At 48.4% G+C, this 49788-nt stretch carries 42 protein-coding genes and 6 pseudogenes; 38 read left to right on the forward strand and 10 right to left on the reverse strand.

What is annotated here, in order from left to right:
• Both OKC40_RS12875 and OKC40_RS12880 read right to left on the reverse strand, forming a co-directional pair.
• Positions 1–143: pseudogene (locus OKC40_RS12875) on the reverse strand (IS630 family transposase); the annotation flags it as partial.
• An 88-nt stretch (positions 144–231) separates the two neighbouring features.
• Positions 232–408, reverse strand: coding sequence for a hypothetical protein (locus OKC40_RS12880; protein ID WP_270795437.1), 177 nt, complete (start codon positions 406–408; stop codon positions 232–234).
• 562 nt (positions 409–970) lie between these two features.
• On the opposite strand from OKC40_RS12880, the gene OKC40_RS12885 reads away from it, so the two are divergent.
• Positions 971–1348, forward strand: coding sequence for a hypothetical protein (locus OKC40_RS12885; RefSeq protein ID WP_064341425.1), 378 nt, complete (start codon positions 971–973; stop codon positions 1346–1348).
• A gap of 393 nt (positions 1349–1741) precedes the next feature.
• On the opposite strand, the gene OKC40_RS12890 is transcribed toward OKC40_RS12885, so the two are convergent.
• Entirely contained in the window at positions 1742–2968 is a 1227-nt protein-coding gene (locus OKC40_RS12890) for an RNA-guided endonuclease InsQ/TnpB family protein (protein ID WP_064341426.1), read from the reverse strand.
• 58 nt (positions 2969–3026) lie between these two features.
• On the opposite strand from OKC40_RS12890, the gene tnpA reads away from it, so the two are divergent.
• Together tnpA and OKC40_RS12900 are read left to right on the forward strand one after the other, a co-directional pair.
• Entirely contained in the window at positions 3027–3431 is a 405-nt protein-coding gene (tnpA, locus tag OKC40_RS12895; protein WP_064341427.1) for an IS200/IS605 family transposase, read from the forward strand.
• Between the two features lie 53 nt (positions 3432–3484).
• Positions 3485–3652: pseudogene (locus tag OKC40_RS12900) on the forward strand (DUF1349 domain-containing protein); the annotation flags it as partial.
• A 107-nt stretch (positions 3653–3759) separates the two neighbouring features.
• Here the strand turns inward: OKC40_RS12900 and rimO are convergent.
• The gene (gene rimO, locus OKC40_RS12905; RefSeq protein ID WP_064341428.1) at positions 3760–5088 is read right to left on the reverse strand and encodes a 30S ribosomal protein S12 methylthiotransferase RimO; all 1329 of its coding nucleotides are present in this window, start codon (positions 5086–5088) and stop codon (positions 3760–3762) included.
• A 292-nt stretch (positions 5089–5380) separates the two neighbouring features.
• Here rimO and OKC40_RS12910 point away from each other — a divergent pair, with 292 nt between their 5' ends.
• Complete coding sequence (locus OKC40_RS12910; protein ID WP_270795439.1) at positions 5381–6505, forward strand: HD-GYP domain-containing protein; 1125 nt, start codon at positions 5381–5383, stop codon at positions 6503–6505.
• A gap of 163 nt (positions 6506–6668) precedes the next feature.
• Here the strand turns inward: OKC40_RS12910 and OKC40_RS12915 are convergent, their stop codons facing one another.
• From OKC40_RS12915 to OKC40_RS12940, 6 genes are all read right to left on the reverse strand, one after another.
• Complete coding sequence (locus tag OKC40_RS12915; RefSeq protein WP_270795441.1) at positions 6669–6854, reverse strand: hypothetical protein; 186 nt, start codon at positions 6852–6854, stop codon at positions 6669–6671.
• Positions 6855–6896: 42 nt separating this feature from the next.
• Positions 6897–7478 carry a NifB/NifX family molybdenum-iron cluster-binding protein gene (locus OKC40_RS12920; RefSeq protein WP_270795442.1) on the reverse strand — a complete coding sequence of 194 codons (582 nt, stop codon included), beginning with the start codon at positions 7476–7478 and terminating at the stop codon, positions 6897–6899.
• Positions 7475–7789, reverse strand: coding sequence for a DUF134 domain-containing protein (locus OKC40_RS12925; RefSeq protein WP_270795443.1), 315 nt, complete (start codon positions 7787–7789; stop codon positions 7475–7477). Before OKC40_RS12925 ends, OKC40_RS12920 begins: the two co-directional genes overlap by 4 nt.
• A gap of 222 nt (positions 7790–8011) precedes the next feature.
• Positions 8012–9193: a dicarboxylate/amino acid:cation symporter gene (locus OKC40_RS12930; RefSeq protein WP_227094991.1), complete on the reverse strand. Its 1182-nt coding sequence runs from the start codon at positions 9191–9193 to the stop codon at positions 8012–8014.
• A 192-nt stretch (positions 9194–9385) separates the two neighbouring features.
• Positions 9386–9937 (reverse strand): hypothetical protein, encoded by a 552-nt coding sequence (locus tag OKC40_RS12935; protein ID WP_270795446.1) that lies wholly within the window; start codon positions 9935–9937, stop codon positions 9386–9388.
• A gap of 105 nt (positions 9938–10042) precedes the next feature.
• The gene (locus OKC40_RS12940) at positions 10043–10681 is read right to left on the reverse strand and encodes a TetR family transcriptional regulator (RefSeq protein WP_270795448.1); all 639 of its coding nucleotides are present in this window, start codon (positions 10679–10681) and stop codon (positions 10043–10045) included.
• A 140-nt stretch (positions 10682–10821) separates the two neighbouring features.
• Between OKC40_RS12940 and OKC40_RS12945 the strand changes: the two genes are divergently transcribed.
• The 34 genes and pseudogenes from OKC40_RS12945 to OKC40_RS13110 all read left to right on the forward strand — a co-directional run.
• Positions 10822–12015: an efflux RND transporter periplasmic adaptor subunit gene (locus tag OKC40_RS12945; protein WP_270795450.1), complete on the forward strand. Its 1194-nt coding sequence runs from the start codon at positions 10822–10824 to the stop codon at positions 12013–12015.
• Positions 12016–12032: 17 nt separating this feature from the next.
• Positions 12033–15182 (forward strand): efflux RND transporter permease subunit, encoded by a 3150-nt coding sequence (locus OKC40_RS12950; RefSeq protein WP_270795451.1) that lies wholly within the window; start codon positions 12033–12035, stop codon positions 15180–15182.
• A gap of 599 nt (positions 15183–15781) precedes the next feature.
• Positions 15782–16867, forward strand: a complete 1086-nt coding sequence (gene rfbB, locus OKC40_RS12955) for a dTDP-glucose 4,6-dehydratase (RefSeq protein WP_270795454.1) — start codon at positions 15782–15784, stop codon at positions 16865–16867.
• Positions 16867–17754, forward strand: coding sequence for a dTDP-4-dehydrorhamnose reductase (gene rfbD, locus OKC40_RS12960; RefSeq protein ID WP_270795456.1), 888 nt, complete (start codon positions 16867–16869; stop codon positions 17752–17754). Before rfbB ends, rfbD begins: the two co-directional genes overlap by 1 nt.
• 113 nt (positions 17755–17867) lie before the next feature.
• A complete protein-coding gene (gene rfbA, locus OKC40_RS12965) occupies positions 17868–18746 on the forward strand; it encodes a glucose-1-phosphate thymidylyltransferase RfbA (protein ID WP_139750983.1) in 879 nt (292 codons plus the stop codon).
• Between the two features lie 61 nt (positions 18747–18807).
• On the forward strand, positions 18808–19359 hold the full coding sequence (gene rfbC / locus OKC40_RS12970) for a dTDP-4-dehydrorhamnose 3,5-epimerase (protein WP_270795459.1): 552 nt from the start codon (positions 18808–18810) through the stop codon (positions 19357–19359).
• 167 nt (positions 19360–19526) lie between these two features.
• A complete protein-coding gene (locus tag OKC40_RS12975; protein WP_270795460.1) occupies positions 19527–20093 on the forward strand; it encodes an acyltransferase in 567 nt (188 codons plus the stop codon).
• Between the two features lie 11 nt (positions 20094–20104).
• Positions 20105–20803 carry an SDR family NAD(P)-dependent oxidoreductase gene (locus OKC40_RS12980; protein ID WP_270795462.1) on the forward strand — a complete coding sequence of 233 codons (699 nt, stop codon included), beginning with the start codon at positions 20105–20107 and terminating at the stop codon, positions 20801–20803.
• A gap of 23 nt (positions 20804–20826) precedes the next feature.
• Positions 20827–21954 (forward strand): dTDP-4-amino-4,6-dideoxygalactose transaminase, encoded by a 1128-nt coding sequence (gene rffA, locus OKC40_RS12985; protein ID WP_270795464.1) that lies wholly within the window; start codon positions 20827–20829, stop codon positions 21952–21954.
• 36 nt (positions 21955–21990) lie between these two features.
• Positions 21991–23517 carry a lipopolysaccharide biosynthesis protein gene (locus OKC40_RS12990; protein WP_270795465.1) on the forward strand — a complete coding sequence of 509 codons (1527 nt, stop codon included), beginning with the start codon at positions 21991–21993 and terminating at the stop codon, positions 23515–23517.
• A 128-nt stretch (positions 23518–23645) separates the two neighbouring features.
• A pseudogene (locus tag OKC40_RS12995) lies at positions 23646–23909 on the forward strand (transposase); the annotation flags it as partial.
• A 67-nt stretch (positions 23910–23976) separates the two neighbouring features.
• Positions 23977–25128 (forward strand): annotated as a pseudogene (locus OKC40_RS13000) (IS30 family transposase).
• Between the two features lie 9 nt (positions 25129–25137).
• Positions 25138–26025 (forward strand): annotated as a pseudogene (locus OKC40_RS13005) (IS3 family transposase); the annotation flags it as partial.
• 118 nt (positions 26026–26143) lie between these two features.
• The gene (locus tag OKC40_RS13010; protein ID WP_270795467.1) at positions 26144–27085 is read left to right on the forward strand and encodes a WavQ; all 942 of its coding nucleotides are present in this window, start codon (positions 26144–26146) and stop codon (positions 27083–27085) included.
• A gap of 164 nt (positions 27086–27249) precedes the next feature.
• Complete coding sequence (locus OKC40_RS13015) at positions 27250–28218, forward strand: EpsG family protein (protein ID WP_270795469.1); 969 nt, start codon at positions 27250–27252, stop codon at positions 28216–28218.
• Positions 28219–28253: 35 nt separating this feature from the next.
• The gene (locus tag OKC40_RS13020; RefSeq protein WP_270795471.1) at positions 28254–29090 is read left to right on the forward strand and encodes a glycosyltransferase; all 837 of its coding nucleotides are present in this window, start codon (positions 28254–28256) and stop codon (positions 29088–29090) included.
• 14 nt (positions 29091–29104) lie between these two features.
• Positions 29105–29791, forward strand: a complete 687-nt coding sequence (locus tag OKC40_RS13025) for a glycosyltransferase family 2 protein (RefSeq protein ID WP_333563269.1) — start codon at positions 29105–29107, stop codon at positions 29789–29791.
• Positions 29788–30900 (forward strand): GDP-mannose 4,6-dehydratase, encoded by a 1113-nt coding sequence (gene gmd, locus OKC40_RS13030; RefSeq protein WP_270795475.1) that lies wholly within the window; start codon positions 29788–29790, stop codon positions 30898–30900. Before OKC40_RS13025 ends, gmd begins: the two co-directional genes overlap by 4 nt.
• Positions 30901–30903: 3 nt before the next feature.
• Complete coding sequence (gene fcl, locus OKC40_RS13035) at positions 30904–31881, forward strand: GDP-L-fucose synthase (RefSeq protein ID WP_270795477.1); 978 nt, start codon at positions 30904–30906, stop codon at positions 31879–31881.
• A complete protein-coding gene (locus tag OKC40_RS13040; RefSeq protein ID WP_270795479.1) occupies positions 31878–32357 on the forward strand; it encodes a GDP-mannose mannosyl hydrolase in 480 nt (159 codons plus the stop codon). Before fcl ends, OKC40_RS13040 begins: the two co-directional genes overlap by 4 nt.
• Positions 32358–32361: 4 nt before the next feature.
• Positions 32362–33768 (forward strand): mannose-1-phosphate guanylyltransferase/mannose-6-phosphate isomerase, encoded by a 1407-nt coding sequence (locus tag OKC40_RS13045; protein WP_270795481.1) that lies wholly within the window; start codon positions 32362–32364, stop codon positions 33766–33768.
• A 30-nt stretch (positions 33769–33798) separates the two neighbouring features.
• A complete protein-coding gene (locus tag OKC40_RS13050; RefSeq protein ID WP_270795482.1) occupies positions 33799–35217 on the forward strand; it encodes a phosphomannomutase in 1419 nt (472 codons plus the stop codon).
• Positions 35218–35381: 164 nt separating this feature from the next.
• On the forward strand, positions 35382–36143 hold the full coding sequence (locus OKC40_RS13055; RefSeq protein ID WP_270795484.1) for a glycosyltransferase family 2 protein: 762 nt from the start codon (positions 35382–35384) through the stop codon (positions 36141–36143).
• 3 nt (positions 36144–36146) lie between these two features.
• Positions 36147–37055, forward strand: a complete 909-nt coding sequence (locus OKC40_RS13060) for an NAD-dependent epimerase/dehydratase family protein (protein WP_270795486.1) — start codon at positions 36147–36149, stop codon at positions 37053–37055.
• A gap of 16 nt (positions 37056–37071) precedes the next feature.
• Positions 37072–37626: a sugar transferase gene (locus OKC40_RS13065; protein ID WP_270795488.1), complete on the forward strand. Its 555-nt coding sequence runs from the start codon at positions 37072–37074 to the stop codon at positions 37624–37626.
• Positions 37627–37651: 25 nt separating this feature from the next.
• Positions 37652–39613 carry a polysaccharide biosynthesis protein gene (locus tag OKC40_RS13070; RefSeq protein ID WP_270795490.1) on the forward strand — a complete coding sequence of 654 codons (1962 nt, stop codon included), beginning with the start codon at positions 37652–37654 and terminating at the stop codon, positions 39611–39613.
• A 207-nt stretch (positions 39614–39820) separates the two neighbouring features.
• Positions 39821–42451: an SLBB domain-containing protein gene (locus OKC40_RS13075; protein ID WP_270795492.1), complete on the forward strand. Its 2631-nt coding sequence runs from the start codon at positions 39821–39823 to the stop codon at positions 42449–42451.
• Positions 42452–42528: 77 nt separating this feature from the next.
• A complete protein-coding gene (locus OKC40_RS13080; RefSeq protein WP_270795494.1) occupies positions 42529–43488 on the forward strand; it encodes a Wzz/FepE/Etk N-terminal domain-containing protein in 960 nt (319 codons plus the stop codon).
• 127 nt (positions 43489–43615) lie between these two features.
• Complete coding sequence (locus OKC40_RS13085; RefSeq protein ID WP_270795496.1) at positions 43616–43870, forward strand: hypothetical protein; 255 nt, start codon at positions 43616–43618, stop codon at positions 43868–43870.
• A gap of 35 nt (positions 43871–43905) precedes the next feature.
• Positions 43906–44637 (forward strand): YjbF family lipoprotein, encoded by a 732-nt coding sequence (locus tag OKC40_RS13090; protein ID WP_270795498.1) that lies wholly within the window; start codon positions 43906–43908, stop codon positions 44635–44637.
• On the forward strand, positions 44634–45395 hold the full coding sequence (locus tag OKC40_RS13095; RefSeq protein ID WP_270795500.1) for a capsule biosynthesis GfcC family protein: 762 nt from the start codon (positions 44634–44636) through the stop codon (positions 45393–45395). Before OKC40_RS13090 ends, OKC40_RS13095 begins: the two co-directional genes overlap by 4 nt.
• Complete coding sequence (locus OKC40_RS13100) at positions 45392–47485, forward strand: YjbH domain-containing protein (protein WP_270795502.1); 2094 nt, start codon at positions 45392–45394, stop codon at positions 47483–47485. The genes OKC40_RS13095 and OKC40_RS13100 overlap by 4 nt, the downstream gene beginning before the upstream one ends.
• 58 nt (positions 47486–47543) lie before the next feature.
• Positions 47544–48617, forward strand: coding sequence for an LPS O-antigen chain length determinant protein WzzB (locus OKC40_RS13105; protein WP_270795504.1), 1074 nt, complete (start codon positions 47544–47546; stop codon positions 48615–48617).
• 113 nt (positions 48618–48730) lie between these two features.
• Positions 48731–49711: pseudogene (locus OKC40_RS13110) on the forward strand (O-antigen ligase family protein); the annotation flags it as partial.
• Between the last annotated feature and the right edge of the window lie 77 nt (positions 49712–49788).

Genomic DNA, 49788 nt, shown 5'->3' on the forward strand with positions numbered 1-49788 from the left:
TGATGAACATCGGTGATCGTGCGTCCTTCATGTAACAGCAAGATGGCCATCAAGCGACGAGCATGTCCTTTATCACGGGTGGCATGGATGATTTTGTGAATGCGGCGCCGTTGTGGTCGTGGCAGAGGTGGTAGGATAGGCATCAACTCAGTCCTTTGGGTGTGGCTTGTTTTGTTTAGCGACTAATCAGATCGCACAAACTGGACTGAGTTCCCTTCCTCCGGTGATCTACTATTCGGAACAGCTATTTAGGTTATGAATTTGTTTTTCAGCACCTTTAGGAAGCTTACTCATCAAGTAATCTATTGGTTTTCCAACAACCTGAGTCATTTTTTCTGTGATTGTATCTTGCTCCAATAAATTTACTGCTTTCTCCAAATCTCTCATATCTTTTTCTTCAAAAATCATTTTAATAATCCTTATTTATATTAACCGAAATTTGGAACCGAAATTTTAAATTTGGGACACCCACCTTTTGGGTGAGGCGTAACGCCACCAAAACCCACGCTACTGCTCGTGGATTACAGCTTCCAATATGCTCCATAACCAGCGGGGGGCAGCAGCCCATCACTGATGAATAGGCACCTGATGGCTATGTTAAGCCAATCGAATCTGCTCTCACCAGTCAAAAAATGACGTAACTATCAGAAAAATCGCCTTTTTTGCGCTGGCTCAACAAATCGCACGGATCGGGCACTGGATTCCCATGGCCCTTGATTTTATTGGGGTTGGTAGGCGTGGTGGGGAAGAGGGTGGCTGGCTTGCTGGTGGCGAAGGTTGGCTAGGGACAATCCCGCTCAGCCAATCGGCGCTATAGTGCGGGCGATGGTTGCCCTCTGCTCCGTCTCTCAAGCTGGCGAGGTGGGGGATCTGCGGCAACAATCAGCTGTTGCAATCACAGCCATTTGCAACACATCGTCATGCCAATATGACCAGGCAAACACATCACTAGATAGAGAGGAGATCTCCCATGAAGCGTACCATCCTGTTCGGCCTGCTTTGCGGCAGCGTGCTGCTGGCCAATCCGGTCTTTGCCAACGACGCAGCCCAGTTGCAGTGCGAGGCGCAAGCCGCGGCCAAAAAGCTTAACGGCGCCGCCAAAACCAGCTTTGTCGGCAAGTGTGTGAAAGATGCCACTGGCGCCGCGAGCGGTGAGTGCGAGAAGGCGGCCGCCGACAAGAAGCTGGCCGGTGTGGCCAAGAACAGCTTTATCCAGAAGTGCGTGAAGACGGGCGCGGCGGTGGATCCGGCGGCCAAGTGCGAGAAGGCGGCAGCCGACAAGAAGCTGGCTGGCGCGGCCAAGAACAGCTTTGTCCAGAAGTGCGTGAAGGATAGCGCCGCCAAGTAAGGCATTTTCTCATCCGGTGTGTTTGCGGGGGGCCATCAGGCCCCCCGCGCTTTTTGGGACGCACTGATGGCGCAACGCACAAGCCTTGTATCGGGGCAGCAATAGCGACACTATTGACTCCTTTTATGGGTTCCGCAGAGGCGCAGCCATGACCTGTCGTGACCGGACGAGGCGTTGGCTAGCCCCATTTGTGCGGGATTACGCGGGATAAAAGGGAGCAAAGCAGGATGATGGAAGGGATGGAATGGCGCTGGCTCAATGAGCCCGCCGAATGGCACCAGACAGATGACGGTTTGCTGGTGGTAACGGACTAGCAGACCGATTTTTGGCGCAGCACCTGGTTTGACATCCTCCCCCACCTTCGCGCTTCGCGTCTCAGGAGGGGGATTCCCATTACTGGGTGATAGCTGCTCTCGCAGTACCGGGTTCCTGCTTCATCGGGCGGCCTGTTTGCACCGCTCCTCCACAGGCTAAAACGGCGTGTCCCGCCGCTAAAATATTGCGAGCGCCGTTCACATCGGCGTTCGCCTCATAACCACACGCAACGCATTTAAACTGGCTTTGCGTCAGGCGGTTATCCTTCGCAGCGTGCCCACAACAGGCGCATTGCTGGCTGGTGTAGGCCGGATTAATCACCAGCACCTGACCGCCTCGCCATGCCTGCTTGTATTCGAGCTGGCGGCGTAGCTCAAACCAGCCCTGATCCAATATCGAACGATTCAGCCCTGATTTTGCCCGGACGTTGCGCCCCGGCTGGCTTGTCGTGCCCGCTGCTGATTTTGACATGTTGGAAACCTTCAAATCCTCAATAACAATCATCGCGTGGTTTTTGCTGATTGTCGTGGTGACCTTGTGAAGGTAATCGCGGCGGGTATTGGAGATATGTGAGTGCAGCCGCTGGATCTTGGCTTTTTGCTTCTTCCAGTTACTGCTGAACTTTACTTTTTTGCTCAACTGGCGTTGGAGCCTTGCCAGCTTGGCCTGATTGGTTTTGAAGCTGTTGACGGGCTCAAACACCGTACCATCTGACAGGGTTGCGAGCTTGGCGATACCCGCATCCAGCCCGACCATTGAGCCGGACGGGTGAACTGGCTCGGGGTGCTCCTGCTCGACCTGAAAGGAGATATACCAGTGCCCGGCGGCTTGGCTGACAGTGGCGTTTTTAATCTTCCCTTCAACTAGCTGGGACTGGCGGAACTTGACCCAAGCCAGCCCGGCTGGCAGCTTCACTCGCCCTTTTTCAAGGCGGCAATACTTGTCGAAGTTGACAAATCTGATTGAGTCTCTGTTGTCGCTTTTCTTCTTGAAAACAGGAGCCTTGGCGGCGAGTTTCTTATCAAAACAGCGCATCCACGCGCCGTGCAAATCCTTGAGTTTCTGCTGGAGGTTGTCGGTGTATGCCTCAACCAGAAAGGCCATTTCCGGGTCTTTCTTCCAACTGGTGAGCATCCGGTTCAGCTCAAAAGCAGAAGGCAGTTTTTCGCCAGCATCAAGAAGGCGTTTGGTTTCTGCCAGCCCGTGATTCCAGACATAACGAGCACATCCGCCCAACTGGCGCAGGCGTTGTGCTTGTTGTTCAGTCGGATCAAGTCGGAATTTGTAGGCTTTAAGAATTTGCATTCAATACTCAGTATGTAGCAATATTTCTTCGCATCATTACACCGAACAGAGTCATTGAATGCAAGTCATAAACATCAATAAGTCACGCTATGCCGCTTATCTCCTCCATGTTCACTTGGTGTTTGTGACCAAGTATCGAAAAAAGATATTGGGCGATTTACACCTTGCCGCATTCAATCAGTATGCCACTGTGGTTTGTAACGACTTTGGCGCGGAACTGAAAGAGTGTGACGGAGAGGCTGATCATGTTCACATGCTGATAGAGTACGGCCCAACAGTACAGCTATCGGTACTGGTGAACTCGTTGAAGGCAGTCACATCAAGGCGACTGCGCAATGAATTCCTGGACTTAAGAGGTGCTTACAGTAAGCCCGAGCTCTGGTCACGCTCCTACTTTGCTGGCTCTTGCGGCGGTGCGCCGTTGGAGGTGATCAAGCAATACATTCAAAACCAGCGGGGCTGACGCCCCGGCGAAATTCCCCTCCCACCTACGTCGGAGGGAGTCCCCTTTCGCATTCAGATGGCAAGGTGTGGCCGCTGCTGCGTCTAGCCCCGTTTCCGCCAGGCGAAAGTTGCTTTATCGGGGTGATGTGCTGCACACCGGAGCGGCAGGGACTGGCGGTGCACTTCTCTGATTTGCGCCTCACAGCGCCCCTTGGCAAGGCACTGCACGACCTCGGCTAGCGGTTTATCGCCAGTAGTTGTTAAACAAAAAGCGCCATCAGGCGCTTTTTGTTTAGTTACGTTGAACGCTATCGGCTCAACGCGCGGCGTGTTTACCCATGGCAGGGTTAGCCAATCAGGCTGGCCCACAGGTCATATTCGTCGGATTCGTCGATCCGCACCTTGACCATGTCGCCCGGCTTGAGGCCGGTTTCGCCGTTGAGGTAGACCAGACCATCGATCTCCGGTGCATCGGCAAAAGAGCGGCCAGTGGCGCCCTCTTCGTCCACTTCGTCGATGATAACGGTCATCTCCTGACCCACTTTGCGAGCCAGTTTGCGGATGGAGACCTGCTGTTGCAGCTCCATAAAACGCTGGAAGCGCTCTTCCTGTACCTCTTCCGGTACCGGATCCGGCAGCTCGTTGGCCAGCGCCCCTTCGACCGGGCTGTATTTGAAGCAGCCGACCCGATCCAGCTCCGCCTTGTCGATAAAGTCCAGCAGCATCTGGAAATCTTCCTCGGTCTCGCCCGGGAAGCCGACGATAAAGGTGGAGCGCAGGGTGATCTGCGGGCAGATCTCGCGCCACTTCTGGATCCGCTCCAGGGTGCGCTCGACCGTACCCGGGCGCTTCATCAGTTTGAGGATGCGCGGGCTGGCGTGCTGCAACGGAATATCGAGGTAGGGCAGTACCTTGCCATCGCGCATCAGCGGGATGACGTCATCCACGTGCGGATAGGGGTAGACGTAGTGCAGGCGCACCCAGATATCGAGCTTGGCCAGCTCTTCGCACAAGGCGACCATGCTGGTCTTGACCGGCATGCCGTCGTAGAAACCGGTGCGGTGCTTCACATCGACGCCGTAGGCGGAGGTGTCCTGGGAGATCACCAGCAGCTCCTTCACGCCCGCCTCTTTCAGGCGCTTGGCTTCTGCCAGCACGTCGCCGATGGGGCGGCTCACCAGATCCCCGCGCATGGAGGGGATGATGCAGAAGGTGCAGCGGTGGTTGCAGCCCTCGGAAATCTTCAGATAGGCGTAGTGGCGCGGGGTCAGCTTGACGCCGTGGGCCGGAACCAGACTGGTGAAGGGGTTGTGCTGCGGCTTCTCCACATATTTGTGGACGTGACCCAGTACCTCTTCATAGGCGTGGGGGCCGGTGATCTCGAGCACCTTGGGGTGGATCTCGCGGATCTGGTTCTCTTTGGCGCCGAGGCAACCGGTGACGATTACCTTGCCGTTCTCGGCCAGCGCTTCGCCGATCGCTTCCAGCGACTCTTGCACCGCGCTGTCGATAAAGCCGCAGGTGTTGACGACGACCAGCTCGGCATCGTCATAGCTGGGCACCACATCGTACCCTTCGGTACGCAGCTGGGTCAGGATACGTTCTGAATCGACCAGGTTTTTGGGGCAACCCAAGGAGACGAATCCTACTTTGGGGGCCTGTTTTGTGTTGGACATCGCTCAATCACTCTTAGGTGGCTCTTCTTTAAGGGCGCGGATTTTACCGGAATGGTTAACCAAAAACTATACAGCCAGCATGGCAGAACCGAACAATATCTCCGACCAGGCAAGATTGCGCCGCACCAGCAGCCGGTGATGGCGCGCCCTTGGTAGGGCTATTGCCTCTGCCATGCGGGTTGGTTGTGGGGATGCCGCTTTGTTGATTTTCCTCTCAATATTGATTTGGTGACAGAGAGGAGAGCACCGGGAGTCACTATACTCCCGGTACGGGAACCCGTTGGAGAAGGCGATGGATAGTTCATTTGGCGAAAAAATGCAGAGCGTACATGCCACGCTCAGGCAGCGCTTTGACAAGCTGAGTCGGGTAGCCATCGCGATTTACGACCCTCATACCGATCAGCTCAAGACCTTTGCTCACAGCACCGAGGGGCCCTCGCCACTGGTGCAGTATGAGGTGAAGCTGAGCGATGTTCCCTCCCTGAGTTATCTGGCGGAGCACAAGCAGCCCCGGGTGCTCGGCAATCTCGATGCCCTGCGTGGCTCTGCGTCGGAGCACAGCCGCAAGGTGCTGGAGGCGGGTTATGCCTCCAGCTATACCGAGCCGCTGCTGTTCAACAGCAAGCTGTTTGGCTTTCTGTTTTGCGATGCCATGGAGCCGGGATACTTCGAGGAGCCGATCCGCAGCGAGCTGTCGGCCTATGCCCAGGCGCTTTCGGCCATCATTGCGGTGGAGTTTTTCTCCATCCAGACCCTTGGCGGCGCGCTGACCACGGCGCGGGAGTTCAGCCGCTATCGGGATGAGGAGACCGCCAACCATCTGCACCGGATGTCGGCCTACTCCCGGCTGATCGCCAAGACGCTGGCCCCGACTTGCGGGCTGAGCGATGAGGAGGTGGAGTTTATCTACCTCTTCTCCGAGCTGCACGACATCGGCAAGATCGCGGTGCCAGATGCCATTTTGCTCAAGCCGGGCAAGCTGACCCCGGAAGAGTTCGAGATCATGAAGATCCACCCCGGCAAGGGGCGGGAGATGATCAGCCTGATGATCAACGAGTTTGGTCTCGATGGCATTCATCATACCGACATGCTGACCAATATCATCGCCAGCCATCACGAACGCTTTGACGGCACCGGCTATCCGCTGGGGCTGGCGGGGGAGGCGATCCCGCTGGCGGCGCGCATCGTGACGGTGGCCGACGTGTTTGATGCCCTGACCAGCGAGCGCCCCTACAAGAAGGCATGGCCGTTCGAGACGGCGTTTGCCTATCTGGAGGAGCATGCCGGCAGCCAGTTTGATCCCGCCTGCGTTGCCGCAGCCCTGCACAACAAGGCCGAGTTTTATGCCATCTATCAGCAGTATCAAGATCCGGCCTGCTCTGCGAGTGTGGCGCCCAGCGGCGCCGAGCCGGGTTGAGCGCGTGTGATGAGCATAAGGGGGAAAGAGGCGGTTCAAGCATGACGAGGAGTAAATAGAGAGGGGGCACCAGCAGGTGCCCCCTCTCTTTTATGCGCTTCTCGATTCCACGCGCCTTTATTTTTCCGACCTTCTATCTGCGGCTAGGGCGTTTGCGCTCAGGTTACTTTTTGGGCGTCGGCTCGCTGATCTGGTAGAGGTGATCCGCGCAGGCGCTGGAGCAGCCACAGGGACGCACCTCTTTATCTTCCCGCTTCTGGGAAAGCTGGTATTGGCGCCACCAGATGATGGTGCCCATGGCCAGGATCAGTACGAACGAGGCGAGCAGGCTCAACAACCAGATGGACATGATCTCTTCTCCTTGAAGGTGATGACATGCACGGCGATGGCATCAGTGATGATGGCTGCAACCGCCCTGCTGGTTGGCACCCTCACTGCCGTGGCAACAAGTATGGCCTTGTCGTGAGCTCTCTGCCTGATTGCCACTACTGGCGCAACAGTGATCGGAGCCACTGTTGCAACCACCATTACAATGGCTATGACTCTGGCCTGCTCCAACAGGCTGGATGGCACGGATCGCAGATTTGCTCTGATGACGGCGAGACGGGCGCCCCTGACTGGCCTCGGTGAGAGGTTGCAAATTGGCGGGGGCCAGCAGCGCGGGCAGCGGCAGGCGGGCAGAGCGGCACTGCAGCACCCGGATATTGGCCGCCAGCAGGCGACTCAGCATCCGCTCGCCGATATTGCGCACCACCACCTGACCCACTTGATGATGGGCGAGGGCGTCGAGCAGCGCTTGCTTGCCGTGGCAGCCTTCGGCGGCGGCCGGGTTAGCCAGGGTGGCGATGACGTTCCCTTCGGGGTTAAGAATTTGCAGCTGCTCGGCACGGGTAAAGTGGCCAGCCAGCAACCCCTGACTCAGCATCAGGGCGCTGTTGCTGGGGTTGGCGGTCATGGTTGTGACAGCATTCATGTCGGCTCTTCTCCACTGGTTGGGTGGTCGGGCTCGGCGGGTTGCATCATCAATGCCTTGCCCAGACTCAGACACTCCACCACCTTGTAGCGCCCTTTTTTCAGGATATTGGCCAGGGTCTGGCGGGAAATCCCCATCACCAGGGCGGCCTCCTGCTGCTGCATTCCTTGAAGGTCGACGAGGCGCAGTGCCTCGAACTCGTCAGGGGCCAGCGTGACCTGTTCCAGCTGATGCATGGGGCGGCCGTTGGGTTTGAAGCAGCTGTTGGCGGGGCGGCCACAGATCTGGCGGGCAATCTTGGGTCTTGGCATGGTGGCTCCTAATTGGCTAAGCCATTTATACGCTTATATGTGGCATATGCCAATAATTTTGTCTGATGCAGAGGGTAGCGCCAGTGCTGTTTACGGCAGAGGGGGGTAAAGAGAGGGAGGAGGAATACGCACAAAAGCAGTGAAGGGGGCAGAAACGACGCAGGCCCGAACATGGTTCGGGCCTGCGGTTTTGCAGAGGATGGTCGGGCTATCCCGGCTAGCTTACGCCTGTTCGGCCTCGGCCACGGGGGCTGCGCTCTCGCTACCGTTGGCGAAGCGATCCGCCCACAGGGCAATCACGCCGTCACCGGTGACGTTGCAGGCGGTGCCGAAGCTGTCTTGCGCCAGATAGAGGGCAATCATCAGGGCGATGGAGGCTTCACCGAAACCGAGCATGGAGGTGAGCAGGCCCAGCGCCGACATCACGCCACCACCCGGCGCGCCCGGTGCGGCGATCATGATCACCCCCAGCATCATGATGAAGGGGAGCATGGTCTCGATGCCCGGAATGGCCAGATGCTCGGAGAGGAACATCACCGCGGTGGCGCAGGTGACCAGGGTAATGGTGGAGCCACAGAGGTGAATGGTGGCACACAGCGGCACGGTAAAGTTGGCGATGCCGTCGCTCACCCCGTTGTTCTTGCTCGATTGCAGGGCGACCGGAATGGTAGCGGCGCTCGACATGGTCCCCAGCGCGGTAAAGTAGGCGGGTAGCATGTTCTTGATGAGCTGGGTCGGTGAGCGGCCAAGGGCCAGACCGGTACCCACGAACAGCACGGATAGCCAGACCCAGTGCATCAGGATCGCCATCACCAGTACCACGCCGAAGGTTTTCAGGGTGGCGAATACGGTGCCTTCTACCGTCATCTCGACAAAGACCCCGGCGATGTAGAACGGCAGCAGCGGGATGATCACCTTGGCCAGCAGGCGGTCGATGATGTCACGACCCTGATCGGCGACCCGGCGCAGATCGGTGGCCTGGGTGGCGCTGATGCCGATGCCGAACACGAAGGCGGCGGCCAGTGCCGACATCACGCCAAACAGCGGCGGGATCTCCAGATTGACGTAGGAGGCGAGTTTGATGGCCGTGGCCGTGGTGGGCTCGGCGGCGGTGGTGAACTGCGGGATCAGGTGGCTCGCCACGGTAAAGGCGAACAGCCCCGCCAGAATGGTGGAGCAATAGGAGAGGGCCACGGTTTTGCCCAGCAGCTTGCCGGAGTTTTTCGGCAGGCTGGCGATGCCGCTCATGATAAAGAACAGAATGATGAGCGGAATGGTGAAGGTGATCAGCTGACCTATCACTGTCTTGGCCGTAAACAGCACGCGCGCCACCCACTCAGGGGCGTAGAGACCGAGCAAGAGACCGGCAAGGATGCCAGCAATGAGTTTCAGGACAAGTTTCATAAGGAAATCCGGAGTTGGTTGTATTGTCTGTTTTGTTATTAAAATTTGATATTAATCACACTTTTTAACACGTAAGCCGTGTTATGTCTGCCTTTTCTGCGTTAACGCCGAGTTAAATATTGTCGAAAGCCAGGATCGCCGACTAGCTGTCGGCTTGGCGTTGAACGGGAAAATCCGTGATGAATTAGCCCGTTAGGTGGCCTGATGATCGCCACGCAGCAACATGACGTACTGGGTGGCGTTTTGACTTGAGGAATCTGACGTACTGGCTGATACGGCTTCCATCGGCGCCAGTTGCAGTGCTATCCCGGATGTGGTGACCAGTTGCTGTAGCTGAGCGTGACTTATCTTGCCGCTTGGCGGCAGGGGGAAGCAGAGCGGAGCGCCCGCTTTGAGCAGGGTCGCCAGCTGTTGCAACAGGGGGACAAGGGTGGCCGCGTCGCCATCAAGCGGGCGGCTCAGCCAGATGCCATCGTAAGGGAGCACCGAGTGCATCTTCGCCAGCGGGCAGACCCGCACAGCCTGCCCGGATTGCTGCGAGGCAACTCTGGCGTCGGCCAGCACAGCTTCACAGGCAGTGACCACATACCCTTCTGCACGCAGCCAGCACAGATCCTCCCCCATACCGCACTGACCATTGAGCAGGTGAGCATCGGGTTTGAGGTGCGCCACAAAGGCAGCCCGAACGCGGGCATGCTGGTCGTTAAATGGCCGGGAAGCGGGGATGGCGTCAGAGAGTGGCACAGGGGTTACCTCAAGCAGGGGGCGCACAGGGTAACAAATCGGGGCCCGACTGCCAAAGCGCGCGGTCAGGCCCCGATTTGGATGGGTGGGAGTTGCCGGAGCCGGTTAGCGGCCGCAGGCAGGCCCGTGGGGCTGGGCCAGCATGGTGAACATGCTCTCTATCAGGAAGGCGGATTCGCCCTGCAGGTCTATCCGCCCCGGAAAGTGGAGCCAGTTGATGATGTAGCCATCCAGGGTGCAGTGGAGCAGGGTGGCGGCGCGCTGCAGGTTGAGGTTGGCGGGCAGTTGGCCCCGTCGTACCGCATTGGCCAGGGTGGTCTCCAGGTCCCGAAAGAAGTTGGCGGACTGGCTGCGGATATGCTCGCGCAGTGAGATGGCTTCCCCCTCCAGCGATTCGAGATTGAACAGGATGGTGAACATCTGCCGCTGGGCCGGATTGTGAATGAAGCTGTGGAGCACCCCTTCGAAAAAGAGGCGCAGTTGCTCCAGCGGATCCGGCTCATCTGGGTTGAGGCAGGCGTCGAGCTGGTGGGCGAGGGGACTGCAGAGCTCCTGCCAGAGCGAAATGAAGAGTTCATCCTTGTTCTTGAAGTGCCAATAGATGGCCCCGCGGGTCAGGTCTGCCGCCCTGGCGATGTCGGTCAGGCTGGTCTTGGCCAGGCCCTGAGAGCAGAACAGATCCAGCGCCGTGCTCATGATGTGGCAGCGGGTTTGCTGCGCCTCTTCTTTGGTTCGTCTGGCCATCGAAATTTGTGCCTCATGCAAGCAAAAAGTCACTTACATACATTTATGAATGTATGTATATTGCCTCATCTTCCGACTATTTACCAACAGGGCCCATGCGGCCCTGATTGTTCATTGACTGGCAAAGGCTCAGGTGTTTCATGCATAAACATATTCTTGCTCGTTCAGTTGGTCTTGCCTTGCTGGCTACAGGCTTGCTGGCAGGTTGTGGTGACAAGGGGGGCGCACCCCAGGGACAGGGCGGTATGCCCCCCGCGGCGGTCAATGTGGTGACCCTGCAGAGCGGTCCGCTGATGTTGACCACCGAGTTGACCGGTCGCAGTGCCCCGTTGCGGGTGGCTGAAGTGCGTCCGCAGGTGAGCGGCATCATCCTCAAGCGCCTCTTTACCGAGGGGAGCGATGTGAAGGCGGGCGACCTGCTCTATCAGATCGACCCGGCTGTCTATCAGGCGGCAGTCGCCAGCGCCAGGGCCAATCTGGCCAAGGCCGAGGCCAACGAGCAGAGTGCCCGCCTCAAGGCGCAGCGCTATCAGGAGCTGCTCAAGGTCAAATCCATCAGCCGTCAGGACTATGACGACGCCGATGCGAGCTGGAAGCAGGCCAAGGCGGAGATCATGGCGAGTAAGGCGGCTTTGCGCACTGCCGAGATCAATCTCGGTTACACCCGCATCACTGCACCCATAAGCGGCCGTATCGGTAAATCTGCGGTGACCGAGGGGGCGCTGGTGACCGCCCAGCAGGCTGATAGCCTGACCGCCATTCAGCAGCTTGATCCCATGTATGTGGATGTGCGTCAGTCCACCGCCGATCTGCTGCGCCTCAAGCGACTGGTCGCCGAGGGCAAGCTGACACAGGACGAGCAGAAGGGGGCCAAGGTGACCTTCCAGCTGGAAGATGGCTCCACTTATGGCGAAGAGGGCTCGCTGCAGTTCTCCGATGTGACCGTGGATGAGACCTCCGGCATGGTGACCCTGCGGGTGATTGTGCCCAACCCTCACCAACTGCTGCTGCCCGGCATGTTCATGCGCGCCACCCTGCAAGAGGGTGAGCGGGCGCAAGGGCTGCTGGTGCCGCAAACTGCCGTGACTCGCACCCCCAATGGCGGTGCCACCGTGATGGTGGTGACCGCTGATAACAAGGTGGAGCTGCGCAACGTGCAGCTGAGCCGGGTCGTCGGCAGCAACTGGGTGGTGGAGTCAGGCCTCACCTCCGGCGAGCGGGTGATCGTGGCTGGCTTGCAGAAAGTACGACCGGGCGCCGTGGTCAATCCCGCCGAGCAGGGTGCTGATGCACCGTCTGCTCAAGCTGCGTCCAACACCCCGGCCAACAAGTAGGATGGAGTAGTCGCTTCATGGCTCGATTTTTTATAGACAGACCCATTTTTGCCTGGGTGATCGCGCTGGTGATCATGCTGGCGGGCAGCCTGGCCATCATCAAATTGCCGGTCGCCCAGTACCCGAGCATTGCGCCGCCTGCTGTCGGTATTTCTGCCAGCTATCCGGGCGCATCCGCCAAAACGGTGGAAGACTCGGTAACCCAGATCATCGAACAGAACATGACCGGGCTGGATCACCTGCTCTACATGTCCTCCCAGTCTGACTCCGCGGGGCGGGTGTCGGTGACCCTCACCTTCCAGCCGGGTACCGATCCCGATATCGCCCAGGTGCAGGTGCAGAACAAGCTGCAGCAAGCGATGTCGCTGCTGCCGCAAGAGGTTCAGCAGCAGGGGATCCGGGTACAGAAGACCTCCAGCAGCTTCCTGATGGTCGCGGCGTTCATCTCCAGCGATGGCAGCATGAATAACGACGATCTGGCGGATTATGTGGTCTCCAACATCAAGGAGCCCCTGAGCCGTCTGGACGGGGTAGGGGATATCACCTTGTTCGGCAGCCAGTACTCCATGCGGGTCTGGCTCGATCCCAACAAACTCAACCGGGTGCAGATGACACCGGGTGATGTGCAGGCGGCCATCAAGGCGCAGAACGCCCAGGTGGCGTTCGGCAAGCTGGGCGGTACTCCGTCGGTGGAAGATCAGCAGTTCACCGCCACCATCATGGGACAGACCCGCCTCTCTACCGTGGAGCAGTTCAACGACATCCTGCTGCGGGTGAATCAGGATGGCTCCAAGGTGCGGCTGAAAGATGTGGCCCGGGTCGAGCTGGCGGGCGAAAGCTATGACGCCGATGCGCTCTACAACGGCCAGTCTACCGCCGCGGTCGCCATCAAGCTGGCGACCGGTGCCAACGCGTTGGATACCGCCGAGAAGGTGCGTGCCAAGCTCAATGAGCTGTCGGATTACTTCCCGGCCAACATGGAGATCGTCTACCCCTACGACACCACGCCGTTTGTGAAGATCTCCATCGAGGAGGTGGTGCAGACCCTGATCGAGGCGATCTTCCTGGTGTTCTGCGTCATGTATCTGTTCCTGCAGAATTTCCGCGCCACCCTGATCCCGACCATTGCGGTGCCTGTGGTGCTGCTTGGTACCTTCGGGGTGATGGCGGCGTTCGGCTTCTCCATCAACACCCTCACCATGTTCGGTATGGTGCTAGCCATCGGTCTGCTGGTGGATGACGCCATCGTGGTGGTGGAGAACGTGGAGCGGCTGATGAGTGAGGAGGATCTCTCCCCGCTGGAAGCGACCCGCAAGTCGATGACCCAGATCACCGGCGCGCTGGTGGGGATCGCCCTGGTGCTCTCCGCCGTGTTCGTGCCGATGGCCTTTTTCGGCGGCTCGACTGGCGCCATCTATCGCCAGTTCTCGCTGACCATCGTCTCGGCCATGGTGCTGTCGGTGCTGGTGGCGTTGATCCTGACTCCGGCGCTCTGTGCCACCCTGCTCAAGCCGATGAAACATGGCGAGTTTGGGGCCAAGCGCGGCTTCTTTGGTTGGTTCAACCGCGCCTTTGATGCCGGTACCAATCGCTATCAGAGCGGCGTGCGCAAGGTGATCAAGCAGGGCGTGCGCTACAGCATCATTTACGGTGCCATGCTGGCGGTGCTGGCCGTGCTCTTTATGCGGATGCCCACCTCTTTCCTGCCGGAGGAGGATCAGGGGGTCATCATGTCCATGGTGCAACTGCCGGTGGGGGCGACCAAGCAGCGCACCGAGGTGGTGCTGGCGGACATGCGCGACTACTTCCTGAAAAACGAGAAAGATAACGTCGATTCCGTACTGACTGTGGCGGGCTTCAGCTTCGCCGGTAGCGGTCAGAACAGTGGCATGGCCTTTATCAAACTCAAGGACTGGAGCGAGCGCAAGAGCCCGGATCGCAGCGCCAATGCCATCATCGGCCGCGCCATGGGTTATCTGTTCAGCATCAAGGAGGCGCAGGTCTTCGCCTTCAACCTGCCTCCCATCCCCGAGCTGGGTACGGCGACCGGTTTTGACTTCTTCCTGCAGGATCGCGGCGGTATCGGTCACGAGAAGCTGATGGCGGCGCGCAACCAGCTGCTCGGCATGGCTGCGCAGGATCCGACTCTGGTGCGGGTGCGCCCGAACGGGATGGAAGATACGCCGCAGCTCGATATCAAGATCGACTATGAGAAGGCGCTGGCGCAGGGGCTCTCCATTGCGGAGATCAACAACACGCTGGCAAGTGCCTGGGGTTCAGCCTACGTCAATGATTTCATCGACCGCGGCCGGATCAAGAAGGTCTATATGCAGGCGGATGCCCCCTTCCGGATGAACCCGGAAGACCTGAAGCTCTGGTATGTGCGCAACAGTGCCGGTCAGATGGTGCCCTTCTCCGCCTTTGCCAGTACCGAGTGGAGCTTCGGCTCACCACGTCTTGAGCGCTACAACGGCGTGCCGGCGATGGAGATTGTCGGGGAAGCGGCGCCCGGCAAGAGTACCGGTGATGCGATGGCTGCCATCGAGCAGATGGTGAAGAAGCTGCCGGAAGGGGTGGGCATCGAGTGGACCGGGCTCTCCTTCCAGGAGCGGCAGGCTGGCTCACAGGCGCCTGCGCTCTATGCCATCTCCTTGCTGGTGGTGTTCCTCTGTCTGGCCGCCCTCTACGAGAGTTGGAGCATTCCGTTCTCGGTGATGCTGGTGGTGCCACTCGGGGTTCTGGGGGCCATTTTGGCTGCCACCCTGCGCGGGCTGGAGAACGACGTCTACTTCCAGGTCGGCCTGCTCACCACCATTGGCTTGTCGGCGAAGAACGCGATTTTGATCGTGGAATTTGCCAAAGAGCTCTATGACAAGGGGATGGGACTGGGTGAGGCGGTGGTGGAGGCGGCGCGCCTGCGTCTGCGTCCGATCCTGATGACCTCGCTTGCCTTTATCCTCGGGGTGCTGCCGCTGGTGATCAGCTCCGGCGCCGGTGCCAGCAGCCGTAACGCCATCGGTACCGGCGTGATGGGGGGGATGATCAGCGCCACCGTGCTGGCCATCTTCTTCGTGCCGCTCTTCTTTGTGCTGGTGATGCGCTACTTCACCAGCCACCAGAGCAAAGAGGCGCGCCTGACCCATACCCATGAGTCAAAACATGACTAATGGCTGGCTGGCGATTGTTCTCTGAACTAACCTGCAGGTGCCAGAATTGGTTTTGATAGAGTCCCTTCCTGTTAATGGGGCAACCAAAATGGTTGCCCCATTTTTCTCCATATTGCTCATGTTTGGCTGCTCTTTCACCACTTTATATGGAGGGGTCATACAGCTCTTTTGGTTCTCCATCGACTCTTGATTAAAAACGAGAGATTAAGACACTTTTTGGTGTGCACTCTTGTCGTAATCGAGATAGAATCTTTCGCTCTATCGGGCTGGTACGGTGTGTCGTTCTTGCCATGTACGAGCGCTATCTTGCTGAAATATGCTAAGTAGCCGCATGGTAAAGCACCATCAAGACAAAATAATGCTGGAGGACACGATGACCAACAGCAAGTACAATCAGGTTAAAAGCAGCAAACTGGGGGCTGTAACCCAGGGGCGGTAGCCAATGAATTTACTGCTGATTTGTTTGGGTTTTACCCATCGCCTATCGCTATGCCTTGTAGTTATGTTGATGTTTAAGACCACAGCCCTGAGCTGTCATTTGTTTTCGCATTAGCCCGCACCCTCTCCCAAACCAACTCTTCGCAAGAGAACACATATCTATGAAAATTCTCGTTACCGGTGGCGCAGGCTTTATCGGCTCTGCCGTGGTGCGCCATATCATCCGTGATACTCAGGATGCCGTTATCAACCTCGATAAACTCACCTATGCCGGCAATCTGGAATCCTTGGGCAGTGTATCGACAAGCGAGCGTTATGCATTTGAGCAGGTGGATATCTGCAACCGTGCCGAGCTGGATAGGGTGTTTGCCCTGCACCAACCGGATGCGGTGATGCACCTGGCCGCCGAGAGTCATGTTGATCGCTCCATTACAGGGCCGGCTGACTTTATCGAGACCAATATCGTTGGCACCTATATGTTGCTGGAAGCGGCTCGCGCCTATTGGAACGGTCTGGACGAGGTCCGCAAAGCGGCCTTCCGCTTCCACCATATCTCCACCGACGAGGTGTATGGGGATCTGCCCCATCCGGATGAAGTCGCCGCCGGTGAGCCATTGCCACTCTTTACCGAAACCACCCCCTACGCCCCCAGCAGCCCCTATTCTGCTTCCAAAGCCTCCAGCGACCATCTGGTACGCGCCTGGCGCCGTACTTACGGCCTGCCAACCATCGTCACCAACTGCTCCAACAACTACGGCCCGTACCACTTCCCCGAGAAGCTGATCCCGCTGGTGATCCTCAACGCGCTGGATGGCAAACCGCTGCCGGTATACGGCAAGGGCGACCAGATCCGTGACTGGCTCTACGTGGAAGATCACGCGCGCGCGCTCTACAAGGTGGTGACCACGGGCGTGGTCGGAGAGACCTACAACATCGGTGGTCACAACGAGAAGCAGAATCTGGAGGTGGTCCATACCATCTGCGATTTGCTGGACGAGATGGTGCCCAAAGCGGGCGCTTACCGCGATCAAATCACCTATGTGGCGGATCGTCCGGGTCACGATCGCCGCTATGCCATCGATGCGACCAAGATGAGCAGTGAGCTTGCTTGGCAACCGCAAGAAACTTTCGAATCGGGGATTCGCAAAACTGTGCAGTGGTATCTGGATAACCAGCAGTGGGTCAACAACGTCAAGAGCGGTGCCTACCAATCCTGGATTGAGCAGAATTACGGGGAGCGTGCCTGATGCATATTCTGCTATTTGGCAAAAATGGCCAGGTCGGCTGGGAGCTGCAACGCGCATTGGCGCCGCTCGGGCGCATCACTGCCGTTGATTTTGACTCCACCGACTATTGCGGCGATTTCAGCAATCCGGCTGGGGTGGCCGAGACAGTTCGTCTGTTAAAACCGGATGTGATTGTCAACGCCGCAGCCCATACCGCAGTCGACAAGGCCGAAAGCGAGCGGGAGTTTGCCGAGCTGCTCAACGCGACCAGTGTGGCCGCTATCGCCAAAGAAGCGGAAGTATTGGGTGCCTGGTTGGTGCATTACTCCACCGATTATGTGTTCGATGGCAGCGGCGAACGCCCCTGGGTTGAAACTGATGCGACCGCCCCACTCAACGTCTATGGCGAAACCAAGCTGGCCGGGGAACAGGGTGCAGCCCTCTGCGCTCGTCACCTGATCTTCCGCACCAGTTGGGTCTACGCTGCCCGTGGCGCCAACTTTGCCAAGACCATGCTGCGTTTTGGCAAAGAGCGTAGCGAGATGTCAGTCATCAATGACCAGTTTGGCGCTCCGACCGGCGCCGAGTTGCTGGCTGATTGCACCGCCCATGCGATCCGCGTGGCGCAGCGCAAACCCGAGGTCGCCGGGCTGTACCACCTGATTGCCTCTGGGACTACCACCTGGTTTAACTACGCCCAGCTGGTGTTTGCCAAAGCCAGAGAGGCCGGGGTTGAACTGGCGGTGACACAACTCAACGCGGTGCCGACCAGCGCCTTCCCGACCCCGGCCAAACGCCCCCATAACTCCCGCCTTGATACCGACAAATTCCAGCGTACCTTCGATCTGGTGCTGCCGGACTGGACGGTCGGTGTGGAGCGGATGTTGACCGAGATCCTGGGCAAATAAATCACTGGTCATGGGTGTAGTGACTGCATTCCTGACTGGAAGGGATAAAACGTAAAAGGTGTGGCCGCAAGCTACCCTTTTCTTTTGCAATTTAAAAATAAGAAACAAGCATCATGACCAAACGTAAAGGCATTATTCTGGCCGGTGGCTCAGGCACCCGTCTCTATCCGGTGACCATGGCGGTGAGCAAGCAGCTGTTGCCTATCTATGACAAGCCGATGATCTACTACCCGCTCAGCACCCTGATGCTGGCCGGTATTCGCGATATTTTGATCATCAGTACGCCGCAAGATACTCCCCGTTTTGAGCAATTACTGGGTGATGGCAGCCAGTGGGGCCTGAACCTGCAATACAAGGTCCAACCAAGCCCGGACGGATTGGCCCAAGCCTTTATTCTGGGTGAAGAGTTCATCGGCTCAGACCCCTGTGCGTTGGTGCTGGGCGATAACATCTTCTACGGTCACGACCTGCAGAAGCAACTGGAGGCGGCTGCGGCCAAAGAGAGCGGTGCCACCGTCTTTGCCTACCACGTGCATGACCCCGAGCGTTATGGGGTGGTGGAATTTGATAAAGAGGGCACTGCTATCTCTCTTGAAGAGAAGCCGCTGGAGCCCAAGAGCAACTATGCGGTCACCGGCCTCTATTTCTACGACAACAGTGTGGTGGAAATCGCCAAGAGCCTGAAGCCATCACCCCGTGGTGAGCTGGAAATTACCGATGTGAACCGTATCTATCTGGAGCAAGGCAATCTGTCTGTAGCGATGATGGGCCGAGGTTATGCCTGGCTTGATACCGGTACCCATGAAAGTCTGATTGAAGCGAGCAACTTTATTCAGACTATCGAGACGCGTCAGGGATTGAAAGTCGCGTGTCCGGAAGAGATTGCCTATCGCCAGAAGTTTATTACTGCCGACCAAGTCCGTGAACTTGCTGCGCCGTTGGCAAAAAATGCGTATGGACAATATTTGTTAAGAATGGTTGCCAAAGCCTGATGTGATAGCGGGGGGGAGGGAAGATGCCCCCATAAAGATTAAATTTAATGTGGATAGAGAGATGAATGTAATCAAGACATCAATCCCTGACGTGCTTATTTTTGAGCCAAAAGTCTTTGGTGATGAGCGTGGTTTTTTCTTTGAGAGTTTCAACCACAAGTTGTTTGAAGAGGCGGTGGGATATCCGGTGAATTTTGTGCAGGATAATCACTCCAAATCTTCAAAAGGCGTATTGCGCGGCTTGCATTATCAATTGCCCCCTCATGCCCAGGGCAAGCTGGTGCGCTGTGTTGCAGGTGAAGTGTTTGATGTAGCGGTCGATATTCGCAAAAACTCACCAACCTTTGGACAATGGGTTGGGGTTCATCTTTCAGCAGAAAATAAACGTCAGCTATGGATCCCGGAAGGATTTGCACATGGTTTCGTAACATTGACTGATACTGCAGAGTTTTTATATAAGACAACAAATTATTATTGTCGAGATAGTGACAGAGGTATTATCTGGAACGATGAGCAATTGGCCATAACATGGCCTAATAAAGGTATAGATTATCTTTTATCTGATAAAGACCAACAGCAACCGATGTTTATTAATATGGAATCATTTTTTTAGTCTTGGTTTAATATTTTAATGTGGCAAAGAATAAAAATCTGAAATGACTTTTTTCAGAGTTTTGACGTATTGGATAATGTATTCTTGAATATTTTTTCTCCATGAAGTCTCCTTTCAGGGATCATATTCTAGGGATCATATTCTATTGTGAGGCGATGAGAATCGAGATGGCATTCTTAACAGAAAAGCAACTTAAAAATATTGGATTTAAGTATATTGGTTATAATGTTAAGATAAGTGATAAATGTTCAATTTATAATCCAGAAGAGATCTCTATTGATGATAATTCGAGAATAGATGATTTTTGCCTGATTTCTGGGTTAATACAAATAGGTAAGAATGTTCATATAGCTGCATATTGCAATTTGGCTGGTGGAACATCAGGTATCACAATGAATGATTTTTCTGGGCTTGCATATGGTTGCCATGTCTTTACACAAAGTGATGACTATTCAGGTGAGACAATGACTAATCCAACCATTCCAAAACAATTCAAAAAGGAAACATTCAAGGCAGTTTCAATAGGAAAACATGTAATTGTGGGAACAAAAAGTACTATATTACCGGGTGTTGTTTTATCTGAAGGGTGCTCTGTCGGTGCAATGTCAATGGTAACGAAAAGTACTAAGCCGTGGGGTATATATTTTGGTATTCCAGCTAAGCGCATCAAAGAAAGAAAAATGAATCTTTTAGAGTTGGAGAAAAAGTATATTGCTGAGTTATATAGTAAATAAAAGGGATTTTTATGAACGTGCTTGTTACTGGTGGTAGTCGAGGGATTGGCTTATCTATTGTAAAAAAAATGGCGGCACTAAATCATCGAGTTGTGTACATATATAAAAACACTCCTGCACAAGTTGAGTTACCAAATGTGGTATCGTATAAGTTAGATTTGACAGTAAAAAAACACTGCGATGATTTGTATTCATATTTGTCAGATAATAAAATGATGCCTAATATTTTGGTCAATAATGCAGGTGTGACTTGTGACAAGCCTTTTCATAAAATGACCAACGACGAATGGCTATCAGTAATTAATTTAAATCTTATATCTTTATTTAATATTACTCAGCCTGCATTTTCTTATATGAGAGTTAATGGGTTTGGCAGAATAATAAATGTATCTTCTGTCAATGCACATAAAGGACAGTTTGGGCAGGTTAATTATTGCGCTTCAAAGGCTGGTGTTTTAGGTTTTACAAAAGCCTTGGCTTTAGAAGGTGCAGCTAAAGGGGTAACCGTAAATTCTATATCGCCAGGATATACAGAAACAGATATGATAAATTCTATCAATGTGGACATCCTTAATAAAATTAGAAATGCCATACCAACTGGACGATTTGCAACACCAGATGAGATTGCAACATTGGTTTGTTTTTTATCTTCAGAAGATGCAGCATATATTAATGGTACTGATTACTCCATCAATGGTGCATTATATTAAACTTACATGACGGTGAGCTAATTATGATTCCATTTAATAAGCCATATTTACATGGTAGAGAAGTAGTTTATATTGCTCAAGCAGTCGCTGCTGGAAAAATTTCAGGTGATGGAGCATTCACGAAAAAATGTCATGATTTTTTTGAGAGACGTTATGGGTTTAAAAAAGCCTTAATGACTACATCGTGTACTGATGCTCTAGAAATGGCTGCTCTGTTGCTAGATATAAAGCCTGGTGATGAAGTCATTGCCCCATCTTATACATTTGTCTCGACGGTCAATGCATTCGCTTTACGAGGAGCGAATATCATCTTTGCTGATAGCTATGCAGATCACCCAAATATTGATCCTGAGCAAATCATTAAGCTGATTAATGCCAAAACAAAAGCTATTGTCGTGGTTCATTATGCTGGTGTTGCATGTGATATGGATGCAATCATGGCAATTTCTAAGGAATATAATATTCCTGTAGTGGAGGATGCTGCTCAAGCGATAGATAGTTATTACAAAGGGAAACCACTTGGTAGCATTGGTACTTTTGGTACTTTTTCCTTCCATGAAACCAAGAATATAATATCTGGTGAAGGCGGGTTATTAGCTATTAATGATGAGCGATATATACATCGCGCAGAGATTATTCGCGAGAAAGGAACTAACCGCTCATCATTCTTCCGTGGGGAAGTTGCCAAATATGGTTGGGTGGATATAGGTTCATCATTTTTACCATCGGATATTATTGCTGCTTATCTTTATGCTCAGCTTGAAAATATGGAAACAATTCAAGCTAGACGTAAAGCTATTTGGCAGCGCTATTATGATAAGTTGAGTTCTGCATTAACTAACAGTGGAATTAGATTACCTAAAATTGTTGAATACGCGACTAATAATGCACATATGTTTTATCTTGTATGTGAAAACCTAAAGCAACGAACAGAATTGATTGAAACGCTGAAAAACATCAATATACACGCAGTATTCCATTACTTATCTCTTCACTCAAGTGAATATTATCAGGATAAATATAATGGTCGTTCATTACCAAATTCAGATTTATTTTCTGATACATTAGTTCGTTTACCATTATTCTATGAGTTATTAGATGAGCAGGTAGATACTATTTGTGAGTGTATTTCTGATTTTGTTAAAAAATAAATATAACTTTTCATTTCCTTAATGAAATAATTAAATATGTTTAAAAAAGCGTTCATTCTGTATGGCTGCCAAATATATAAGGCTGTACTTCCATTAGCATTTACACCATTAATATTAAATATATTGGGGGCTGAGCGATATGGAATGATCGCTTTTTTTTATATGTTAGTGGCTTTGCTGGGCCTGCTTGATGCTGGCGTTAGTGGCAGCTTCTTAAAATTAGTTGCAACTAATCGTTCTAGGTTGATTGCATATAAAAAAGTGGCTATCCTTTTTTGTAAAGTATTTGTCGTATTTATTTTTATATCTATAGTGTTGTGGCTATGTTTCTATGTCGGCGATGAATATATAGCCACTAACTGGTTGAATTCATCAATTGAATCATCAGAAGCGACATATGCAATTAAGGCAATAGGATTTATTCTGGCTGCTCTTTATATAAAGTCATATTTAAGTAGTTTTCTTAATGGAATGGAAAAACAGGAGTGGGTGACTATATGGAGTGTTGGTTATAGCTCTCTATTTTATTTTATCTCATATTACGCTATAAAAAATATAGACAACACACTTATTACTTTTTTTGACGTCATGTTTGCAGTGTCATTATTAGATCTTTTTGTGGTTATTTGTTTAGTAGTAGTTGTTTATTTTAAACATTGCCGAACATTAAATTTGGAATTGCTAAATAATAAAGGCGCAGACTCAAATTTACCATGCAGCGATGAGTTGAGTATAAAAAGGACGTTGCGATTTTCAATTCAGCTATCAGGCCTATCTCTAATATGGGTTGTAGCAACACAAGTAGATAAGTTCGTATTGTCAGCCTATATATCATTAGATGAGTATGCTAAGTATCAAATTGCAGTCCAGTTGTGTAGTGTTATTGCAATCTTTAGTGGGCCGCTGACGCAAATTTTATTGCCTCGATTAAGTTCATTGCATGCGAGTAATCAGCTACAGGAGTATTCTAAGTTGTATTGCTCATCTATTCTTATATTTATCGGGGTTCTTTCACCATTGTTGCCATATTTTTTCATCTTTGGGGATGATCTAATAACATTATGGATGAAAGATACAATGTTGAGCCAATCGATAAATATGTATGCTAAATGGCTGGTTGCCGCAGCATTTATTGCTGCAACAATGAATTTCGTATTTATTTGTCTTTATACATTGAACCAACTTAAATATCACTTTTATGCATATGCCACATACTCATTATTTACGATACCGTTATCTATTTTTGTCGCAAAAAACTATGGTGCGATAGGTAGTGCACAGTTTGTGTTTTGTCACACACTTATTTTTATGTTGGTGTGGGGTGGGTGGCAAATGAAGAAAAAATTCCCCAGTTTTGTTGGCTTTCTGGTGCTTTTTTATATATTGATCACTGTCCTTTCTTCAAGCGTATTCATGATTATGAGCATGATATTGGGTGAATCAACGTATCTTGCGGTTAGGGTTTTTATACCCCCACTATGTAATTTTTTATTACTATGTTGTTTGTTTTTTATTTTTAGATGCAAAATTATATCAGTAATATCATCAGTTAAGTTGATTTAGAATGTAAGTTTGTATGGAGATGCTATTCCCCTGACAGTTGCCCACGAAAGGGAGTGTTCATGCGGCTGAGGTATCCTGATTGTCACAGACTGTCCCGATTGTTACGATGAGACAATCGGGGGTATTGAATGAAACTGAGAGAACACTATTCACCAGAGTTTCGGGCAGAGTCGGTTCGACTGGCATTGGAGCAAGACCTTAGCCAAGCGGAAGCCGCCAGAAGGTTGGGGATTGCCAAAGGCACACTGAGCAACAGGGTTGTCGCAGCCAAAGGAGGAAAGGATACATCGGCCATTCCTGGAGCGCGTTCTGTCGCCGAGCTGGAGGCTGAAGTGGCCCGGCTACGCAAAGCTCTCGCACAAGCCAACATGGCGTGCGACATCATAAAAAAGGTGGTTGTAGATTCAATTGGTCAACGCAACAACCATGTGAAAACATGCAGTTGCGGAGGATTGTTGAATGAAGCGAACATTTACTGCAAAGGTAAAAAGCGTTTGTTTTTGAGCTGTAGAAGCGCGGAACAGGCTTCAGTGAGATAGCGAAAATCCTAGATTCGAAACCTGGCACAATTTTTACCATGTTGAGGGACACAGGGGGCATAAAACCTAACGATCGTCGTCGTGCTGTGGCTCACCTGACACTATCTGAACGCGAGGAAATTCGTGCCGGTTTATCTGCAAGAATTAGTATTCGTGCAATTGCGCATGCCCTTCACCGTTCTCCATCAACAATATCTTGGGAAGTTCAACGCAATCGCGGCAGACGTTATTACAAAGCCGTCGATGCGAATAATCGTGCTAGCCGCATGGCTAAAAGACCCAAGACATGACTTCTGGAGTGGAATTCGCAACTGCGAAAACTGGTGCTGGAAAACTCGAGTTGAAATGGTCTCCAGAGCAGATATTGGGGTGGATAAGAAGAACGATGCCCCGCCAGAAGGCGATCCAGATCTCTGCCGAAACAATCTATAAAACGCTGTATTTTCGCAGTCGGAGTGTGTTGCACCACCTGCTTGTCAAGCATCTGCGTCGTTCCCACAGCCTGCGCCATGGAAAGCGCCATACCCGCAAGGGAGAGAGAGGCACCATCAATATCGTGAACGGAATTTCAATTCATGAGCGCTCCAGGCACATCGATAACCGACGCTCTTTCGGCCACTGGGAAGGGGATTTGGTTTCCGGTACCAAGAACTCTCACATAGCCACACTTGTAGATAGAAAATCGCGCTATACCCTTATTCTCAAGCTAAGTGGAAAAGATGCAGGGTCTGTGAATCAAGCACTTACCGAAAAATTTCAAGAGCTTCCACCAAAGCTCAGGCTGTCACTGACATGGGATCGCGGTATGGAACTGGCCAAGCATTTGGAGCTTACCGCCAGCACAGGAGTTCAGGTTTACTTCTGCGACCCTCAGAGCCCCTGGCAACGGGGCACGAACGAGAATACCAATGGTCTGATCCGACAGTACTTCCCCAAAAAGACATGTCTTGGCCAGTTTACCCAGCAGGAACTGGAGCAGGTTGCAACCCAACTAAACAACAGACCGAGGAAAACCCTGAAATTTAAAACTCCAACGGAGATCCTTGAAAAGGGTGTTGCATTGACAAGTTGAATCTACAGCCGCGTACTTTGCTCAGGAGTCACTGCCAAGTACGCGTGGAGAGCCAGGCAGCAGGTCCTCTATCCCATTTCCGTTATCTTCGTGTGCTGGAGGTCTCTCGTGCGGGCTTCTACTACTGGCGTCAGCGTCCACCGTCACAGCGCCAACAAGAAGATGAGCGACTCAAGGTCGCCATTCGGGCTGCTCACAGCAAGACGCGCCAGACTTATGGCGCAGTGCGTTTACAAGCTGAATTGGCCGCCGAAGGATTTTTCGCCGGTCGGGACCGGATTGGGTGATTGCGCCGTGAAATGGTGTTATCTTGCAAACAAAAGCGCAAATTCAAGGCGACAACCCATTCTTCCTATTCCCTGCTGGTGGTGGAGAATCTTCTGGGTCAGGTCTTTGTGCCAACGAAACCCAACGAAGTCTGGACCTGTGTGATATTACCTATATTGCTACCGACGAAGGCTGGCTTTATCTGGCTGGTCTCAAGGATGTGTTTAGCTGCGAAATAGTGGGCTATGCGATGGGAGAGAGGATGACCACCGGGTGTCAGCCTGGCGCTGTTGCGGGCTGTGCTGCAGAAGAGGCCGCCCGTTGGGCTTATCCATAACACAGACCGGGGAAGCCAGTGCTGTGCCAGGTACAATTTGGCATGAAGACCTCCATGTCACGCAAGGGGAACTGCTTCGACAATGCCCCGATAGAAAGCTTTTGGGGGGCTCTTAAAAATGAACTGGTTCATCACCACAGATACCATAGATTCAAGACGAGAGCGGAGGCTACTGCAGCGATTCAGGAATACATAGGGATTTTTTACAACCGCTAACGTCGGCATTCACGACTTGGCAATGTCAGCCGGCTGAGTTTAACAAGAGGTATTGGAGAACGGCTCAGGCTGCTTGATCCGGGACTGTCCGATCTTGTCAGGACACCTCAGTGCGCACTAAAGTAGCTTAAACAAGACACCGGTTTGAGGCCGGTGTCAGGTGATAACTAGAACTGTACATAAGGTTGAATCTGAGTGAATTATTATATTTATGCACCTACTTATGATGAAAATAGCGGTGGTTCGGTTGTGTTGCACCGCTTATGTCATCTGATTAATCAAATTGATGGTTGTAATGCCTACTTAGTACCATTTTGTCCGGAGAGAAAACCTTTAAATACCCTGTCGGTAATTTTTATAGATATATTAAAAATAATTAAATGGTTAATTATTCTTCCATTTGAAAAATATTTATTTAAGACCCACCCATCTTGGGATACACCAATAAAAACAAAATTTGAAATGAAAGATGTCCAAGATTCGATAGTTATTTACCCAGAAATCACATATGGTAATCCATTAAATGCAAGTAATGTCGTCAGATGGTTCCTTCATCAACCAGGGCACTTTACTAAGCATGTTTGCATTGGTGTTAACGAATTTCATGTCAAGTTTAATAGCGCTATAAAAGATTTCAACCATTGCTTTTCGCATCTATCGGAACGAGAGTTAAAGGTTATTTATTATCCATTGGAATATTATAATGAACATGGCATAGTAAAGAGAGAGGGGTGTTGTTATCTTGTTCGTAAAGGGGGCGATAAAGATAAATGTCACCCTGAAACAGCAATTAAAATAGATGGTTTAAGCCATGCTCAGGTTTCAAATTTTTTTAAAAAATCTAAACGATTTATTTCTTATGATGATTACACTGCGTACTCCATTTTTGCTGCATTGTGTGGCTGTGAGTCAGTGGTGGTTCCTTCAAATGGTATCTCAAAAGAGCAATGGTATCCAAATCCAACAGATCGATATGGCATCGCTTATGGTTTTTCAAATGAAGAGTTATCACTGGCGTATGACTCTAGGGGGAAATTATTAGAACATATTGAAAAAGAGCATCAACGCTCATTCGATAACGTTGTGAGGTTTGTTGATGAAACAATTATGTTTTTCAAATGCAGAGAAAAATCATAAAAAAGAGATGTTTATTATATAACGTTATCGAACTATGCAATATAAACTCGTCTTTAATTAATCTGATATTTAAGTTTAAATTATTGATGATTGTTGGTTTGATGCGTTTTTTAAAAAATCTACAATGTCCTCAAAATTTGAAATAATAAAAGGCTTTCAGCACAATGGGGCGTGTTCTTATCTCAAAATTTTTCCTCATGTCATTGTTTTTTTCAATATTATTGGGGGTGGTATCAGCATTTAAACCGATTGACTTATTGCCTGATATGTCAATATATAAAGAATATTTTTATGGCATTGTTAGTGGTGCAGATATAATAGTTGAACCATCATACGTTCTAGTGTCAAAAATATCCTATCTTTTGGGAGTCGGTTTTCCATTTGTCATATTTATATATTTTTTCTTTTCGTTGTTAATTAAAGCGTATGTAATAAGAAAAGATAGCGAAAGATATGTGTTTGCACTTTTGTATATAACGTCATATATGTTATTACACGAGTTCATCCAGATTCGTATTGGTATTGCGATATCAATGCTATTTATAGGCTGTTACCTTCATTTTCATGGTAGGATACTAAGTGGTGCGGCAGTAATACTTGCCGCTGCACTATTTCATGTATCTGCAATAATATTCCCAATAATATTCTATTTCGCTGTTTTTGTATCTAACAAGCGGGTTGTATTTATTTTGCCAATGCTTGTATTAATTTCGTTTGTGGCTTCTTTGAGTAATAGTTTTAATATTTTAGATTTTTTGAACTTACTACCAAGTGCATTTCAATATAAAATCAATCTATATGTAGAAATGCAAAGCTATTTGAATGAAGATATAAATATATTATCCATCAGGTTGTTGATATTTTACTTTGTCATCGCCTTGTTATGGCATTCTATAGATAGATTGATATATACAGATAAAATAATTTTAATTGTCTGTACTTGCTTTATCATTATAATGCTATTTTCGGTGGGTTTACCTTCATTAGCTTTGAGAGTAGTTGAAATCGCCGGTCCATTTTTTATACTTTTGATTGCTAGGTTGAGGCGTTACTTTGCAAAACCATATGTATATGCAATATGGTTAGTGACATTTGTATCTAATATATATTACTCATATTATTTTTTCGGTTAAACAGCGATTGTTTGTTATTGAAAATGGAAAAGACAATGTATGATGATCTATTAATAGTCATTGTGACTTATAAAAAAAGAATTAAAGATATTCAGTTTTTTAATGAAGTAAATTTATCTGTGCATAAATTTGATGTGTTGGTTTATGATAATTCTCCATTACCTCAGTTAATCAATGAACAAGATTTTCCATACTTAAAATATATCCATGATAGCCAAAACCCAGGAGTGAGTGCTGCATATAATTGTGCTTTTAAGCATGCAGAAAGAAATAATAAAAAGGTTGTATTACTATTGGATCAAGATACAACCTTCAAAACCGCTTTTTTGCCTGTATATTTTAATAGTTACACAGAATATGGCGATAAGTACATCTATGCACCAATGGTATGCAATGATGCCAAAAGTAAAGTGTATTCACCATCTGGGCTAAGGTGGTTTGTTGGTAAAGCGCAACAGTACAACGACATTAGCTATCACCAAGTGTACTGTCTAAGTCAACATTCAGTAATAAATAGTGGATTAATGATTCCATTGTCATTATTCAACACTGTTGGTGGATATAATGAAAAAATCAAGCTTGACTTTAGTGATGTATATTTTATTGAAAGATACAAGGAAATAAATAACCATATAATACTACTACCTATAAATATAATGCATAGTCTTTCTGGCGATGAGGGATATGACAAGGAAAGGGAGCTACATCGTTTTAAATATTATTGTGTGGGCGCTAGAGAATTAGCAAAAAGTTTAGAGAAAAACACCTTTTATACTGTTTTAAGACGAATGATAAGGCTTGTTATGAAATACCGCACTTTAAATCCGCTAGCTACAGTAGCTAAATATTACTTGAGTGATGTAGTGTTATGAGGATTTCTGTTTGCATGGCCACCTATAATGGTGAAAGCTATATAAAAGAACAGATTGAAAGCATTCTACCTCAGTTGAGGGACGGTGATGAATTGATCGTTTCTGATGATGGGTCTACAGATCAAACATTAGAGATAGTCTTTTCTTTTGAATGTGAAAAGGTGAAAATATTACATGGTCCGAGAGATGGCCTAATAAAAAACTTCGAGAATGCGATTAATGCAGCCAAGGGTGATTATATTTTTTTGTGTGATCAAGATGATGTTTGGCTAAAAAATAAAGTTAATGTCTTTAAAGCTGCCTTTGAAAATGGTGCTGATTTAATCGTATCTGATTGCCACGTGGTTGATTCAAAGGTAAAAATAATTAACGAATCTTTTTTTTCCTTAAGAAACAGCAGGGTTGGTTTTTTTTCTAATCTTGTACGAAATGGTTTTTTGGGTTGTTGTATGGCGTTCAAAGCAGAACTTAAACCCAAAATTCTACCATTTCCTAATAATATACCGATGCATGATTGGTGGATAGGTCTTGTTGCTAGCCTTTATGGTGAGGTGGTTTTTATTAATCAGCCGTTAATTCTTTATCGCCGCCATGGTAATAATGCATCACCTACGGGGGATAAAAGTTCATTTCCTTTGATGACTCAAGCTGCACATAGGCTTAGTTTATGTTTCTATTTAATGAAGGTGTATTTAAAATGAATAATAAAGTGGCATTCATTACTGGTATCACTGGCCAAGACGGTTCTTATTTAGCCGAGTTGTTGGTTGAAAAAGGGTATCAGGTGCACGGTTTAATTCGTCGTGCCTCCTCTTATAACACCTCGCGTATCGATCATCTGCGTCAGGTTAGTGACAATATCACTTTGCATTATGGTGACTTGTCTGACAGCTCTAACCTTAACCGCTTGATTAAAGATATTGCACCGGACGAAGTGTATAACTTGGGGGCTATGTCTCATGTCGCCGTCTCTTTTGAATCACCGGAATATGCCGCAGATGTGGATGCCATCGGTACTTTGCGTATTCTTGAAGCTATTCGGGTGAATGGCTTGGCGCAAAAGACTAAGTTTTATCAAGCCTCTACCTCTGAGCTGTATGGCTTGGTACAAGAGATCCCGCAGCGCGAAACCACCCCGTTTTATCCGCGTTCACCCTATGCGGTGGCCAAGATGTATGCATACTGGATCACCGTGAACTACCGCGAATCCTATGGCATGTATGCATGTAACGGCATTTTATTTAACCATGAATCGCCACGCCGTGGTGAAACCTTTGTCACCCGCAAGATAACCCGCGCTATCGCCAATATCGCTCAAGGTCTCGAAAGCTGCCTGCATCTGGGCAATATGGATGCGCTGCGCGACTGGGGCCACGCCAAAGATTACGTGCGTATGCAGTGGATGATGCTGCAACAAGATGCCGCTGAAGATTTTGTGATTGCTACCGGCAAGCAGATCTCTGTGCGTGAATTTGTGCGCATGTCAGCTAAAGAAGCTGGCATCGAACTGACTTTTAGCGGCGAAGGGGTGGATGAAATCGCCACCGTCAGCGCCATCAGTGGCGATAACGCCCCTGGTGTCATGGTGGGTGATGTGATCGTCAAAGTCGATGAGCGTTTCTTCCGCCCATCCGAGGTTGAAACCCTGCTCGGCGACCCGGCCAAGGCCAAGGCCAAGCTGGGTTGGGTGCCAGAGATCACTGTGGAAGAGATGTGCGCCGAGATGGTACAAAGCGACCTAAACAAGGCCAAGCAACATGCCTTGCTCAAAGCCCACGGCTTTGATGTTTCCCTGTCGGTGGAGAATTGATCGATGACAGCGCAACAGGCTAAACAGCGGGTATTTGTCGCTGGTCATCGGGGCATGGTCGGTTCGGCCATCTGCCGTCAGTTAAAACAGCGTGCGGATGTAGAACTGGTGGTGCGCACTCGTAGCGAGCTGGATTTAACCTCTCAGCAGGCTGTGACTGCGTTTTTTCAAAACGAGCGCATCGACCAAGTCTATTTGGCGGCCGCCAAGGTGGGCGGTATTCATGCTAACAACAGTTACCCTGCCGAGTTTATTTTTGAAAACCTGATGATGGAGTGCAACATCATCCATGGTGCACATCTGGGCGGGGTGCAAAAGCTGCTGTTTTTAGGTTCATCGTGCATTTACCCCAAGCTGGCGGAGCAACCGATGAGTGAGGCAGCTTTGCTGACCGGTATGCTGGAAGCTACCAACGAGCCCTATGCGATTGCCAAAATAGCTGGCATCAAGCTGTGTGAATCCTATAACCGCCAATATGGCCGCGATTATCGCAGCGTGATGCCAACCAACCTGTATGGCGAAAACGACAACTTTCATCCGGAAAACTCTCATGTGATCCCAGCGTTGATGCGCCGTTTTCATGAAGCCAAATTACTCGGTGACAGCAAAGTGGTAGTATGGGGCAGCGGCACGCCGATGCGCGAGTTTTTGCATGTTGATGATATGGCTGCTGCCAGCGTGCATGTGATGGAGCTGGCCGATGAAATTTATCAGGCCAATACCGAGCCGATGCTGTCGCACATTAACGTGGGCACCGGGGTTGATTGCACCATTCGTGAATTGGCGCAGACCATGGCCAAGGTGGTTGGTTTTGCCGGTGAGGTGGTGTTTGATGCCACGAAGCCCGATGGTACCCCGCGCAAGTTGATGGATGTCAGCCGCTTGGCTCATTTGGGCTGGCGTTATACCCACTCATTAGAGGCTGGCTTGACCCTGACTTATCAGTGGTTCCTGGCGCATCAGGATGATTTTCGTAAATGAGCCAGAGTCAGCCAAGCCCTTGGTTAGACAAGGCACAATTTCAACAGATAGTGGCGGCAACGCCACTTATCTCGGTTGATTTGATTGTACGCAACGAGCTTGGACAGATACTGCTTGGACGTCGTTTAAACCGCCCAGCACAAGGCTTTTGGTTCGTACCTGGAGGTCGGGTGCGTAAAGACGAACGGTTAAATGATGCTTTTTGGCGTTTAACTGAGGAGGAGTTAGGGGTTGCTGCTAGTCGTGGCAGCGCCCGTTTGCTTGGGCCTTATGAGCACTTTTATGCCGATAACTTCTCCGGCACCGATTTCACCACCCATTACGTAGTGCTGGGGTATGAATTGGCGTGGCAAGGGCAACAAGATGCCTTGCCCATCAGCCAGCACGACCAATATCGTTGGTTTGATGTAGCTGAATTGCTGCAAGACCTAAGCGTGCATCAGCACACCAAAGATTATTTTTTAGATAGGACGTAATGCCATGATACTGCCAGTTGTAATGGCCGGGGGCTCCGGCACTCGCCTGTGGCCTTTGTCGCGCACTCTGTTCCCCAAGCAGTTTTTATCTCTGACTAGTGATGCCACCCTGTTGCAAGAGACCTTGCTGCGCCTGAGCCCGTTAGCGCATCAGCCGGCCTTCATCATCTGCAATCAAGAGCACCGTTTCATCGTGGCCGAGCAGCTGCGCAAAGGGCATTTGCAACACAGTGGGATTGCGCTGGAGCCGTTTGGCCGCAACACTGCACCAGCGGTGGCTATCGCCGCTCTACATGCTAGCGCGCAAGGTGACGATCCCTTATTGCTGGTGCTGGCCGCCGACCATGTGATCGCCAAACCAGCCGTTTTTTGCCAAGCGGTGAAAGTGGCTATACCCTTGGCCGAACAGGGCAAGTTAGTCACCTTTGGCATAGTGCCTACCGCGGCAGAAACCGGTTATGGCTATATCCAGCAGGGTAGTGAAGTGGGCCATGGCGCAAGCACCGTTGCAGCATTTGTCGAGAAACCTGATTTAGCTACAGCTCAGCAATATTTGGCCGATAGTCGTTACTTGTGGAACAGCGGCATGTTCTTGTTTAAGGCCTCTGTGTATCTGCAAGAGCTTAAACACCACAACCCTGCCATGCTGGCCGCCTGTGAGCAGGCGCTGGACTTGGCGCAAGATGATCTGGACTTTATCCGCCTTGATCCAGATGCCTTTGCCGCCTGTCCAGATGATTCTATCGATTATGCTGTGATGGAAAAAACCGCCAACGCTGTAGTGATGCCGCTCGATGCCAATTGGAGCGATGTCGGCTCTTGGTCTGCCCTGTGGGAAGTGAGCGACAAAGACGCACAAGGCAATGTGCTGCACGGTGATGTGTTAACCGAGCAGACTCACAACAGCTTTATCTATGCTCAGCACCGCTTAACCGCCACCGTTGGCATTGACGATGTGGTGGTGGTTGAAACCAAAGATGCGGTGTTGGTGGCGCATAAAGATCGGGTGCAAGAGATCAAAGGGATCGTCAATCAGTTAAAAGCGGCCAAGCGCCCCGAGCAGTTGCAACACCGCGAAGTGTTTCGCCCCTGGGGTAGTCACGATGCGATTGCCGATGGGCAGCGCTATCACGTTAAACATGTAATGGTCAAACCGGGCCAAAAAACTGCTCTGCAAATGCATTATCACCGTGCTGAACATTGGATCATTGTTTCTGGCATCGCTCGGGTAACCCGAGGTGATGAAACCTTTTTGATTTCAGAAAATGAATCAACTTATATTCCGGTCGGTGTGGCCCATGCCATTGAAAACCCTGGCAAGATCCCGCTTGAGATGATTGAAGTGCGTAGTGGCATTTATCTTGAGGAAGATGATATTGTGCGTATTCCATCTACCGGAGTGGGCTATTGATGAATATTTGCACTATTTGGATGGTGGCTGATGCTTAATACAAAAAATGTAATTGGCACGAGTGGTGTGAAATTTGGTACCAGTGGTGCACGCGGCTTGGTAGTCGATTTTAATCCCGAAGTGTGTGCGGCTTTTACTCATGCCTTTGTTGCGGTATTGCGTAATGAGTTTGCCCCCAGGCAATTAGCCTTGGCCATCGATAATCGCCCCAGCAGTTATGCAATGGCGCAAGCCTGCGCCGCGGCATTAATTCAAGCAGAGGTTGAGCCAATCTATTACGGGGTTATCCCGACACCGGCACTCGCTTATCAGGCGATGCAAGACAGCATGCCATGTATCATGGTCACCGGTAGCCATATTCCATTTGATCGTAATGGGCTGAAATTCTATCGACCCGATGGTGAGATCACTAAGGCTGATGAGTTGGCGATTTTGGCTGCTGAGGTCGAATTTCACTCTTTACCCGTATTACCTGAGTTGATTGCTAGCCCACATGCTGCTAAAAGTTATTGTGAACGTTACGCCTCTTTGTTTTCTAGCGATATGTTAGTGGGTAAGCGTATCGGTATTTATGAGCATTCCAGCGCTGGTCGTGAACTCTATGCCCCATTATTTAAGTCTTTGGGGGCTGAGGTTGTGCGTATCGAGCGTAGCGATAAGTTTGTGCCGATCGATACTGAAGCGGTAAGTGAAGAAGATAAAGTCAAGGCAAGGTTGTGGTCTGCCCAATACCAACTGGATGCAATCTTCTCTACCGATGGTGATGGTGATCGACCTTTGGTGGCTGATGAAAATGGTCAATGGTTGCGCGGTGATATCTTGGGGTTGTTGTGTGCCAGTGCTTTAAAGATAGATGCCCTGGCGATCCCGGTCAGTAGTAATACAGTGATTGCTAATTGCGGTCGCTTTAACAAAGTACAACTGACCAAAATTGGCTCGCCATATGTGATTGCCGAGTTTTCCCTATTAGCCAAGCAGTATTCACGTATTGCTGGTTTTGAAGCCAACGGTGGTTTTTTGTTGGGGAGTGATATTGATCTCGCTGGCAAACCGCTGGCGGCCTTGCCAACCCGTGATGCGGTGCTGCCATTTTTAATGTTGTTATCAACTGCGGGCAAGGGGAGGATTTCCCCCTTGGTGGATGCCTTACCTGCCCGTTACACCCACTCTGATCGGATCCAACATTTTGCCACTGCTCGTTGCCAAGCGATTTTAGCTGAGGGTCTCAAAAACCCGCAAGACTTGTTGGTGAAACTTGGTTTTAACGATGTGCAGGTTATCTTGGCAGATACCACAGATGGTTTGCGGTTGACTTTAAGTCATGGTTGGGTTATCCATCTGCGTCCCTCTGGTAATGCCCCTGAACTGCGTTGTTACGTCGAGGCGGATGATATGGCTAAGGCGCAGGCGTTGGTAGAGCAGGTGTTACATCGTGTGACATTGTTATAATCCGTGTATCAAGGGATGTACTCTTTATTAAATCATCCTCAGAACTGTTGGATATAAAATGAAAAACTGCAGTTGCTGAGTTTACTTTTGTTTTAAGTCGGTGATGGCTAATTTATTAAAATCGCTGATTTATATTTTTATATGGTCGAATGGGCAGAGTGAAAATGAAAGTCTCTATTATTACCGTTTGTTACAATTCAGAAAAAACGATTGAAGACACGATTCGCTCTGTAGCAGGCCAAACATATAAAGACATTGAATATATCATTGTTGATGGCGGCTCAACTGATCAAACGAACGAAATCGTAAAAAAATATTCAGATATTGTTAGTGTTCATATCAGCGAAAAAGACAGCGGGCTGTATGATGCTATGAATAAAGGTATTAAGTTGGCAACAGGAGATGTTATTGGCATTCTGAACTCTGATGATTTTTTTGTTTCAGACAATAGCCTCGCAGAGTTAATGGATGGTTTTTCTAGTCCTGATATTGATGCCGTGTATTCAGATTTAGTTTATGTTGAATCAGCAAATACAAATAATGTTACAAGATTATATAGCTCTAAGATTTTTAAAAAATCTTTGATTAAATTTGGGATGATGTTACCCCACCCCACTTTTTATGCTAAAAAACATATATATGATAACTATGGACTCTATAAATTAAACTACAGAGTGGCAGCTGATTTTGAATTTATTGCGCGATGCGTTATGAATAACATTACTTTACATAGAGTGCCTTCAATTACTGTCAAGATGAGAGAAGGGGGGATTAGCTCTAGTGGTATTCTTTGGCGTATACACCAAAATATGGAAATAGTGAGGGCATGCAAGGAAAATGGTATCAGTACAAATATTTTCTTCGTGGCGTTAAAATTACCATATAAACTATTTTCCTTGTTAACCAGAAAGTTTGTCAGAGTCTAAAGAATGAAAATTTTAATCACAGGTTCGACGGGTTTTATCGGTCGAGAGGTTATAGCTCAAAAGGCTGATTTTCGTTGCGTCATTCGAGATGGAGAATCGTTAAGTTGCGATGATGTTTTTATTATCGGTAGATTAGATAAAAGCACATGCTGGGATGCTGGGCTTGAAAATATCAATGCGGTTATTCATTTGGCGGGCATCGCACATAACAAGAATGTTAGCCAAGATGATTTTCGTTCTGTAAATACAGAGGGGACGCTGCATCTTGCTCGCGAAGCCGCTAGGCTAGGAGTAAAAAGGTTTGTTTTTGTTAGTTCAATTGGGGTGAATGGCACATTTACAGATAAAATGCCATTTAATATTAACTCAATAGCTAATCCACATAATCATTATGCACAGTCAAAATATGAGGCTGAGCTTGGATTAAAAGAAATAGCGGATGAAACTGGTCTTGAAGTCGTCATTGTGCGGCCTACACTGGTGTACGGAGTAAATGCACCAGGTAACTTTGGTATGCTAACCAAACTTGTAAGATTGTTGCCGTTTTTACCTTTTGGCTTGGTCAATAACAGACGCAGTTTTATCTCGGTTAAAAACATAGCAAGTCTTCTTCTTGAGTGTGCAACAAACCCGAATGCTGCTGGCCATATTTTTTTAGCATCCGATGGTGACAATGTTTCTACTAAAAAACTCACCAATGCTATTGCTGAGGGACTGGGCAAAAAAGTGATTCAGTTGCCAATTCCTACGAGTTTTATGCGTTTATGTGGTAAGTTGACTGGTAAGTCAGCAGTTATAGAACAGCTATTAGGTAATTTAGAGGTTGATTCATCTAACCTTCAAGAGGTCTTAGGATGGACTCCTCCGCTTAGTATGAGTCAGGCAATGGCTTCGCTGCGTGAATTAAAATAACTTCAGGTGGATAATAATGATTCGTCTAATAGATTTTCTTGCTTCTTTCTTTGGCTTGCTGCTGCTATGGCCACTTTTGTTGCTGGTGACCATCATGGGTTTTTTGGATACTGGCTCGCCGATTTTTATTCAGACCCGAGTGGGAAAAGATAAAAATCCATTTAAGCTAATTAAATTTCGAACCATGTCTGTCGATACCCAGTCGGTGGCGAGCCACTTGGCTAACACAAGTTCGATCACCAAGCTAGGGGCCTTTTTACGCAAGACTAAAATTGATGAACTTCCACAACTCATTAATGTACTTAAAGGTGAGATGAGCTTGGTTGGGCCTCGACCTAATCTATTTAATCAGGAAGAACTAATCAAAGAACGTGATGCTTTGGGTATTTATGATGTATTGCCTGGTATTACAGGTTTAGCTCAGATTCAGAATATTGATATGTCTACACCAGCATTGTTAGCCAAAACTGATCGTGAAATGATTGATTCATTAAATATTGAAAAATACTTTCGCTACATACTGATGACCGCAACAGGCCGTGGCAGTGGTGATGCAATTAAAAATAAATAAATATGTATTTATATTGGGATAAATCATGTTGGATCTTTTTTTAGGTATCTCTCGTTTCTATAAGCGACTAATCAGTGTATTTGCTGACTCGATATTACTGTCAATCGCATACTGGGGGGCGTTTGGAGTTCGTCTTGACGCAGAGGCGCCATTTGACGATGTCAACTATTGGCATGTCCTGGCATTGCTTCTCCCTGTGACTATTTTCATATTTATGAAATTGGGTCTTTATCGTGCCGTATTACGGTATGTGGGATTTAAAGTACTATGGACTGTGTCATTGGGGGTAGCTCTGTCTGCCGTCATGTTTGTCATGTTGGCTTTCTTTCTTGCCGTACCTTTGCCAAGAACAGTCTCTCTTATCTATTTCTCATTTGCAGTGTTATTGGTTGGTGGGGTTAGGCTTTTCTTCAGAATGGCCATTCACCGTGGAAAACATACCCGTATTCCGGTTCTAATATATGGTGCTGGAGCATCTGGACGTCAATTACAGATAGCCTTGAATCAAGGGCAAGAATTTTATCCTGTTGCATTTGTCGATGACGATAACTCCTTGGTTAAAGCTGTTATTCAAGGCGTCAGCGTCTATAGCTCTGAAAGTATAGCTAATTTGATTTCCCAGTTTGAAATTAAGAAAATATTGTTAGCAATGCCCAGTGCATCTCGAGCTCGCCGTCAAGAGGTTATCAATCATTTAGAGCACTTTCCATGCGAGGTACTCTCTATTCCTGGCATGGTGGACTTGGTCGAAGGAAAGGCTCACATTGATGAATTGAAAGAAGTCTCTATCGAAGATCTGCTAGGTCGGGATCCTGTTGATCCGATCCCTAATTTGATGAACGCCAACATATCTGGCAAGAAAGTCATGGTTACCGGAGCGGGGGGCTCTATCGGTTCGGAATTATGTCGACAAATCATTCGCTGCCGACCAGAAAAGTTGGTCCTTTTTGAATTGTCAGAGTATGGATTATACGCTATTGATAAAGAGCTAAGGGAGTTATGTATAGCTCAGAGCCTTGATGTTGAAATTATACCCCTGTTGGGCTCTGTGCAAAGAATGCATCGCTTACAAGCCGTGATGCGTTATTTTCAAGTTCAAACAGTTTATCATGCCGCGGCCTATAAGCATGTTCCTTTGGTTGAATATAATGTTGTTGAGGGGGTTCGTAATAATGTTTTTGGTACCTTGTACAGTGCTCAAGCGGCTATCTCGGCAGGAGTGGAGACATTTGTCTTAATTTCTACTGATAAAGCAGTACGACCAACTAACACCATGGGAACGACCAAGCGGTTGGCTGAGTTGGTGCTTCAAGCCCTTGCAGCTGCGCAGTCTCACACTCGCTTTTGCATGGTGCGTTTTGGCAATGTGCTAGGTTCTTCCGGATCCGTTGTGCCTTTATTCCGACAGCAAATCCGCTCTGGTGGGCCGCTTACAGTCACTCATCCTGATATCACTCGATATTTTATGACAATTCCTGAAGCTTCTCAGCTGGTGATTCAGGCTGGAGCCATGGGAGAGGGGGGCGATGTATTTGTGTTGGACATGGGGAAATCAGTCAAGATTATAGATTTAGCATATCGCATGATACGCCTCAGTGGTTTGCGCGTTAGAAATGAACAATTTCCCGACGGTGATATCGAAATCAAGATTACGGGGTTACGACCTGGCGAGAAGCTTTATGAAGAGTTGTTAATTGGTGAGCAAGTCGAAGGGACTGCACATCCGCGTATAATGAAAGCATCTGAGCAGATGCTCACTTGGTCTGAACTTCGGGCATTTTTGGTGGATCTCGACATCGCTTGTCATCAGTTTGATCACGAAAAAATTCGTGAACTCTTACTTGGTATTCCAGCTGGTTTTTCACCAACAGACGGTATTTGTGATCTTGTGTGGCATGCGAGAATCACAAGTCATGGACAGTTAAATAAACCGACATCAACTAATATAGATTTTCTTTATTCAGATTCATCACTACCTATGCAATGAATATTATGATCTAATTGGTGATAAATAATGTTGTTGTTGTGCGTTTTCACGTGGAGTTTTAGCTTGGGCAACTTCATGTTGAATTTTCACCGTTAAAATTGTTTTAATGATACTTTTTTATCATCGAATAACTATCCACTTGGATTGTTATCGGCAATCCATAAGCGGACTTTGATTAAATTTTAATATCGGCAGGCATTAAACATAATGAATAAAATGAAAGGACTGTGTTTATCATCCGCAGCTTTGATTGGAACGGTAGTCGCTGCACCACAAATAACACCAGAGATGATGGCGAAATTTAAGCAGTTATCTCCTGCCCAGCAGCAGGCATTGGCTGCACAGTATGGTGTCGATACCTCTCAGTTGGGCGGGGGGGCAGGACAAAAAAGTAGCGTTACTCCGGTTAAGACTGCGCCGGTAGCCGCTCCTCGGGAGGTTGATTATAGCCAAACTTCCCAGCGGCCTTTGGTGGCCGGTGTTGCGCAAGAGGGAACGTTACAGCCTTTTGGTTACAATGTTTTTGCCGGTGAACCTCTAACCGATGCTCCGGTCGTCGATATGCCGGTGGCAGATGATTATGTTATGGGGCCAGGTGATGAAATTCGGGTTCAGCTTTATGGCAAGGAAAATGCGACTTATACCCTCGCAATAGGGCGGGAAGGGTTTATCGATTTCCCCTCGCTGGGGCCAATAGCTGCTTCCGGGCAATCGTTCCAGCAATTGCGTAGTGAGCTTGAGAGCCGAATTAAAGAGCAGAAGATTGGGGTTGAAGCCTTTATCAGCTTCGGAGCGCTGCGTACCATGCAAGTATTTGTCATGGGTGATGCTTATCGCCCCGGGGCTTATAATGTTAATGGTATGGCGACTGTGACTCAGGCTCTGCAGGCTGCAGGTGGTATTGATACCGTTGGCTCATTGCGCAAGATCCAGGTCAAGCGTGCTGGTAATAAAGTTATTGATGTTGATCTTTACAAGATGTTGGTTTGGGGGGACACCAGTCAGGATATTCGGTTGCGCTCTGGTGATACGGTCTTTGTCCCAGCCAAGGGCAATGAGGTGAGTATTGATGGTCTTGTCAAACGCCCTGCTATTTACGAGCTGAGTGGCCCAGCTGCTCTGAGTAATGTGTTGGGATTGGCTGGAGGGATGAAAGCCTCGGCATTGAATGAGGTGTCAGTCACTCGTTATGGTGAGAGTGGTATGCGGGTTTTCAACCTGAACTTGTCAAATCAGCATGACCGCCAGTTTGTCGTTCGCGATGGCGATAAAATTAATGTCAAGCCAAGCACCACAGAATACAGTCAGGCTGTTGTAGTGAAAGGTGCAGTAGTCCGAGATGGTGTCTTTAGTTTTGAGCCTGGTATGCGGATTAGTCGTGTGCTGCAGAGCGCTGAACGCGACCTGACTTCGGTGACAGATCTCAACTATGCCTTGGTTGTGCGTGAAATGGATGCTCAACGAAATATTGAGGTGCTGCAATTCAATTTGGGGCGTGCATTGCAAATGCCTGGTGGGGAGGATGATCTCCGCTTACAGCCGCGCGATCAGGTGTTGATTTTTAGTAATGATGCAACAGATAGATTGAAGCAAGTGGCTAATAGTCACCCTTCTTCCGAGGGGCTTAACCAGCTGACCAAGCAACGAATTCAGCAGCAAGCTGACGCTGTAGATAATAGTACTGGTGCCGATGTTAAAGTTAGTGAAATTAGTAAACAGGACAAAATGACTTTGTCGAAGGTGTCCGGTTCAACAGAGACCGAAGCAATGGTCGGTGCTTCTCGTCAAGCTTTGCTATCCCCAGTTCTGGAGCGTTTGAAAGCACAAGCTGCCCAAGGTAAGCCGGTCCAGATTGCCGAGGTGCGTGGCGAGGTAAAATATCCGGGGATTTATCCTTTAACGCGATATAGCCGCACTCATGATTTGATCTTGGCTGCTGGCGGTTTTAATGAAAAGGCAAATATAATTGAGTTATCCCGTGTCAACGAGCGCGGCAATGACATCTCGATTGAAAATCAACGGCTGGATTTGGCTACGGCAAATCGGGTGACCGGTTCGCCATTGGTTCAATCAAAAGATAGCCTGAATGTATTACCGCATCCTCAATGGCGTGAGGAGGCAACGGTTCAAGTTTTTGGCGAAGTCAAGTTCCCAGGGACTTATACGGTTCGCCGTGGCGAAAGTTTGAGTGATTTGATTCAGCGGGTCGGTGGTATTACGCCCTATGCCAATCCAAATGGGACAGTATTTGCCCGTGAAGCGCTGCGCAAGCAGGAAGCTGAACGTCTTGAGTTGTTGCGCGATGAATTGAAACAAGAAATTGCAACAATGACGTTGCGTCGGCAATCCAGCATTGCAAACTACAATAGCTCTCCTGCTGAGGCTATGACAGTTGTTAATCAGCTGGAAAATACCAAGGCAATTGGTCGTATGACGATTGATATGCCTGCTATTTTAAGCGGTGAAAAGAATGCCGATGTCATGCTACAAGATGGTGATAAGGTTTACGTTCCGGCCTTGCAGAATGTGGTATCAATTCAAGGGATGGTACAGTTTCCCTCTACTCACATTTATGATGGTGAGTTGAGTATTAAGGATTATCTAAGCCGTGCTGGTGGGACCAAGAAACAAGCGGATACGGATCGTATCTATGTCATAAAAGCAAATGGCAGTGTCATGTTGCCTGGTGATAGCTGGTTTGGTGGTCGGAAAGGGTTGGAACCTGGTGACAGTATTATTGTACCTGTGGATTCTGACTATCTGGATAATTTGAGCATAATGACTTCTGCAACCCAGGTTCTCTATCAACTTGGTGTCGCATGGAGTGCAGTAAAATAATAACTGCGCTTGTTTGATAACTTTTTGGTCAGATATCTATTATTCAGAAATCTGACCCCTTTAATATCCGGTCTTATATGACAAACATAAAAGAACAGCCTTTGTATTCGCTGGCTATACCCCCTGTAGCAGATGATGAGATAGATTTGCGTGAATTGTTCACGGCACTGTGGAAAGGAAAGTTGTGGCTATTTTTGACAACCTTGCTCGGCGCTGTAATATCTATTGTTATTGCCATATCACTTCCTAATGTTTATCGAGCAGAAGCATTACTTGCTCCGTCATCTGAACAACAAGGTGGTGGGCTTGCGGCTATGGCTGCCCAGTTTGGCGGGCTGGCTAATTTAGCGGGTATCAATTTGAAGAGTGATAAGGCCGATAAAACGGCGATTACTGTTGAAATAGGTAAATCACGTCAGTTTTTAAGCCACTTTATCCGAGATCATCAACTGGAGGTGCCATTGATTGCAGCCTCAAGGGCAGACAAAGTAACTGGTGAGCTTATTATTGATGAAGACATTTATGACTTAACCCGCAAAAAGTGGGTCCGCGAAGTGCCGAATGGAAAGTCTGTGGAGCCTACGGATTGGGAGCTGGTCGAGGCATTTCGCAAGCTGGCTAGTGTCAGCCAGGATAGCAAGTCTGGGTTGGTAACTGTTGCGGTTGATTTCTACTCCCCACAACTTGCTAAGCAGTGGGTTGACTGGTTAGTGTCAGACCTCAACTCCACCATGAAAACGCGCGATCAGAATGATGCTATCCGTAACATTACCTACCTTAAGTCCCAGCTTGAGAAGACGTCAGTAGCTGATATGCAGAAGGTTTTTTATCAATTGATTGAAGATCAGACCAAAACGCTGATGCTGGCTGAAGTCAACCAGGAGTATGTGTTCAAAACCCTGGACCCTGCGGTTGTGGCTGAAGAGAAATTAAAGCCCAAGCGTGCGCTGATCGTGGTACTTGGTACTTTACTAGGCACTTTGTTCGGTGTTGTGCTGCTGCTGGGTCGTCACGCTATGCGTCGTAAGGTGGCATAAGTGCGGCTTGTGTGGTAGCTATACAAAACGAGAGTTTGACTCAAACGTACCACGTGGGAGCTGGTCAAATTCTCAATTTGGGATTATCCTATATCTTCTTAACTCACTCATGATAAGGAATGTTTGCATGAAAAAGTCAGCTATGACTTTGGCCGCTTTGCTGGCTCTGTCAACTAATGCGTTTGCTGCTGAAGACGTTGCAGCAGCTACTACTACCACCGGTGGTACTGCTGGTGGTGTTGCTGCTACTGGCGCTGCAATTGGCACAACCACTGCAGTTGCCATTGGTGTCGGTGTTGCTGCGTTGACTGCACTGGTTGTTTCTGAAGCCAGCAAAGACAATGCAGGTACTGGTACCAATACCAATACTGCTACCAAGTAATTGTGTATATTTATTTTTAATAAATAAGGCTACCTTTGGTAGCCTTATTTTTTAGCGTTCTTCTTTTCAAACCGAGCTCTGTTGATATGGTTTTCATTCGTCAATTGATATTTTTAGGATTCTTTTTATTAAGTGGATGCTCGACCACTGGGTCAGATACATTTGCAACACTACGATATGCCGCTTGGGGTAATCCAGATGTTGAGCTGACTGCCGAACAAGTGAACAAGATCCCCTACGCTAGCGCCTATCTGCAAGTAGGTGATAACCCACAAGCATTTGTAGTATTAGCATTTGCTGATCCAGATAACTCACTTACCTGGATTGGAGCAGACAAAAATATTTTTGTGACCAAGTATGGACGTATTATCAAGACGGCTGGTCTGGATAATGATCTCTATAGTATTCGTGAGATTGGAGCAAGTTCTGATCCTTTGCGTCTGATTAAGGTATTTTTAACTAATGAGAAAAGCCAGCAAGTCTACCAGCCTTGGTCGTATCGAGGTGAATGGACTAAAGACTACGTAAGCGGCTATCAGGTACATGCAAATGTGACTCATCCTCAAGTAGACACGCTTGTGATCCTCGGGAAATCTTATCAAACCCTACTCTTTGAAGAATTGATTGATATTCCATCACTCAATCAACAGTGGATAAACAAATATTGGGTTGATCAACATAATGGTCAATTGCTCAGAACAGAACAGCAACTGGGACCTGATATGCCAGTTATTAAAATGACCATTTTGAAACCATACTTATCATGAAATTTAAAATTATTTTAGCTTTTTTATTGCCCGCCATCACTGTGTATAGTGCGGAACAGGGTAGTCAGGTAAATGTGGTCTACTCCAATCATTCTGTTGCCACGTTGAAGTTATTATCAGGGGCCAGGCTTGCTGATCTTTTACTATCCTCACAGTTACCTTCTGATACGTACTGGCGCAGTGCCCAGATAAGTCATCCTCAGTCTCACGCTAAAATAATAGCAGATAAAATGAATCTGTTGAGTGATCTGAAGGCGTTGCAAGTACAGTGGATGCGTGATGGTAATATGGGCGCATGGGTACAATCTTCACAGCAACTTCTTATTGAGATTGACCGCCTTAATGTTACAGGGCGATTACCCATAGCAATCGATCCTGTTATCAATCGTGCTCATGAAGATAAAAATCCTCTGTTATCAGGTGATTATACACTGTTCATATCTCCTCGTAGCCAGTTCATCTATTTTACTGGCCTAATTAATGGAGCCTCCAGACAACTTTTACGCGAAGGTGCTGGTTTGGCAGATTACTGGCAAGCATATTCGCTGTTGGCGGGGGCCGATCTGGCTCAAGCCTATCTGATTCAACCAACAGGCGAGGTCTCGCTGGTGCCTGTTGCTGTCTGGAACCAATTGCATCGTGAGCCGATGGCAGGAGCAACATTATTTGTCGGTTTTGATACAGACTTGTTACCTGCCAAATATAAGAATCTAAATCTGCGTATTGCTAATCTGCTTGCCAACCGGATGCCTGAATGATGATACCAAGAGTAACGTTTATTGCGCTTTTCGTAAGTAGTGTTGTGCATGCAGCAAGCCCTGCTAATGACCCATATGGCCCATCGCAGAGTGATTTTGGTGGTGTGGGGTTGATGCAGATGCCGACTGCCAGAATGGCAAAAGAGGGGGAGTTCAGCGCCAACTATTTTGATAATGATCAATATCGTCGTTGGTCTATTTCTGTTCAACCCTTTGATTGGTTTGAAGCTACCCTGCGTTATACTGATGTGAGAACACAACTCTACAGTCAAAACGAAGATTTTAGTGGTGATCAAACCTATAAAGATAAAGGAATAGACTTCAAATTCAGACTGATACGGGAGTCTAAATGGGGCCCCCAAGTTGCTCTTGGCTTCAGAGATTTGATGGGCACCGGGTTGTTTGATAGTGAATATGTAGTTGCGAGTAAGCGCTATGGGCCTTTCGATTTCACTCTTGGCATGGGGTGGGGCAATATGGCCGAAAGTGGCAATATCAACAATCCATTCTGTGAAATTAAAGGTAGCTGGTGTCAGCGGAACCAAGGTGTTTCAGGAAGTGGTGGAAAGTTTGAATGGAATAGCCTCTTCCATGGGACAACTGCACTATTTGGTGGCGTTGAATATCAAACGCCATGGCATCCTCTACGATTGAAACTGGAGTATGATGGTAACGATTATAGCCGAGAGTTTGCCGCGAGCTATGGTCCATTAAAGCAAACATCGCCATGGAATGTTGGTGCAGTCTATCGAGTATTTGATAATATAGACACGCATCTGAGTTGGCAGCGAGGGAATACCTTGATGTGGGGGATTACCATGCGGACCAATTTCAATGAGCTTAGACCTTCACACATTGATGAATCTCGCCAAAAATATCAGGCTGAAAATGTGCCCGATACGGTGGCACATGTAGACTGGAAGCAATTTGCCAGTGACCTGAATCGCAATGCAGGTTGGCAAGATACTGTTATATATCAAGATGATGCATCGGTAACGATTATTGCCGAGCAGGTTAAATACAGAAATAGAGATGAATCTACACTCCGAACCGGTTTGCTGGCTGCAAATTATTTACCCGAATCAGTACGTAAGGTCCATGTCCTCGATAGCAAGGATGATTTCAAGCTACAAGAAACGACTATCGATCTACCATCGGTGCGAGCCGCTAATGTGACTCAGACTTTAGGGCAGGAGCATGAAACGCAGTTTTATACTAGCGCTATCAATAAAGACTATAAGAATAGCAAAAAAGTATTTCAAGAGGAAAAGGATAAAATAACCTACTCAATTGATCCTGACTTGAATCAATCCTTTGGGGGGCCTGAATCATTTTATATGTATCAGTTCGGAATAAATGGTAATGCCAGTTGGCACTTGTCTGAACAGGTATCATTGGATAGCACGGTTTTTCTTAATGTTGTTAATAATTACGATAAGTTTAATTATAAAACTCCACCTGCCGATGGTGAGGCATTACCACGAGTCAGAACATGGATTCGTGAGTATGTAGACTCATCAAATGTTTTATTAAACAACTTGCAGTTGACTAATATACAACAGTTATCTACAGACTGGTATGGCCAGGTATATGGTGGTTATCTTGAGATGATGTATGCAGGTGTGGGAGGGGAAGCATTATATCGTCCTTATGGAAAGTCATGGGCGGTTGGTATTGATACCAACTGGGTAAAACAGAGAGACTGGTATAACACCCTCAAGATGGCAGATTACGATGTGGTTACTGGGCACCTGACTGGTTACTGGCAATTGCCCTATTTTGAGAACATTACGGCCAAAATTGCTGTAGGGAGATATCTGGCTGGTGATAAGGGGGCGACGTTTGATTTTTCCAAACGGTTTGACTCAGGGGTTATGCTTGGTGCTTATGCCACACTGACAGACGTATCTTCTGAAGAGTATGGTGAAGGGAGTTTCACCAAAGGCATTTATGTCACAATTCCCTTCGATCTGATGTTGATCCACCCGACAACAACTAAGGGTTCTATCGGTTGGGTCCCGCTCACTCGTGATGGTGGACAGATGTTGTCACGCAAGACTGCACTTTATAGTCTAACCTCATTGGAATGAGGTGTTTTATAGTATTATGTGGTATGTTTTTTGGAAAACTTTAATAATCGGTGATTGAATGCTATCAAAAAATGACTTGCCAAGCGCTTTTTCTTCAGAGGATGATGAAATAGATCTTCGCGATATTATTTCTATTTTATGGCGTGATAAATTATTGATATTGTTACTGTCTTTTATGTTTTTAAGTATTTCCTCTATTTATGCCTTTCTTGCTCGTCAAGTGTGGACAAGTCAAGCCTTGATCAGCGAACCATCAATAAAACAGGTTGAGGCTTTGGAACTGGGGGTTGCACAGATCAAAGGTAGTATGCCTCTCAACGCTGCTGAACAGATCGATTTTTCGACCTTGGCACGTCCTGAAATATATAAAAGCTTTATTGTAGCATTTAATAGTATGAGCAACAAAAAAGCATTCCTTATAAATGAAGGTGTTTTTGCTGAAGAAATTAAACGAGCTAATATTAAGGATGGTCGCAGTGAGCGTGCATTAATGGATGAGCTCAGCAAAGCTATAGTAGCTATACCATTCGATAAAGTTAGCACTGATTTTACCTTGAGATTTTCTGCTGACAGTGCTGAATTGGCGAATCAGCGCTTATCAAAGTACATTGATTTTATTCAGACGCAACAAATTGCAGAAAAAAATGAAGAGCTCAATAGCATTTTGAATAGTCGTATAAAAGCGCTGTCTGTTCAGTATGAAAATATAAAATCTGATGCTCTTAAAAATCTCCAAGATGAGATTGTAAGGACCCAATATAGTCTGCAAATTAGTGAGGCTGCAGGTGTAGATAGGCCTTTGGAACGTATTGGCTCAGAGTCAATATTTAACATTGACTTAGGCCGTAAGGGATTAGCAGAAAAACTGCGAATTCTAAATGGAATAAAAAACCCTGAGGTATTAACCCCTGAACTGACCAAAGTTCGCCAGCAGCTAAATAGCTTGAAAGCATTAAATTTGACGAATTCTAAGTTCTCATCATTTCATATCATTGACTCGCCAGAGGAGCCTTTTACCAGAGACAAGCCTAAACGGCCGTTGATTGTTGTTTTGGGAACCTTACTTGGCGGTATGTTGGGTATAGTGATTGTTCTTGTTCGTCATGCCTTTCGTCGGCCAGAACAGGTATAATTTTTTGACCGAACAGAGGGGGCAATAGGCCCCCTTTCTTTTTATCTATCACTTCGGCGCCCTTTCAGTGTTGGGCCGGCCTAAGGAGCTGGGCTGTGACGTTAACACGAATCATGATGTTTTTATGTGTACTTTACTGGCTGCTGGGCATGCACTTTTTTATGCACAACCCGGGTGGTGCCGGACTATATCTTCCCTTTAATACATGGGGATGGGAGTTTGCCTCGTTGACTATTGGGATGGGATTGTGGCAAGTGACGTTACGCCAGCGTCTGGTATTTTCTTCATTACAGGCTGCGTTGTGGATAGGGGCTTTTTTGCTGCTGCTCCCTATGCTCTATCCAGGGTTTGCACTTAAGGATTTTGCCATTCCCAGATTGTTGGGGCTGTTTGCTGGTCTGCTGTTTTTGTTCAGTCTCTACCAATGGCGATTTAATCGGTTGCAGCGTGACCGATTGCTCTATCTCGTCCTGATTGCGATCGCAATAGAGGCTGTGATTGGTCTGGTGCAATTCTATCTATTGACACCAGGTAACTGGATTGGCTATGACACCAAGGTCAATCGCCCATATGGGATATTCCAGCAGCCCAATGTGATGGCAACCTTTATGGCAACAGGGATTGCTCTTGCTATCTGGCTGGAATTACGTAGCGAGGGGAGTCGCTTGCTGATGACTCTGCGCTATGGCGTCATTCTATCTTCGGTACTGTTACTGGTTGTTTTACAATCCCGAGTGGGCCAATTGGGTGGCCTTTTAGCCCTGTTCTTATTGCTGCCGCAACTCTATCGTCACAAGTTACTCTGGCGCGTATTGGCTCTGATTATATCGGCGGTAGTGATTGGCCTGCTATCACAATACTGGATGGCGGGAGCCAAGCGTGGGTTGGAGATCTACCAGTCTGGCGGCATGCGTTCCATTTATTGGCCATATGCGATAAAGCTGATTTTGCAGGCTCCCTGGACAGGGTGGGGGTATGGTAGTTTTGAGTCTGTATTTCTGCATCACTATATGGCGGATAAAGCGCTGAATCCTGGCATGGTTCAGATCGAATACAACCTGGATCATCCACATAATGAATTTCTCTACTGGGCTCGGCGTTTTTCAAGATAGTTGTCGCGCAAAGCTGTTTTAAGCAGCCTCTTTCTGCTCCGGCTCGGGTTTCTCGGGCC

Origin of the sequence: Aeromonas sp. QDB11, assembly GCF_027705265.1 — a bacterium.
In the GTDB taxonomy this organism is placed as follows: domain Bacteria; phylum Pseudomonadota; class Gammaproteobacteria; order Enterobacterales; family Aeromonadaceae; genus Aeromonas; species Aeromonas allosaccharophila.

Coding starts and splice junctions, on each gene's coding strand:
- OKC40_RS12880 (WP_270795437.1), bottom strand. CDS start 408: ATGATTTTTGAAGAAAAAGATATGAGAGATTTGGAGAAAGCAGTAAAT.
- OKC40_RS12885 (WP_064341425.1), top strand. CDS start 971: ATGAAGCGTACCATCCTGTTCGGCCTGCTTTGCGGCAGCGTGCTGCTG.
- OKC40_RS12890 (WP_064341426.1), bottom strand. CDS start 2,968: ATGCAAATTCTTAAAGCCTACAAATTCCGACTTGATCCGACTGAACAA.
- tnpA (WP_064341427.1), top strand. CDS start 3,027: ATGCAAGTCATAAACATCAATAAGTCACGCTATGCCGCTTATCTCCTC.
- rimO (WP_064341428.1), bottom strand. CDS start 5,088: ATGTCCAACACAAAACAGGCCCCCAAAGTAGGATTCGTCTCCTTGGGT.
- OKC40_RS12910 (WP_270795439.1), top strand. CDS start 5,381: ATGGATAGTTCATTTGGCGAAAAAATGCAGAGCGTACATGCCACGCTC.
- OKC40_RS12915 (WP_270795441.1), bottom strand. CDS start 6,854: ATGTCCATCTGGTTGTTGAGCCTGCTCGCCTCGTTCGTACTGATCCTG.
- OKC40_RS12920 (WP_270795442.1), bottom strand. CDS start 7,478: ATGAATGCTGTCACAACCATGACCGCCAACCCCAGCAACAGCGCCCTG.
- OKC40_RS12925 (WP_270795443.1), bottom strand. CDS start 7,789: ATGCCAAGACCCAAGATTGCCCGCCAGATCTGTGGCCGCCCCGCCAAC.
- OKC40_RS12930 (WP_227094991.1), bottom strand. CDS start 9,193: ATGAAACTTGTCCTGAAACTCATTGCTGGCATCCTTGCCGGTCTCTTG.
- OKC40_RS12940 (WP_270795448.1), bottom strand. CDS start 10,681: ATGGCCAGACGAACCAAAGAAGAGGCGCAGCAAACCCGCTGCCACATC.
- OKC40_RS12945 (WP_270795450.1), top strand. CDS start 10,822: ATGCATAAACATATTCTTGCTCGTTCAGTTGGTCTTGCCTTGCTGGCT.
- OKC40_RS12950 (WP_270795451.1), top strand. CDS start 12,033: ATGGCTCGATTTTTTATAGACAGACCCATTTTTGCCTGGGTGATCGCG.
- rfbB (WP_270795454.1), top strand. CDS start 15,782: ATGAAAATTCTCGTTACCGGTGGCGCAGGCTTTATCGGCTCTGCCGTG.
- rfbD (WP_270795456.1), top strand. CDS start 16,867: ATGCATATTCTGCTATTTGGCAAAAATGGCCAGGTCGGCTGGGAGCTG.
- rfbA (WP_139750983.1), top strand. CDS start 17,868: ATGACCAAACGTAAAGGCATTATTCTGGCCGGTGGCTCAGGCACCCGT.
- rfbC (WP_270795459.1), top strand. CDS start 18,808: ATGAATGTAATCAAGACATCAATCCCTGACGTGCTTATTTTTGAGCCA.
- OKC40_RS12975 (WP_270795460.1), top strand. CDS start 19,527: ATGGCATTCTTAACAGAAAAGCAACTTAAAAATATTGGATTTAAGTAT.
- OKC40_RS12980 (WP_270795462.1), top strand. CDS start 20,105: ATGAACGTGCTTGTTACTGGTGGTAGTCGAGGGATTGGCTTATCTATT.
- rffA (WP_270795464.1), top strand. CDS start 20,827: ATGATTCCATTTAATAAGCCATATTTACATGGTAGAGAAGTAGTTTAT.
- OKC40_RS12990 (WP_270795465.1), top strand. CDS start 21,991: ATGTTTAAAAAAGCGTTCATTCTGTATGGCTGCCAAATATATAAGGCT.
- OKC40_RS13015 (WP_270795469.1), top strand. CDS start 27,250: ATGGGGCGTGTTCTTATCTCAAAATTTTTCCTCATGTCATTGTTTTTT.
- OKC40_RS13020 (WP_270795471.1), top strand. CDS start 28,254: ATGTATGATGATCTATTAATAGTCATTGTGACTTATAAAAAAAGAATT.
- OKC40_RS13025 (WP_333563269.1), top strand. CDS start 29,105: ATGGCCACCTATAATGGTGAAAGCTATATAAAAGAACAGATTGAAAGC.
- gmd (WP_270795475.1), top strand. CDS start 29,788: ATGAATAATAAAGTGGCATTCATTACTGGTATCACTGGCCAAGACGGT.
- fcl (WP_270795477.1), top strand. CDS start 30,904: ATGACAGCGCAACAGGCTAAACAGCGGGTATTTGTCGCTGGTCATCGG.
- OKC40_RS13040 (WP_270795479.1), top strand. CDS start 31,878: ATGAGCCAGAGTCAGCCAAGCCCTTGGTTAGACAAGGCACAATTTCAA.
- OKC40_RS13045 (WP_270795481.1), top strand. CDS start 32,362: ATGATACTGCCAGTTGTAATGGCCGGGGGCTCCGGCACTCGCCTGTGG.
- OKC40_RS13050 (WP_270795482.1), top strand. CDS start 33,799: ATGCTTAATACAAAAAATGTAATTGGCACGAGTGGTGTGAAATTTGGT.
- OKC40_RS13055 (WP_270795484.1), top strand. CDS start 35,382: ATGAAAGTCTCTATTATTACCGTTTGTTACAATTCAGAAAAAACGATT.
- OKC40_RS13060 (WP_270795486.1), top strand. CDS start 36,147: ATGAAAATTTTAATCACAGGTTCGACGGGTTTTATCGGTCGAGAGGTT.
- OKC40_RS13065 (WP_270795488.1), top strand. CDS start 37,072: ATGATTCGTCTAATAGATTTTCTTGCTTCTTTCTTTGGCTTGCTGCTG.
- OKC40_RS13070 (WP_270795490.1), top strand. CDS start 37,652: ATGTTGGATCTTTTTTTAGGTATCTCTCGTTTCTATAAGCGACTAATC.
- OKC40_RS13075 (WP_270795492.1), top strand. CDS start 39,821: ATGAATAAAATGAAAGGACTGTGTTTATCATCCGCAGCTTTGATTGGA.
- OKC40_RS13080 (WP_270795494.1), top strand. CDS start 42,529: ATGACAAACATAAAAGAACAGCCTTTGTATTCGCTGGCTATACCCCCT.
- OKC40_RS13085 (WP_270795496.1), top strand. CDS start 43,616: ATGAAAAAGTCAGCTATGACTTTGGCCGCTTTGCTGGCTCTGTCAACT.
- OKC40_RS13095 (WP_270795500.1), top strand. CDS start 44,634: ATGAAATTTAAAATTATTTTAGCTTTTTTATTGCCCGCCATCACTGTG.
- OKC40_RS13100 (WP_270795502.1), top strand. CDS start 45,392: ATGATGATACCAAGAGTAACGTTTATTGCGCTTTTCGTAAGTAGTGTT.
- OKC40_RS13105 (WP_270795504.1), top strand. CDS start 47,544: ATGCTATCAAAAAATGACTTGCCAAGCGCTTTTTCTTCAGAGGATGAT.